This is a genomic window from Nocardioides sp., assembly GCF_035576065.1.
Classification (GTDB): domain Bacteria; phylum Actinomycetota; class Actinomycetes; order Propionibacteriales; family Nocardioidaceae; genus Nocardioides.
This window is the reverse complement of record NZ_DATLWX010000047.1, coordinates 1-56,580: the sequence shown is the minus strand read 5'-3', so window position 1 is coordinate 56,580 and position 56,580 is coordinate 1. Positions and strand designations below refer to the sequence as shown.

Below are 56,580 nucleotides of genomic sequence, written 5' to 3'. Positions count from 1 at the left end.
TGCCGCCGACCTTCCTCACCTGCCTGGACGTCGGCCAGCACACGACGGCCGAGGCTGCGCACCGAGCCGCGTCGGGTCGCGCCGTCGAGATATTCACCCCCGAGATCGTCTCCACGGGTGAGGGCTTCGTGCTCTCGACACCCCCTGCGTACGAGGCCTTGCTGGACGCACGATGACTTGGGCGGGTGGGACCTTCGGGAGCTCGGCCACGTGCGTGCTGGCCCCCAACGCCAACTTCATGACGCTCGACGGCACCAACACCTGGGTGCTCTCCTCGGGTTCTCAGTCGATGGTGATCGATCCCGGCCCCGCCATCGAGTCGCACCTCGAGGCCATCTCCGCGGTCGGCGGGGACGTGGTCGGCGTGCTGCTGACCCACCACCACGCCGATCACTCGGAGGCTGCGCGCACCTTCGCCGAGCGTCATGGGTGCGGCGTACGCGCTCTCGATCCTGCCTGTCGCCTCGGCTCCGAAGGGCTCGCCGGCGGGGACGTCGTCACCGTCGGTGAGCTCGAGGTGCACGTCCTCGCCACGCCCGGCCACACGGCCGACTCGCTGTCGTTCGTCGTGCCCTCGGAGTCCGCGGTGCTCACCGGGGACACCGTGCTCGGCCGCGGGACGACCGTCGTCGCGCACCCCGACGGGTCGCTGGGGGCCTACCTCGACTCGCTCGACCGGTTGCACGCGCTCTGCTCCGCGCAGGGGATCACCTCCATCTGGCCGGGTCACGGGCCGGTCATCGACGACGCGCTGGGTGCCCTGGACCACTACATCGCCCATCGGCGTACGCGCCTCGACCAGGTGAGGGACGCGCTGCGGACCCTCCACGCCCGGGCGCGTGACGGAGAGCCTTTCCCGCACGAGGACCTGCCCCGCGCGATCGTCGAGATCGTCTACGCCGACGTCGACCCGGTCCTGTGGGGCGCCGCCGAGCTGTCGGTCCGCGCGCAGCTGGCCCACCTGACGGATGCCCGCGCGTAGACACGCGGACACACGTCGGTCGGCGCTCGACCGCTGAGCGTGGTCCTGGTGTCCCATCGCGACGCCGCCGCGTTGCCGCGCCCAGGACGTCCGACGAAGCGGCTGCCCCGGCCGCCGGATCGTCGGACGTCCCTGCTTGCGTCCGACGATGTGATGGGTCAGGTGAGGCGCGTACGGCGACGCCACACCCACCGCAGGCCGTAGAGCACGCTCAGCCCGGCGGCCACGCCGAGGCCGATGATCCAGGAGATGTCGCGCTGCCCCGGCCAGTCGGGCTCACCGAAGTCGTGGGTGAGCTCCTGGCTGGACGTGCCGTCGAGGTCGGGGATCAGGTCGACGGCGACGGAGAGGGACAGTGCGTCATTGAACGACTCATCATCAACAGTGCCGACGACCCGGTAGGTCCACACGTCCTCGGAGCGCGACGGAGACGTCATCACGATCAGCTCGGAGTTGCCGGACGAGCTGAGCTCGTCACGGCCGGCTGGGTTGACCATGGACAGGACCAGGTCGGAGGTCGGCCACCCGAGGGGCTGCACGTACGCTCCGTTGGGGTAGCGCTCGAGGTCCTTGGCGAGCTCGCGCGGCGTCACCACCCCGGTCTCGGGGTCGAGGAACACGGCAACGTCGGAGGCGGCGAACGACCCGATGGCGACCGACCCGTCCGGAGATGCGGTCGCGACCCGCTCTGCCATCAGGTCCCTGTCCACTCGGTACTTGCTGGTGGTTCCCTCCGCCGTCACTGTCACCCGCTCGCCGCCGGCGAAGACCAACGTGCCGGAGTTGGTGACAGCGACGGCTCCTTGAACATTCGACCCCACCGGGACCGTCGCGCTGATTGACGCCCCGGGTCCGATGCGACCGCCCACCTTCGTGCTGTAACCCCCGGGGCGCAATTCAGCAGCCGTGTCCACACCTGCCCATGCGAGCCAGCGGCTGTCGGGCGACCAGGAGATTGCCCGGACATGGATGCCGTTGCCACCCTTCAAAGTAACCGTCCGGATCTCCCCAGACGCAAGCTCAACGACCCGGACGCCCCCAGGCATCGACGCGTCCTCCGGATCCGTCGCGTCCCACCAGGCATAGGCGAGCTGGGTGCCGTCCGGACTCAGCGCGAGACCCGACGGCACACCTAGCTGGGTGATCCGGGAGACCCCGAGCCAACCCGGCAGGTCCAGGTGGTGATAAGCCCCGTCCTTCGCCCCGATGACCACTGGCAACGACCCAGCGCGAGCCGCGAACGCAGCGGATGCCTGGCCGATCGCGAGATCCTCCTCGGCAACCTCGTCCGACCAGCTGACCTCGCCGTCCGTCGGGTCCGGTCCCTCGACCAGGTCCTCGGGCACATCCGTGTAGATCCGGCTCGGGATCGCCCCCTCCGGCACGGTGTCGCCGGCCGGCGCGAAGGCCCGGGGCGGACCGGTCACGACCGCGACGAACCCGCCGAGGATCACCACGATGGCCAGCACAACAGCAGACGTGACGATCCGGTCGCGGCGGCGCAGCGCACGCCCGCGGTCCCAGACGGCGTGGTCGATGGCCGGCCGGGGCGCGGTGTCGGCGAGCTGCTGGAGCTGATCGTGAAGACTCATCGGTCCACCACCTGGAGGTCGGCGAGGTCAGGCGCGAGGACGCGCAGGCGCGCGAGGGCGTTGCGGGTCGTGGACTTCACGGTGCTGACCGAGATGCCGATGGCCTGAGCGGTCTGCACCTCGGTGAGGTCCTCGAAGAAGCGCAGCACGAGGACGGTCCGCTGCTTCGGGGTCAGCTGGGCGAGCGCGGCGTCCAGCGTCAGCCGCAGGTCGCTGTCAGGGGAGGGGTGGCTTGCGTCGTACGCCCCGAGAGTGGTCTCGGCGAAGCGGCGCTTGCGCCACCAGGAGATGTTCTGGTGATACATCACGCGGCGGGCGTAGGCCTCGGGCGAGGTGGAGATGCCCTCCCAGTGGCGGGCGGTCTGGAGCAGCGCGTGCTGGACCAGGTCCTCAGCCGTGTGGTGGTTGCCGGTGAGGAGGAAGGCCGTGCGCGCCAGGGCGCCGCTGCGGGCGTGGACGAACTCGTCGAACGCTCCACGATCAGGCCGGTCGGCCACGGGGCACCTCCTCTCACCTTGTACGACGCACGCGACCCCCGGCTCGGGTGGTGGTCGGGCCGAACATCTTCAGGCGTAGGCGGTGACCTTGGCCCTCGTCACCGGCAATAACATTCCGGCCGTGAGCGACGATCCCATGAAGACAGCCCTCCCACTGGCGATCGCGGCGGAGGAAGCCGCCGAAGACTCAGCGTCGACCGTCTACTCGAACGTCACGGTCGTCAATGCCCTCGTCGAGAAGTTCCTCGATGAGGACGAGATCAGCCAGGACGCGTTGGCGGCGTACTACGTCGACTACTACCTCGCCGAGGTCAACAACGGGGGCCACGACCAGTTCCTCTTCAACTCCCAGCTCCCCAGGACCGTGGTCCCACGGCTGGGTCAGGGCCTTCGTGCGATCGGGGCGCCCCGGCATGCCGAGATCTTCGACCGCACGATCGGCGCCATCGACTCCCTGCCCGCAGCAGAGCGGGAGGCCTACCTCCGGAGCGAGGGCGACAGCGGCATCGACCTGGACGCTGCCGATGACGCGTTCTACGAGCTGGCCGAGCACGAGAACCTCACCGACCTCATGGCCTCCTGGCTGCTCAGCCGACCGACGCTGACGCTGGTGCCGCAAGCCGAGCTCGTCGGGTGGATCGACGCGCGTGCGGCCGAGATCGACCCTGCCGAGCTGGAGCGCCGACGGGAGAAGGCGCGCCGCTTCCACGAGGAGAACATGCCTGACTACGAGCGGACGATTCGCGACCTGTGCACGATCGCCGGCGTGGAGCTCGGTGTCATCACCGCAGGCGACCCGAGCCACGTCCACAAGGGCTCGGAAACGGTGGCCTGGCACTTCCTCGACACCACCGACCGGCACTTCTACATGGTCGACACGGGCGTGAAGGCGTTGATGTACGACGAGGCCGACGGTTCGCTGGTCGCGACGATGAAGCGGCGGCGGAGCGTGGCCCAGCGCGTCCGTCTCGGACTCAGCGCGCTCGGCGGGACAGGCGCTCGACGTCCATGATCACGACCGAGCGCGGCTCCAGCCGGACCCAGCCGCGCGATGCGAAGTCGGCCAGCGCCTTGTTGACCGTCTCGCGGGAGGCGCCGACCAGCTGAGCGAGCTCCTCCTGCGTGAGGTCGTGGTGGACGTGGACGCCGTCGTCGGCGGTGCGGCCGAACCGGTCGGCGAGATCGAGCAGCGCCTTGGCCACGCGTCCCGGGACGTCGGAGAAAACGAGGTCGGCCACGACGTCGTTGGACTTGCGCAGCCGGGCAGCCAGCTGGGAGAGCAGGCCGCGGGCGACGATCGGGCGGCCGTCGAGCCAGCGGAGGAGGTCTTCGTGGGACAGCGAGGCGAAGGTGGCGTCCGTGACCGCGGTGACGGTCGCCGAGCGCGGGCCTGGGTCGAAGAGCGACAGCTCGCCGAACATCTGACCGGGACCCATGATCGCCAGCAGGTTCTCGCGGCCGTCGGTGGCGGAGCGGCCGAGCTTCACCTTGCCGTCGAGGACGATGTAGAGCTTGTCGCCCGAATCGCCCTCGCTGAACAGCACGTCGCCTCGACGTAGCTTGGACTCACTCATCGAGTTGCGCAGCGCGGTGGCCGCCTCGTCGTCGAGCGCACTGAAGAGCGGGGCCTGACGCAACACGTCGTTGTCCACCGGTGTCCTCCAACTCTGGGCCTGCTCTGGTCCTGGCCATGAAAACTCACCCGATGCCCTCGGCGCCGGGTGTGGGAATCCTAGCCGTGGTCTGTGTCACACGGGAGCGAGGTGTCCATCAGACCACATCTGAGCGCCCCGAGGGCCTGTCGGCGGTGGGTCGTAGGCTGCCCGTGTGTCCGCCCGACCTACCGCGCCCCGAGCGAGCCTGCCCGTGACCCCGCCGGACACCGCACTCGTGCGCCGAGCCCGCAAGGTCAACCGGATCCTCGCCGAGACCTACCCCGACGCCCACTGCGAGCTCGACTTCGACGACCCGTTCCAGCTGCTCGTCGTGACGGTGCTCAGCGCCCAGACCACGGACCGGCGCGTCAATGCGGTCCGCCCCACCCTCTTCGCCGTCTATCCCGACCCGACGGCGATGGCGGGGGCCTCGCGCGAGCACCTCGAGCAGATCATCGGCCCGCTCGGGTTCTTCCGGGCCAAGACCGAGTCGCTCCTCAAGCTCAGCCAGGCGCTCGTCGAGCGCTACGACGGGCAGGTCCCCGGCCGGCTCGACGACCTCGTGACCCTGCCGGGCGTGGGCCGCAAGACCGCCAACGTCGTCCTGGGCAACGCCTTCGACGTCCCCGGCATCACCGTCGACACGCACTTCGGCCGGCTCGTGCGCCGTCTCGGGTGGACCGAGGAGACCGACCCGGTCAAGGTCGAGCACGCGATCGGCGCGCTGTTCCCCCGTCGCGACTGGACACCGCTCTCCCACCACCTGATCTGGCACGGCCGCCGCCGCTGCCATGCCAAGAAGCCTGCGTGCGGTGCCTGCCCGGTCGCACGGCTGTGCCCGTCGTTCGGCGCGGGCCCGACCGATCCGATCGAGGCCGAGAAACTCGTGACGACCCAGGGACCGGCGTGATCCGCAGGATCGCCCTCGCGCTCGCCCTGGTGCTCGTGCTGGGTGGTTGCGCATCCGTGCGAGACCCGCAGACAACGCCGGCCTCGAACGTCGTGGTCGACTCTCCGGCACTGCGCAAGGCCAAGGCGAGGACCGGGATGGTCGATTGCCGACCAGGAACCGGCGAGGGCGAGTCGTCGGAGGGTTTGCCGGCAATTGACCTGCCGTGCCTGGGCGGTGGTCAGACAGTGACGATGAGCTCCCTGCGCGGCCCGTTGGTCATCAACCTGTGGCAGGCGTTCTGCGGTCCGTGCATCAAGGAGATGCCGGTCCTTGAGGAGTTCCACCAGAAGTACGGCGAGCGCGTCGGCGTACTTGGGATCGACTATCAGGACGTCCATCCCGAGGCTGCGCTCGAGCTGGCTGCGAAGACTGGCGTGACCTACCCATCCGTCGCGGATCCCGGCGGCAGCCTCAACGGGGCGGGCGGGGTTCCCGCGGTGCGTGGTTTGCCCTTCTTCCTGTTCATCGACGCGGACGGCAAGGTCGCACACGCCAGCGTCGGTGGTGTCGACTCGATCGAGGAGCTGGTCGACCTGGTCGAGGAGCACCTCGGGGAGAGCGTGCTGTGAGCCTGCCCGGCTGGCTGGCGCCGGTGGCGCAGGGCGCGGAGGCGATCACGGTCCACGAGCTGACGCGGTTCATGCCCCCCGAGGGCAGCGATGCCCGGCGCGGCGCCGTGCTCATGCTGTTCGCCGACCTCGACGGCGACGGCAGGGGCGAGCTGGTGCTCACCGAGCGCGCCCACCACATGCGGTCGCACCCGGGGCAGGTCTCCTTCCCCGGCGGCACGATCGACCCCGGGGAGTCCGCCGTCGAGGCGGCGCTGCGGGAGGCGGAGGAGGAGATCGGGCTCGACCCAGCCGAGATAGAGGTGTTCGGTGAGCTGCCCGAGCTGTGGCTGCCACCGTCCAACTTCGCCGTGACCCCGGTGCTGGGATATTGGCGCGAGCGTGGCCACGTCCACGTGGTCAGCACCGACGAGGTGCATGCGATCCACCACGTCGCCATCGACGAGCTGCTGGATCCCGAGAGCCGGATCACCGTGCGTCATCCCTCCGGCTGGCTCGGCCCCGGTTTCCTGATCGGGCCCGGGCGCGACGTCATCCTGTGGGGCTTCACCGCCGGGATCATCGCCCGGCTCTTCGACTTCCTCGGTTGGTCGGGCGAGTGGGACACCGCGCGGATGCGTGACCTGCCCGACCACATGCTGCAAGGTGATCCCACACCGACCGCGCCGACGCGGCCGAACACCAGGTTCGAGGAGTAGCCACGCGTGAACATCCTCGACTGGTGCCTGGTGGCACTCGTGGGCGTCTACGCCCTCTCGGGGTACTGGCAGGGCTTCGTCACCGGCGCCTTCGCCACCGCGGGGCTGCTGCTCGGCGGCCTCTTCGGCGTGTGGGTCGCCCCGATCGCCCTCGGTGACGCCGAGCCCTCGCTGTGGGTCTCGCTCGGAGCGCTGTTCATCGTCATCCTCTCGGCCTCGGTCGGCCAGGCGCTGCTGCAGTACGTCGGCTCCCGGCTGCGGGCGCGCATCAAGTGGCAACCCATCCGCGCCGTCGACGCCGTCGGCGGGGCGGCGCTGAGCGGGGTGGCAGTGCTGCTGGTCGCGTGGGCGCTCGGCGTGGCGATCTCCGGCTCCCGGATCGGTGCGATCACCCCGATCGTGCGTGAGTCGACCGTGCTCTCCGAGGTCGACGAGGTCCTCCCCGACCAGGCCTCGGAGGTCCTCGCCGCCTTCAACAACGTGGTCGGCACCACCTTCTTCCCGCGCTACCTCGAACCCTTCGCGCCGGAGCGGATCGTCGAGGTCGGGCCGGGGCCACGACGGCTGCTCACCGACCCCGACGTGAGCGACGCCCAGCCGAGCGTGCTCAAGGTCCGCGGCAGCAACAACTGCGGCAGCGGGGTCGAGGGCAGTGGCTTCCTGTACTCACCGGGCCGGTTGATGACCAACGCGCACGTCGTCGCCGGTGTGGACGACCCGGAGGTCGAGATCAACGGGTCGAGCGTGCCGGCGACCGTCGTGGTCTATGACCCCGAGATCGACGTGGCGGTCCTGGCGCTCGACGACGCCGACCTGCCCCACCTCGTCTTCGACAAGCAGGCAGCGGCCTCCGACGGTGTCGCCGTCCTCGGCTATCCACTGGACGGTCCCTACGACGTGCAGACCGGGCGGATCCGGTCCCAACAGCGCCTGCGTTCGCCCGACATCTACGGCGAGGGGACCGTGCTCCGCGACGTCTTCTCCCTGCGCGCGCAGATCCGCCAGGGCAACTCGGGCGGACCGATCGTCAACTCGGCCGGCGACGTGGTCGGACTCATCTTCGCGGCGTCCGTCACGGACCCGGAGACCGGCTATGCGCTGACGGCCGAGCAGATCGCCGAGAGCGCCGCCCTCGGTGTCACCTCGTCGACCGAGGTCGACACCGGGGAATGCGCAGGCTGATCAGGCGCGACCGCGCAGGGCGTCCGGGATCTGCTTGCCCTGGGCCATCGCCCGCTCGGGAGCCTTGACCTGCTTGACCTGCCTGAGCCCGATGAGGGCGAGGAGCCCGGCAAGGAGGAGGTAGAGGCCGAAGACGATCAGGAAGCACCAAGCGAGGTGCAGACCGGTCATGGACAGGAAGTAGGCGATCGCGATCGAGAGCATGATGACGGCGAGGAGACCGATGAAGGCGGCGCCGGCGAAGAGGCCGATGCCCACGCCACCGTGCTTGACGCTGACCTTGAGCTCCGACTTCGCGAGCTGGATCTCCTTGGAGATGAGCGTCGAGATGTCGCGGCTGGCGTCGATGACGAGGCCGCCGATCGTGGGCTCGGCGCCCCTGTCGGTGGGGGTGGCCGGAACGGATGTCGGCTTGGCCTGAACGGTTGCCATCTGCAGGTCCTCACGCGTTTCGGGTGGCGCGTGTACGTCGCGCGCTGGTGAACTCGACCCTACACAAGCGCGCCTGCCGCTCCCGCCTCCCGCCACGGGCCGATAGGCTGGTCGCAGGTGAGCCGGGAAGTCTGGTCGGCCCGTGGCGCAGCTGGCCGCGGAGGTGCAGTTCCCCGACCCGAAAGGCGCCAGCCGGCCATGCCCATCACCCCCCACGGGTCCTCCGACATCGCTGACGACGACGTCTGGAAGGCCGGGCCGTCCTACCTCGCAAGCAACAAGCCGCTGGCCCGGCTCGTGGCGAGGCCCATCCGTGAGTTCCTCCGGGTCGAGACGGCGGGCTCGGTCCTGCTCCTGCTGGCCGCCGCCATCGCCCTGCTGTGGGCGAACAGTCCGGTTGCGTCGTCGTACGACACCTTCTGGCACACCCCGCTCGGCATCGACTTCGGCAGCGTGGGGATCGAGCAGACGCTCCAGCACTGGGTCAACGACGCCTTGATGGTGATCTTCTTCTTCGTGGTCGGTCTCGAGATCAAGTACGAGCTCGTCAGCGGTGACCTCCGCGACCCGAAGACCGCCGCCCTGCCGATCGTCGCCGCCATCGGCGGCATGGTGGTCCCGGCCGCGATCTACATCGCGGTGACCGGCTTCGGTGAGGCCGGTCGCGGTTGGGGCATCCCGATGGCGACCGACATCGCCTTCGCCGTCGGGGTGATCGGTCTGCTCGGACGCCGGATCCCCTCCGCCGCGCGGCTCTTCCTGCTGACCCTGGCGATCGTCGACGACATCGGCGCGATCATCGTGATCGCAGTGTTCTACACCGACGAGCTCGACCTGTGGTGGCTGGCGCTCGCGATCGCGCTGCTCGGAGTGATGATCGTCCTGCGGAAACTCCGGGTCTGGTCGGTGCCGGCCTACATCGGCATCGGGGTCGTCCTGTGGTTCGCCCTGTTCCAGTCAGGCGTCCACGCCACCCTGGCGGGGGTGGCGATCGGACTGATCACGCCGGCCAGGGCGCTGCTGAACGAGGACGTCGCGCGCAGCTACGCCCGCACGGCTCTCGCCGACCAACACCTGGACCCCGACGAGCTCGGGCGGCTGCGGTTCCTGATCGCCGAGTCGGTGCCGATGGTCGAACGGTTGCAAACCACGCTGCACCCGCTGTCGGCGTACGTCGCCCTGCCGCTCTTCGCCCTGGCAAACGCGGGGGTGTCCCTCGACGGCTTCGGCGAAGCGGTGACGTCACCAGTCTCCCTGGGGATCATCGGCGGGCTGGTGCTGGGCAAGCCGCTCGGGATCGTGCTGGCGTCCTTCATCGCGGTGAAGCTGGGCCTCGGCCGACTGCCCGACCGGACCAGCTGGGCCATGATCACGGGGCTCGGCGCCATCGCGGGCATCGGGTTCACCGTGTCCCTCTTCATCGCCGGGCTGTCGTTCCCCGAGTCCCAGGCGCTGACCGACGACGCGAAGATCGGGATCATCGTCGCGTCCGTGGTCGCAGCCCTGGTCGGCGTCGTGGTGCTCCTCCTCGCCACCGACGGCGCGAGCGAGGACGCCGACGAGGACGCCGACGAGGACGCGGCGGAGGAAGCCGTCACCTAGTCGGCGCCCGGGCGCACTCACTCCTCAGTGGCGGAGGAGTCCTCCTTCGTCTTGATCATGTCCATCACCGTCGAGTCGGCGAGCGTGGTCACGTCGCCCACCTCGCGGTGCTCCGCGACGTCCTTGAGCAGCCGGCGCATGATCTTGCCCGACCGGGTCTTGGGCAGCTCGGGGACGATCATGATCTGGCGGGGCTTGGCGATCGCGCCGATCTCCTTCTGCACGTGCTTGCGCAGCTCCTCGACGATGCCTTCGGTTGACCCAGTGCCGCCGTCCTGTGTGAACTCGTCGCGCAGGATCACGAACGCGCAGACGGCCTGACCGGTCATCTCGTCGGCGGCACCGACCACGGCCGCCTCGGCGACCTTGGGGTGCGAGACCAGCGCCGACTCGATCTCAGTGGTCGAGAGGCGGTGGCCGGAGACGTTCATGACGTCGTCGACCCGGCCGAGGAGCCAGATGTCGCCGTCGTCGTCGAGCTTGGCGCCGTCGCCGGCGAAGTAGAGACCCTCCCAGCGCGACCAGTAGGTGTCGATGAACCGCTGGTCGTCGCCCCACAACGTGCGGAGCATCGCCGGCCAGGGCTGGCGGATCACGAGGTAGCCGCCGTTGCCGTTGCCGACCGGTTGGGCCTCGTCGTTGACCACGTCGACCGAGATGCCCGGCAGGGCCTTCATCGCCGATCCGGGCTTGCCGGCGGTCACGCCCGGCAGCGGGCTGATCATCATCTGCCCGGTCTCGGTCTGCCACCAGGTGTCGACGATCGGCGCCTTCTCGGCCCCGATGTGCTTGCGGTACCAGACATAGGCCTCGGGGTTGATCGACTCCCCGACCGAGCCCAGCAGCCGGATCGAGGACAGGTCGTGGTCGGCGGGGAAGTTGTCGCCCCACTTCATGAAGGTCCGGATGGCGGTCGGCGCGGTGTAGAAGATCGTGACGCCGTACTTCGCGATGATCTCCCACCACCGGCCCTTGTGCGGCGAGTCAGGCGTGCCTTCGTACATCACCTGGGTCGCGCCGTTGGCGAGCGGGCCGTAGACCATGTAGGAGTGGCCGGTCACCCACCCGACGTCGGCGGTGCACCAGAAGACGTCCGTCCCGGGCTTCAGGTCGAAGACCGCCCAGTGCGTGTACGACGTCCCGGTGAGGTAGCCACCGGTGGTGTGCAGGATGCCCTTGGGCTTGCCCGTGGTGCCGGACGTGTACATGACGTAGAGCGGATGTTCGGAGTCGTGCATCTCGGGCTCGTGCTCGGACGAGGCTGCATCGACGACGTCGTGCCACCAGACGTCCCGGTCGGCGTCCCAGCCGTCACCGAGGTCTTGACCCGTGCGGCGTACGACGAGGACCTTCTCCACGACGTGATCCCCACCGTCGGCAGCGACCTTGCTGACGGCCTCGTCCACGGCCGGCTTCAGCGCGCTGGGCGCCCCGCGGCGGTAGCCGCCGTCGGCAGTGACGATCACCTTGGCCTCGCAGTCGATCACCCGGGAGGCGAGGGCGTCGGCGGAGAAGCCGCCGAACACGACCGTGTGGGGAGCGCCGAGGCGGGCGCAGGCCAGCATCGCGACCACGACCTCGGGGATCATCGGCATGTAGATCGCGACCCGGTCGCCCTTGCGCACCCCGAGGTCGGTCAGGGCGTTGGCGGCCCGGCAGACCTCGTCCTTGAGGTCTGAGTAGGTGATGTCGCGCGCGTCGTCCGCCGGCTCGCCGACCCAGTGGAGGGCGACCTTGTCGCCCCGGCCCGCCTCCACGTGCCGGTCGACACAGTTGACGGCCGCGTTGATGGTCCCGCCGACGAACCACTTGGCGAAGGGAGGGTTGGACCAGTCGAGGACCTGGTCCCACTTCTGGCCCCAGTCGAGACGCTCGGCGGCCTCGGCCCAGAAGGCCTCGTTGTCCGAGGCGGCCCGCTCGTAGGCCTCCTCCTTCACGTTGGCGTTGGCGGCCAGGTCGGCCGGCGGCTCGAAGCGACGTTCTTCACGGGCGAGGTTGGACAGGGTTTCGGACATGTCTCTCACTCTCTCAACGTAAATGCGCCGAGTCGAGTGATGAGGTGGCTCCATCTGCCACGGAGCTCATCACTCGACTCGGCTGCGGTGAATCAACGGGTGATCAGTGGTGCGAAGGACCCTCGGCGCCGGCGCCGGTCAGGGCACGGACCTCGAGCTCGGTGAAGCGCTCCTCCGCCTCGGGCTCCTTGCTGCTGATCGTGCCGAGGAAGCCGAGCAGGAAGCCCAGCGGGATCGACACGATGCCCGGGTTGTTGAGCGGGAACCACTGGAAGTTCGCGTCCGGGAACAGCGAGGTCGGGGCGCCCGACATCACCGGCGAGAACATCACCAGGCCGACCGCGGCGATCAGTCCGCCGTAGATGCTCCACGTGGCACCGCGGGTGTTGAAGCGCCGCCAGAACATGTTGTAGATGATCGCCGGCAGGTTCGCCGACGCCGCCACCGCGAAGGCCAGGGCCACGAGGAAGGCGATGTTGAGCCGCTGCGCCGGGATGGACAGCGCGATGGCGACGGCACCGATCGCGAAGGCGGCGATCCGGGCGACCCGGACCTCCTCCTTCTCCGTGACGGGCTTGTCCTTCTTGATGACTCCCTTGTAGAGGTCGTGCGCCACCGACGACGAGCTCGCCAGCGTCAGCCCAGCGACCACGGCAAGGATGGTGGCGAACGCCACCGCCGCGATCAGCGCCAGCAGGATGGCCCCACCCGTGGAGCCAGCTCCACCGCCGATTTCTTCTGCGAGCAGCGGGGAGGCGAGGTTCTGGTTGCCACCCGCGGCAGGGTCGATGACGTCGCGGTCGAGCAGCGCAGCAGCACCGAAGCCCAGCACCAGCGTCATCAGGTAGAACGCCCCGATCAGGCCGATCGCCCAGAGCACCGACTTCCGCGCGTCCCGTGCAGTCGGCACGGTGTAGAAGCGGATGAGGATGTGCGGGAGACCGGCAGTTCCGAGCACCAGGGCCAGGCCGAGGGACAGGAAGTCGATCTGCGAGGTCAGCGTTGCGCCGTACTGGAGGCCGGGCTGCAGGAACGCGTCGCCCTTGCCCGAGTTGTCAGCCGCTGCGCCGAGGAGGGCGGAGAGGTTGAAGTCGAACTTGGCCAGCACGAGGATCACGATCAGCGCGGAGCCGACCATGAGCAGGACGGCCTTGACGATCTGGACGTACGTCGTGCCCTTCATGCCGCCGACGACGACGTAGAAGATCATCAGGGCGCCGACACCGACGATGGTGAGGTTCTTGATCGCCTCGCTGTCGACCCCGAGGAGCAGGGCGACGAGCGTGCCGGCACCGACCATCTGGGCGAGCAGGTAGAAGATCGAGACGACCACCGTCGAGATCGAGGCTGCCGTACGCACCGGACGCTGCCGCATGCGGAAGGCGAGCTGGTCGGCCATCGTGTAGCGCCCCGCGTTGCGCAGCATCTCCGCGACGAGGAGCAGTGCCACCAGCCAGGCAACGAGGAAGCCGATGGAGTAGAGGAAGCCGTCGTAGCCGAAGAGGGCGATGGCGCCCGAGATGCCGAGGAACGACGCCGCGGACATGTAGTCGCCGCCGATGGCGAGACCGTTCTGGAAGCCGGAGAAGGAGCGGCCACCGGAGTAGAAGTCGGCCGCGGTCTTGGTCTGCCGGCTCGCCCAGAAGGTGATGGCCACCGTCAGCGCGACGACGGTGAGGAAGAGAACGCTGGTCAGGACCTGGTCACTCATTGCTGGCCTCGCTGTCCGTCGGTACCGACCTGGTCGATGTACGCCTGTTCGAGCTCGCGAGCCAGTGGGTCGAGCTTGGCGTTGGAGTAGCGGCTGTAGAGGAACGCCAGCCCGAAGGTCGTGGCGAACTGGAGGAGGCCGAAGACCAGGGCCACGTTGATGTTGCCGAAAAGCTTGGTGTTCATGAACCCGGAGGCCCAGTTCGACATGACGACATAGAGGAGATACCAGGCGAGGAACGCCACGGTGGCGGGGATGACGAACCCCCGATAGCGCTTGCGGAGCTCGTTGAACTCAGGCGTCGCGTGGAGCCGGTCGTAGACCGGGTCGTGGCGCGCGGCCTGGTCGTGGGAATCGGTGCTCACGAGAGGTCCCTTCATGTGGGCAGGTCACGGGTGTGATCGGCGTCACCGTGGCATCCCGGCGTGAGCGCCCGCGAGAGTGACGCGTGAGTACGTCGCCGGGCGGCCCGCTCGAATCGGTGAACGGTCGCCTGCAGGCGACGAACGGTCAGCCGCGTTGCAGGTCGACGGCCTCGGGCGTGTGGAGGCGGACCATGAAGCGGCCGGCATGGGACGGGACAGATCCGCGCGTCAGCCGGCTGACGACCACCATGGTCGCCAGGGCCGAGGGGACGCTCCACGCTGCGGGCTGCCCCAGGAGGATCGCGACCCAGCCGGTCGTCCCCGAGGTCACCAGCGTCCATCCGACCGCCAGCCCCGAGCCCAGCCCGCCCACGGCCAGCCCCGCGATCGCCCCGGCCGGGGTCAGCCCCCGCCACCAGATCCCGAGCAGCAGCAACGGGCAGAAGGTCGAGGCTGCGACGGCGAAGGCGAGCCCCACGGTCTGGGCCACGCCGACGTCGGAAGCCGAGACCGACACCAGGGCGGGCACGACAACTGCCACCGCCGCCCCCGCCCGGAAGGCGCCGACGCCGGAGAGGCGCCGCCCGGCCACCCGGCGGCCGGTCACGTCCTGGGAGAGCACTCCGGCCACCGCGATGGCCAGCCCGGAGGAGGTGGAGAGGAAGGCGGCGAAGGCGCCGGCCGTGACGAGGCCGGTGAGGACCTCGCCGAGCAGACCGCCGACCATGAGCCGCGGCAGCTCGAGGATCAGCACGTCCGAACCGCCCGCCGCCGCGAGATCGGCGGCGTAGATGCGTCCGAGCGCGCCGTAGATCGGGGGCAGGAGGTAGAAGACACCGAGGAGTGCGAGCACCACCAGCGTCGTACGCCGAGCCGCCCGGCCATCGGGATTGGTGTAGAAGCGCACCACGACGTGCGGGAGGCCCATCGTGCCGAGGAACGTGGCGACGATGAGCGAGTAGGTGACGTAGAGGCCCTGGGCGCCGCCGTCGCCGAGGGGGTAGGACCACACGTCGGCCCCGCCGCCGAGGGTCGGGTTCGGGGCACCGTCGCCGGCCCAGATCGCGAGCAGCACGCACGCAGGCAGCAGCAGGGCGGTGAGCTTGAGCCAGTACTGGAACGCCTGGACGAAGGTGATGCTGCGCATGCCGCCGGAGCCGACGTTGACGAGCACCACGACGGAGACCACGAGCGGGCCGACCCACGGCGGCGCGTTGATGGCGGCCTGCAGGGTCAGCCCGGCGCCCTGGAACTGCGGGAGGAGGTAGAGCCAGCCGATCGCGACCACGAGCAACGAGCAGAGCGATCGGACCCCGCGGGACCCGAGGCGTGCCTCGGCGAAGTCGGGGAGCGTGTAGGCGCCGCTGCGGCGCAGGGGAGCCGCCACGAGCACGAGCAGCACGAGATAGCCGGCCGTCCAGCCGACCGGGTACCAGAGCATGTCGGCGCCGAAGGTGAGCACCAGCCCAGCGATCCCGAGGAATGAGGCGGCCGAGAGGTATTCGCCGCCGATCGCGCTGGCATTGAGCCCGGGGCGCACGGTGCGGGAGGCCACGAAGAAGTCGCTCGTCGTCCGGGAGAAGCGCAACCCCCACGTGCTGATGGCGAGGGTGGCGACCGTGACGGCGATGACAGCGACGACCCCGGGGACCGCCTCGTTCACCTGTCGACCTCCTCGACCAGGGCCGCAAAGTCGCGCTCATTGGCCTCCGACCGGCGGACGTAGAGCCAGCCGAGCACCAGCAGCCAGGGATAGACGAGGCCGCCGAGCAGCAGCCAGGCCAGCGGCACCGGCCCGACCAGGACCCCGGCCAGGTCCGGAGCGAGGTAGAAGGCCAGCGGCAGCACCCCGACCGTGACGCCCAGCAGGAGGAGGATGCCCAACGCCAGGCGCAGCTGCTCGCGCAGGAGTGAGCGCATGAAGACGCGACCGAGCTCGGTGCCGGCGTCGATCTCCAGCCGTCCCGAGCGATGGGTCGAGGCGCGGCGGCGGGACGGGCCGGTCACCCGGACGCGCGGGATGTCGTTCACGGGCCCGTCACCGGGTCTGCCGGGTCAGCAGCTCGCGCAGCTCGCGGCTGTGCCGCCGGCTCACCAGCAGCTCGTGCTCACCGACCACGACGCTGACCCTCCCTGCGTCGACGCGGAGCTCGGCGACGTGGGCGAGTGAGACCAGCACCGAGCGGTGGATGCGCACGAAGCCAGCATCGCGCCACTCCTGGGCGAGGGTCGAGAGCGGCGTACGGACGAGGTGTGAGTCGCCGGCGGTGTGGAGCCGCGCGTAGTCGCCCTGCGCCTCGACATGGGTCACGTCGCTGCGCGCGATGAACCTGGTGACCCCGCCTCGTTCGACCGCGATCTGGGTGTCGCCGCTCGGGACCGTCGCACCGGCGGTGACCACTCGGCGTACGGCCTCGGCAAGACGCTCCTCGCGCACCGGCTTGAGGACGTAGTCGACGGCGTGGAGGTCGAAGGCGTCGACCGCGTGTTCCTCGTGGGCGGTCACGAACACGATCGGCGGAGGTGACTTGAAGCGCGAGAGCACCTGGGCGAGGTCGAGGCCGGTGAGCCCCGGCATCTGGATGTCGAGGAACACGGCGTCGACCTCCAGGTCGTGGAGCAGGCGGAGGGCCTCGGTGGCCGAGCCGCAGCCGAGCACCTCGCCCACGCGCGGGTCCCGCTGGAGCAGGAAGATCAGCTCGTCCAGAGCGGGCCGTTCGTCGTCGATGACGAGGACCTTGAGAGTCATGCCTTCACCTTCATACATGGACCCCCGGCGCGAACTTCGGCACGCGGACGATCACCTTCGTGCCGGCGCCGAGCGCGGTCTCCACGACGAGGCCGTAGTCGTCGCCGTAGGTGTTGCGCAGGCGTGCGTCCACGTTGCCGAGGCCGACGGAGTCCATGGACGCATCGCCCGCGAGCGCTCGGCGTACGCGCTCGGGATCCTCGCCGGCGCCGTCGTCCTCGACCTCGATGACGCAGTCGGTGTCCATGTCGCGCGCCACGATGGTCAGTCGACCGATGCCGTCGGGCTTGTCGGCGCTGGCCTCGAGTCCGTGTTGCACGGCGTTCTCGACCAGCGGCTGGATGCAGAGGAAGGGGACGGCGACCGGCAAGACCTCCGGCGCAATCTGGAGGGTGACCTCGAGCCGGTCGCCGAAGCGAGCCTGCTCGAGCAGGAGATAGCGCTCCACCGAGCGCAGCTCCTCGGCCAGGGTCGTGTAGTTGCCGTGCCGGCGGAAGGAGTAGCGGGTGAAGTCGGCGAACTCCAGCAGCAGCTCGCGCGCGCGGTCGGGGTCGGTGCGGACGAAGCTGGCGATGGCGCCGAGCGAGTTGTAGATGAAGTGCGGGCTGATCTGCGCCCGCAGCGCCCGGACCTCCGCCTCCATCAGGGCGGTGCGGGAGTCGTCGAGGCGGGCGAGCTCCAGCTGCCCGGACACCCAGGCCGCGACCTCGTTGGCGGCCCGGATGAGGCTGCCCGTGGCGTGCGGCGCGCCGACGACGAGGGTGCCCGCGAGCACCTCCTCCACGACGAGGGGACTGATGATGACCTGCCGGACCGGACAGCCGGAGTCGGCGCACACGCCCATGTCGGCGATCCGGGTGTGCGCATCCTCACCCATGTCGGCGATGAAACGCGCGGTCTCCGCGGCGTGGTGGTGTCCGATGCCGGCCCAGGCCAGGACGTCTCTGGTGTCGGTCAGCGCAGCCGCCGGTGTGCCCAGGAGTGCGCGGAGGTGCCGCAGGCTGCGCTCGGCGCTGTCCTCGTTCAGTCCCTCGCGGAGCGCAGGCGCGGCCAGCGAGGCGGTGTGGAGCGTGCGGAAGGTCGCGCGGTCAGCCTCCGTGCCGAGGTGCGTACGGCGCCAGGGACGCGGCCGGCTGATCATGGCGCCAACCTAGCCCCGATCGCGAGCGTCGATCTGCGACTGCGGTAGTTCGCTGTCACTGGGTGGCAGTGAACTACCGCTGTCTGGTGCTCAGCGGGAATCCCCCAGGAGTGGGCTGCCTACTTGAAGTCGATCAGCAGCATGTCGGTGTCGGTGCCGTCGGAGACGAACCGGTCCTCGTGGGGTGCGTCCGACCCTTCTGCGGCGGCCACCTCCACCGCGGAGTCGCGCTGGTCGATGACCTTGGCCCGGAAGCACTCGACGACGTAGGGAAGCTGCATGCCGTCGTGGCCGCGGCCGTAGTCGTCGTACAACGAGCGCACGGCATCGAGCTTGGCCTCGCGCTCGGCCTCCGGCAGGGAGGCGATGTAGGACCTCGAGGCGACGATGTCGACGAGGGTGTCGCGGGTGACGTCCTGCCAGTAGGCGAACGTCTTGCTCTCGACCTCGGCGAAGAGGTCGCTGCCGGCGAGGACCTCGTGCGAGCCGCCTGATGTCGCGCTCCACTCGCCGGCGACCTCGACGAGCTTGCGGACCCATGGGATGCGCTGGTCGAAGGAGTTCCACACCAGGGCGACATGGCCGCCGGGTCGCAGGACGCGGGCCATCTCGGGCAGCGCCAGCTCGTGGTCGAACCAGTGGAAGGCCTGCGCTGCGACGACGACGTCGACGCTGCGGTCGTTGGCGGGGATCTCCTCCGCGCCCGCGACCTTGGCGCTGACCTCCGGCACCCGCTCCTGCAGCACGGCCAGCATCGCGGGGTCCTTCTCGGTCGCGAAGACCGCATGGCCCACGTCGACCATCACCCGCGTCAGCTTGCCGGTGCCGGCTCCCAGCTCCAGCACGACCTTGGCGTCGCCGTCGAGCAACCAGTCGACCGCGTCGGCCGGATAGGACGGCCGGCCGCGGTCGTAGGCGTCGGCGACGGCGCCGAAGGACTGGGAGAGACGCAACATGTCGGGCTGCTCGTCGGTCACCCGGTGCAGGCTACTAGCGTCGCCCACCATGACCGACTCCGTCGCTGATCCGCTCCGTTGGCTCGCCGACCTGGAGGGCGTGCCGTCGGCGTACGCCGCAACGCGGGACGGCATCGACGTGATGCTGCGCGACCGAGGACTGCGCCGTACCTCCCCGGAGATGACGGCCGAGTCGCTGCTCCGCGGCGCCCACGCCTCAGCGGTCCTCGAGGGCTCGACGTCCACGCTCGCCGAGGTCCGGGAGGGCACGGGAGACGCGATCGCGGCTGACTCCGTGCGGCTCTCCGCGTCGATGCTCGCCCTCGCACCGCTGCTGAAGACGGCTCCGCTCCAGGCGATCGCCCGGCTGCACTCGGTGGTGGCGGCCGGATCGCTGCCGCAGGACTCCCTGGGCCGGCCCCGCGACGCGGCCTCGGCCGACCGGCTGCGCGGGGTCTCCGAGATGTTGCTCAGCGCAACCACGTCCCCAGCGCTGCTGGTCGCCGGTGTCGCGCACGCAGACCTCGCCACGGCGGCGCCCTTCGCCTCGCACAACGGGATCGTGGCTCGCGCCCTCGAGCGCCTCGTGCTCGTCGCCCGCGGGGTCGACGCCAAGTCGCTCGTCGTCCCGGAGGCAGGGCACCTGGCGTTGCGCGCCGAGTACGAGTCCAACCTGCGGGCCTACGCGTCGGGGGAGCCGCGGGGCGTCCACTCGTGGGTGCTCTATGCCGCCGAGGCGTACGTCGCTGGTGCGGAGGCCTCGCCGCTGAGGCGCCCGGCGGAGTAGACGGATGGTGGGAATGCGAACGGCACCCGACCGCGTGGGTCAGGTGCCGTCGCTGACACGTGTGCCGATGGTTACCAGGCGTGCAACATCTAACCGCTGTCCCGGGAGTATCCCGAAGACACGCACCCTCTTCGAGAGGGTAGATCGCCGCGTGGGTACCCGGCTCACGTGCAAACTCTTGAGTTGTCCTCCTGTTGTACGCCGACCTGGAGCCACCCACAAGAGTTGACTTCTCGCCGGGTCGGTGGGTGACGCTCACCCACCGACCCGGCTGATGGTGCTCAGTCGCCCTTGACGTTGACGATCTGGCGCAGCGTGTGTCGCACCTCGACGAGGTCCTTCGCGTCGTTCATCACCACGTCGATGTCCTTGTACGCGTTGGGGATCTCGTCGATGAACTCCTTCGAGCCCGACCACTCGATGCCCTCCATCGACTCGACGAGCTGCTCGTAGGTGAACGTCCGCTGGGCGTGCCGGCGGCCGTACTCACGACCGGCACCGTGCGGGGAGGAGTTGAGGGCGAGGCGGTTGCCCAACCCGGCGACGACGTAGGACCGCGTGCCCATGCTCCCCGGGATCAGGCCCGGCTTGCCGAGGGATGCATCAATGGCGCCCTTGCGGGACAGCCACACGTCCTTGCCGAAGTGCTGCTCCTGCTCGGTGTAGTTGTGGTGGCAGTTGATCCGCTCGGACTCGACGACCGTCTCGCCGACCCACTCCTCGAAGCAGGCGGCGACACGATCCATCATCTCCTCGCGGTTGAGGAGCGCGAACCGCTGCGCCCACCTGAGCTCGCGGATGTAGTGCCAGAACTCCGGGTCGCCCTCCACGAGGTACGCCAGGTCGGGGTCGGGCAGCTCGATGAACCGCTGGGCGCACTGCTTCTGCGCGACCAAGATGTGGTGCATCGCGATCTTGTTCCCTTCTCCGGACCTACTCAGGGCAGGGGACGAATCGCGGGCAGTCCCAAGTAGGTGGGCTCCTCGGGACTCTCCGACAGTTCAGTCATCCGTCGGATCTTGTCCTCGGCCGCCAAGAGTGAGACTTCGAGACCCTCGACCTCCCCAAGCCAACCGTTCGTCCGGGCCTCCTCGATCCGTAGCCGTAGGTTGTCGCGGATCTCCTCAAAGCGGTGCAGGACGGCCGGGTCTGGCCGTAGAAGGCTGCATCGGACGCACGCGTGCTCGTGGACGCACGATGATCCCCAGGCGCGGCCACAGGACCCCAGGCTGAGCTTTCTTTCGACGAAGTGTTGCTGGAACTCTTCCCATTCGGAATCGGTGATATCTCGCTGTTCAGGCTGGGGCGCGCTTGCTCGGCGTTGCGCGATGAAGTTCCTGTGCCCTCGAATGACGTCTTCTTCATAAACGGCCGCGTACACAGCGGTCGTTTCAATGGAATCGTGACCCAATAATGCCGCGATGACATGGATTGGCACGCCGCTGCTTTGTGCGTCCGTCGCAAAGATGCGTCGCAGGTCGTGCGGCCTGAACTTTAACGGCTTACCGTCCGTTCGGCGTAGGCCTGCCCAGTCACCTGCTTTGTCCATCAGGCTGTAGATGTAGCCGTAAGAAAGGGCGTTCCACCGGCTCTGACGGCGCTGGAACAACAAGGGGGCAGCCAGCGTGGCTGTGCGCTCATGCGGGTCCCACCGAACGGTCAGCGGCAGCGAGCCGTCGGGCTGACGTAGGCGATGGACAATGCGAGCCAGGACGTGCACCAGCTCCGGCGAAGCAGCCAGTAGCCGCTCCGTCCCGCCCTTCGATGGGTAGACGTGCAGCAGGGGAATGACCTCGTGGGTCTGAGGGTGCTTGAAGCGCTGGATCGAGAACTGATCGAGTTCGAGGAGCTCCTCGATCCGCAACCCGGTCTGGTGCAGTAGATGGACGGTCGCCCACGCCCAGAACGCCTCATCCTCGCGACGGGTGATGTTGACGTCCTCGGCCTGGCCTTCGGCGTGCAGCGGGCGCAACACCACTTGGCCTCGTCCAAGCCGACGGCACGGAACCCCTTGGAACTCGACGACGGTGCCGAACGGGACCGGTGCGATATCTGCCATCCAGCGCGTAGTCAGCCGGAGCCGTTCCTCGGTGGCACGCAGGAGGCGATCCACTTCAGGTGCGCGCTCACGGGTGCGTTGGTGGGACCGGGCCTTGGCTTCGCGCTGATGCTTCCCGTTGCCCGCCACGTCTGAGTCCGTAACGGGCGAAGGCGCTACCCATTGCACCCAGTAGCTCTCCGTCAGCGCCCAGTTGGCGATGTCGAGGTACATGGCGCGGACCTGCATCATCACGTTGAAGCGACCCCGCCGTTCGCTCCCGTCGGCCTTCTGGCTCAGGCGCCTCTTCCACGCGTCAGCCACGTCCTCACTCAGCCGTAGGGAGTCGATGCCCGGGTTGTGCAGCTCGACATCGCGCCAGAACAGACCGCACAGTCCAGCACTCAAACTTCTGAGCGTTGAGTAGTCGAGTGCACCTTCACGGGCTCGCAGGTACCTGATGAGGAACTCCCGCATTTGCGGTGAGGCGATTCCGTGACGGTCGACCAACTCCGTCACGGTGAGCTGACCCGGCAGCTGGGCGAGCCTCAGCGTTTCGGCCGGGTGGTTGATGCTGCCCATCGCCCGTAGACAGTCCCAGGCGTGGTGCGCCCCTGCGACCTTCACCTTCGTGCCCTCTCCGCGAAGAGCCCGCATGGCCCCTTGGTACGCAAGAAGGTCGTCGCCGTCGATCTCTAATGGCTGCTTACCCGTGCGGCAGGCGATGTGCGCGAGCACTACGACGGCAGCGCGATTGTCGTAGTGGCTCTTGCCAAACCTCGGGAAGACCGCTTCCAGCTGCTCGTATTCCCCGCCGTCGCGTAGGGACAGGATCTGGTACCAAGTCTTGAACTGGTTGGCCTTCAACCACGCATAGCTGGGGCGGACGGCACCCAGGACAAGAAGCAGATGTAGGCCGTGCGTGGTCATCTGCTTGGTGCCGGGGATGGACGTCCAGAGCTTGTGATCTGCCTCGTGGCCGGCGGCGGTCCATCGCTCTTGCCAGGTACTACCCGGGTGTTCCTCCAGATGGCGCAACATTCGCTTCAAGCCGGGGATGCGCTGGCCTTGGTTGCTGAGTCCGGGCACCAGGACGAGTGCCTTGTCCGCGAGTTGGTCGACCGTCGCGACCGTGGCTGGCCACCGTTCGGTGGTGTGGTGGCTGCGCAGCAGGGCGTCGAAGTCGATCTGCGTGCTCGCACGTCGCGTCGCTGCGAAGGGGCCGGATCGCGCGGCGTACCGAGCCGCGACCTGGACTTCCGTCACTGCCCATCACCGCCCTGTCCGAACAGAACGGCCATGTCGACGTCGTCGTAAAGAAGGGAGGTGACTGTGGATGATGAGGGCTCCGCCTTCGTGCGTACCGCGGCGATCATCTCGTCGAGGCGCGGAACGGTGTAGACCTCCAAAGTTGCTAGGGACGAGTGGCCGAGGATCTCCTGCACAGTCCTTGGTGGGGTGCCTTGCGCAAGCATTCGAGTAGCCGCGGTGTGGCGCAGGTCGTGCGGTGACCAGTTGGTTCCGTTCTTTCGGTTGGCTCGCTTGAAGGTGGCGCGAAGTGCGTCATAGGAGAGCCGGCCCGGCTTTCCTCGGACCGTTCTCCAAGCCGGTCCGGACGTCTCGTAGCCAGTAGCGCTCTGGTACAGCCGGTACCAGGCAACGGCGTCCCATGAGATCGGCAGATCTTGCATCCTGCCGCCCTTGCGGATCACCGTGATCAAACCGTCAGGTAGGTCGATGTCGGCGACGTCCAAGTTGAGCACTTCGCTTGGCCGCGCTCCGCTGCTGACGTACATCGCGACCAGGGCACGGTCACGGTCGTTTCCCAGCGCGTCGAAGAACGCATCGAACTGCTCGTCGGGGATGCTCCGCGGCAATCTTTTCGGGCCTTTGCCCTGGCGGCTCCTCCCACTGCGGCCACGATCGTAGGACCGCAACGGATTGTGGTGCGCGTTGGTCCGTTTCCCGTCGGTGCGTCCTCTCACGACTGGGTTGTAAAGAACCTGGCCCTTCCTCCGCAGGAACTCGTAGAAGAGGAATAGGACTGTCTCGTTGTGGTCCATGCTGGCGCGGGTGAACGAATCGTCGAGGTATGGCTTCCCCGTCACAGGGTTGCGGGCAACGCGCGGGTCTCGTTTTGTAGCCCGCTTGTTTCCGCCCTTCTTCTTTGCCTGCTTCATCCAGATGAAGAAGTCGGTGATCTCAGTGGAAGCGGCGTTGTTCCAGTCGACGTCGATCGCGCTGAGGAAGCGGAAATAGCGTTGCAAGTCATACGCGTACGAGCGCACCGTCTGGTCGGTCCTGTGCGAGTGCACCTCGCGCAAGAACGCGCGACACACTGCGGTGGCCACGGGGTCCGGGAGCACGAGGTCCCACGGAGGGATACCTGTTGGTGGCCGGGAGACTCGACCGATGTCCGGCAGGTCTAGCTTCGATACGTCCCGGACAGGTTCAAGTTCGTACGCGAGATCCACACCTCCACCCTGAAGGCCTCGCCAGCTGAACCTCCGTCAGGACACGCCAGAAGGTCCGGTTAATATGCCCACTCCACGAGAACCCGAGTGCAGGAACAGCCAGACCCGGTCCTCCTCGTCGAGCGAGACCTCGATGAAGTGGTTGCCGGAGCCAAGGGTGCCGAGCTGCAAGGCCCAGTTCTTCGCGTACTTCCCGGGGTCGAAGCCGGCGCTGTCGGCCGCCGCGGTGAGGTCGGCGATGCGCTCGGTCGTGTGGTCACGGGAGATGGCCGTGTTGTAGACGCCGGCCGACAGCGGGACCGCAGCCTCGATCGCCTCCCGGAGCGGACGCCGGTCGGCGGGCAGAGCGTCTGCGACGTACTGCGTGCGGACAGCGATCATCCCGCAGCCGATGTCGACGCCCACGGCGGCAGGCATGATCGCGCCCAGCGTCGGCAGGACGGCTCCCACGGCGCACCCCTTGCCGAGGTGCGCGTCGGGCATGAGCGCGACGTGGGGGTGGATGAACGGCATCTCGCTGGTCATCGCGACCTGCGCCCTCGTGTTGTCCTCGAGGATGCTCGCCCAGTTCATGAACCGCTTGGTGATCTGCTCCATCGTTCCAGCCTCTCGGTCGGGTCAAGGGAGTTTCAGCCGGGCTCGCTCAGAGCTCGAGGCGGCGCTTGCGGGAGTTGGCCCACAGGACGCCGCCCGCGGCGAGGGCTCCGCCGACGGCAAGCGCGGCCATCGTCGGCCCGGCCGACGGGAAGGACATCCGGCTGCGCAGCTCGACCGGCTTGTTGAAGACCAGGATCGGCCAGCCGCGGTCCTGGGCGATCCTCCGGAGCTCCCGGTCGGGGTTCACCGCGTGGGGGTGCCCGACGGTCTCGAGCATGAAGACATCGGTGGCCGAGTCGCTGTAGGCATAGCAGTTCTCGAGGTCGTAGCCGACCACCCGCGCCAGCTCCTCGATGGCTCGGGCCTTCTCCTCGGCGTAGGCGTAGTACTCGATCTCGCCGGAGTACTTCCCGTCCACGATCTCGAGGCGTGTCGCGACGACCCGGTCGGCGCCGAGCATCTCGCCGATCGGCTCGACGACCTCGGACCCGCTCGTGGACACGATCACGACGTCGCGGCCCGCGAGCCGGTGCTCCTCGATGAGGTTGACGGCCTCGTCGTAGACAAGGGGATCCACGATGTTGTGCAGCGTGTCCGCGACGATCTCGCGCACGGTGGCGACGTCCCAGCCGGCGCAGAGGGTGGACATGAACAGCCGGATCTTCTCCATCTGGTCGTGATCGGCGCCACCGACCAGATAGACGAACTGGGCGTACGTGCTGCGCAGCATCGCGCGTCGATTGATGAGCCCGCCGGCCTGGAACGGCTTGTTGAAGGCAAGCGTGCTGGACTTGGCGATGATCGTCTTGTCCAGATCGAAGAACGCCGCGGTGGGGCGGGACATGCGTTCATGGTAGGCGCGAGAGGCCCCCTGCCGGGCCGCTATCGCCACACAGGCAGGGTGTTTCGCGCCTCATCCACAAGTGGCGCATCGACGCTGGGAGCACTGTCCGGAGTCTCGGTCAGGGTCGGGTCATGCAGCCACTCGTGCTCACCCGAGACCCCTCCCTCCTCGACGACCTGGCCCGGTTGGCTGCGGGGGCCGGTGTGCGGCCCGAGGTGCGCAGCGACGCCGTCTCCGCGCTGGCGTCGTGGGCGTCGGCGCCACTCGTGCTGGTCGGGGACGACCTGCTGCCCGATCTCGTCGCCGTCTCACCACCGCGACGAGCCGGGGTCGTGGTCGTGTGCCGGGATCCGGGGTCGGCGACGTTCCGGCTTGCCCTCGACGTGGGGGCGAGCTCGGTCGCGGAGTTGCCGTCGGCGGAGGCGCACCTCGCCGCACTGTTCGCGGACGTGGAGGAGATCCCCACCCAAGGACTCGTCCTCGGCGTGATCGGCGGGGCGGGCGGCGTCGGGGCCTCCACGTTGGCCTGCGCCCTCGGACAGGTGGCCGGTCTCACTGGTCCGTCGCTGGTCCTCGACACCGATCCGCTCGGCCCGGGACTCGATCGGGTGCTGGGTCTGGACGAGGTGCCGGGGGTGCGCTGGGACGACCTGGCGGCGTCCGCCGGCCGGCTCGGGTCGCGGTCGTTGCGCGACGCCGTGCCCAGGCGCGACGGGGTGGGGGTGCTGACCTGGACGTCGGCAGGGACGTCGGGATCGGCCGCGCTGCCACCCGTGTCCACGCTGAGGGACGTGCTGGCGGCGGGCCGACGTGGGCATCACCTGGTCGTGCTCGACATCGCCCGCCTCTCCGGCGCCGTCTCCGCAGAGCTGATGGCGCGTTGCGACCTGGTGCTCGTGGTGACTCCGTCCAGCATCGGCGGGGTGGTCTCGACCATGCGGGTCCTCGCCTCTCTCAGCGACACCTCACACCTGCGACTGGCGCCTCGGCGAGGCCCGGTGTCGGCCAGTGAGCTCTCCGCGACGACCGGTGTGCGGATCGGCCTGGAAGTCCCGCACCAGCGCGGCGTCGACGAGGCTGTGGATCTCGGGTTGGGGCCGGTCCGTGGTCGGCGCAGTCGCCTGCGCAGGGCCGTGTCGGAGTTCCTGGCCGAGGTCGCATGATGCTCGAGGCGCCAGTGATTGAGCCGGGGCTGCTCGACGACGTCCGCGAGCGGCTGGCGGCCACGCCCGGACAGCTGTCACCACACCGGGTCGCGGAGGCGATGCGCGCCGCGGGGCGCCCGGTCGGTGACGCGACGGTGCTGGCCGTGCACGACGCGCTGCGCCGCGACGTGCTCGGCTCGGGGCCTCTCGAGCCGTTGCTGCGCCAGGCTGGTGTCACCGACGTGCTGGTCAACGGACCCGACCAGGTGTGGGTCGACGACGGTTCCGGGCTGCGGTTGACGTCGGTGAAGTTCCCCGACGATGCCGCCGTGCGCCGGCTCGCCCAGCGGCTTGCCTCGACCGGCGGGAGGCGCCTGGACGATGCCACGCCGTACGCCGACGTCCGGCTCCCCGACGGGACGCGCTTCCACGCGGTGCTGGCGCCGACGGCTCGGCCCGGCACCACGATCTCGATGCGGGTCCCGGCGGCGCGGGCGTTCTCCCTCGACGAGCTGATCGCCGCCGGGGCGGTCAGTCCCGACTGCGCCGAGGTGTTGCAGGCGCTCGTCGCCGGACGACTGGCCTTCCTCGTCAGCGGCGGCACCGGTTCGGGGAAGACCACGTTGCTGGCCGCCATGCTCTCGCTCGTCGACCCCACCGAACGCCTGGTCCTCGTCGAGGACGCCAGCGAGCTGCGACCGGACCACGGTCACGTCCTCGGACTGGAGGCGAGGCCACCGAACATCGAGGGTGCCGGCGAGATCACCCTGAGGGCGCTGGTCCGCCAAGCCCTGCGGATGCGACCCGACCGGCTGGTCGTCGGTGAGGTGCGCGGAGCCGAGGTGGTCGACATGCTGGCCGCCCTCAACACCGGCCACGCCGGCGGATGCGGCACCCTCCACGCCAACTCGGCCGCGGACGTGCCGGCGCGGATCGAGGCCCTCGCGGCTGCGGCCGGCCTGCCTCGCGCAGCGGCCCACAGCCAGCTCGCAGCAGCCCTCGACGCCGTCGTGCATCTGTCCCGCGCTCGGGATGGCCGACGATTCGTGGCGCAGATCGGGGTCCCGATCCGCGGTGTCGACGGCATGGTCTCGATCTCGCCCGCACTGGAGTTCGGTCCCGACGGACGTGCGCAGCGCGGCCCCTCGGCTGCCCTCCTCGCTGGACGTCTGGGCTCGTGACGCTGCTGGCGGCCGGGCTGGCCGGACTGGCCGTATGGCTCGCCACCCCGTCGGCGCGCCCGAGCGGCACGTCGTGGTCGTGGCGTCCACTGGTGGTTGCGGCGGCGGGTCTCGGTGGGTGGGGTGTGGTCAGCGGCTGGTTGCCGGTGACAGCTGCCGTGGCCACCGTGCTGGCGGCGTCCGCAGCCGCTGGTGGACACCTGATCTGGCGGCGACGCCGGGATCGCCGCGCCCGCGCCCTCACCTCGCTCGGAGTGCTCGAGGCCTGTGAGGTGATCGCCGCGGAGCTGGCAGCGGGTCGGCCGCCCGGGCACGCCCTGGGTGCTGCGGCGGGCCGATGGCCCGGACTCGGCCCGGTCGTGGAGGCGTGGTCGCTGGGCTCGGACGTGCCCACTGCGCTGCGTCGCCTGGCCGCCGTCCCCGGTGCTTCCGACCTGAGCGTCGTGGCGGCTGCCTGGCAGGTGGCCCACCATTCCGGCCACGGACTGGCCCATGCCGTCTCCCGGGTTGCCGGTCGCATCCGCGCGCAGCGCCAGACCCAGCGGGTCGTCGCCTCCGAGCTGGCCTCCGCGCGGGCAACAGCCCGGCTGGTGGCCGCGTTGCCGGTGGTGGCGCTGGGGATGGGCTCGGGCGCTGGCGGAGACCCTTGGGCCTTCCTGTTCGAGACCCCGGTCGGGCGGGGCTGTCTGGCCTCGGGACTGACCTTCGGGGTGCTGGGTCTGTGGTGGATCGAGGTCATCGCAGACCAGGCCGAACCCCGGTGATCACTCTCGCTGCGATGGCCGCCGGTGTGGCCGCGCTGCTGGGACTGGCTCCGCGCCAGCGGCTCACGCTCGAACAGTCGGCGCCGACGGCACTGCCACCACGGACCGGTCGCTGGCGACCGGTGCTCTGCCTCCTGGCGGGCGCCGCAGCCGCGGTCTTCGTGGGTGGCCGCGCGGGGCTCGTCGTCGCACCGGTGGCAGGGCTGGTTGCCTGGGTCGCCCTGGCCCGCTCCGAGCCGAGCTCGGTGAGACAGGAGCGTGAAGCCATCGGAGCCGAGCTGCCGCACGTCGTCGACCTCCTCTCGTGTGCGCTGCGATCGGGGGCCTCGCTCCCGGGCGCCCTCGCTGCGGTCGTCGCGGCCTGCCCCGGTCCGACAGCGCAGCGTCTGGAGGGAGCGCTGGCACGGCTCCGGATGGGAGTCGACCCGCTCGTCGTCTGGGGCGAGCTCGCCCACGACGACGTCCTGGCACCGATGGGCCGGACTCTCGCGCGCGTCGAGAGCAGCGGGGCTCCCGTGGCCGATGAGGTCGAGAGGTTGGCGGACGACCTCGAGCGCTCGTCGCTGGCGGCCGTCGAGGACCGTGCCCGCTCGGTCGGGGTGAAGGCAGCCGTCCCTCTGGGACTGTGCCTGCTGCCCGCCTTCCTCCTCATCGGGATCGTGCCCACGGTCGCCGGGCTGCTCACGTCGCTGGTTCCGTGACGGCCGTCCGCTCGCGATCGCCACGGAGCGGTCCGCGAGCGCCACGGAGCGGTCCGTGAGCCACATGCCGCGACGCAATTGTGGGTCACGCACCGCCGTACCCCCTGACCCCGATGGGTGAGGCCGGGGTCCGCGAACCATGCACAGCCGAGTGCCGGGGGCGCCCCTCCACAGGCGGACCGCCGGTCCCCGGCGCGATGCGGGTGGCCTGCCGCAGGGTCGTCTCAACGGCCCGCGACGCGGGCCTCCACCGAAAGGAAGTCACGATGTTGAACGCGATCACCAAGGGCCAGTCGAGGCGGCGACGTGCGCTCGACCGCGCTGAGGAACGAGGGATCACGACAGCTGAGTACGCCGTCGGCACGGCCGCCGGTGCGGGATTCGCCGGCCTGCTCTACAAGCTGCTCAGCGGCGGGTTCGGCGACCAGCTGCTCAAGACGCTGTTCGACCACGTCCTGGGCCTGCTGGGGATCAAGTGACCGGTCCCCGACGGCAGGAACGGGCAGAGCGCGGCGCAGTGACGGCGGAGCTCGCCCTCGCGCTGCCGCTCCTGCTCGCCGTCACGGTGGGTCTGGTGTGGCTGCTCGCCGTCGGGGCTGCCCAGGTCCGCGTGGTCGACTCGGCCCGTGAGGCCGCGCGTGCCGTCGCCCGTGGAGATGACCAGGCGTCCGCGCGGTCTCTGGCGCTGGGGATCGCACCCGAAGGTGCCTCGGTCGACATCGCGATCGAGGGCGGTCAGGTCACGGTCACCTCGAGCGCCGAGGTCGAAGGTCCGGGCGGGCTGTTCGACTTCATGGCGGACGTGGTCGTCAGCGCCCGGTCCGTGGCCCTCATGGAGCAACCGTGAGAGGGCGCACCATTCCCGGAGGCCGCCAAGGAGAAGTCGGATCGGCCACGATCCTCGTGCTGGCGGTGACCGGGCTGCTCATGTTCGTCGGGCTGGCGCTGAGCGGGGTGACCGCCATCGTGCTCGCCCATCGGTCGGCCCAGGCAGCCGCCGACCTGGCCGCGCTCGCCGCCGCCTCGGCGGCTGCAGTGGGTCTCGACGCCTGCGCCGCCGCTGACCGGAGCGCAGAGGCGAACGACGCGTCCTTGGCGAGCTGCCATCAGGCGGGCGGGGTGGTCACCGTTGCTGTGCGCGTGAGCGGCCCTCGCCTGCTCGACCGTGACTACGACGTCACCGCACAGGCACGTGCCGGCCCGGCGGGCTGGGCGAGCCCGGTGCCGTGAGGCTCAGATGCGCTCGTCGGGCGTCTTGTCCTGACGTCCGTCGGGCGTCTCGTCGTGACGCTCGGACTCGGCCCGCTTGAGCCGCTCGTTGAGGACGCCGATCTCCTTGCGTTCCTTGCGATGAGCCAGGCTTCGCTTCGTGCCCCACTTCAGGATCGAGTAGCCCCACAGCACAGCGGCTCCGGCGGCCACGCCGACGAGGAAGACCGACAGCGAGCCCATCTCGATGCCCAGCATCTCGTTGGTCCCCGTGCTGACGAAGATCGCGGACAGGATCGCGATGACGCCCAGGATGACCAGCAGCAGACCGAGGATGACCATGAAGGTCAGGCTACTCGCCGGGCCCGGACCCGGCCCCGGAGCCGGCCCCGACGTCCCGCAGGAGCAGGTCGAGCAGGGCAACGGCGCCGGGCTTGTCGAGGGGGTTGTTCTGGTTGCCGCACTTGGGGGATTGGATGCACGACGGGCAGCCCGTCTCGCACTCGCAGCCGGCGATCGTCTCGCGGGTGGCGCTGAGCCAGTCACGAGCGGCGTGGAACCCGCGCTCGGCAAAGCCGGCGCCGCCGGGATGTCCGTCGTAGACGAAGACGGTCAGCTGTCCGGTGTCCGCATGGAGGGCGGTGGACACGCCGCCGATGTCCCAGCGGTCGCACGTGGCGAAGAGCGGAAGGAGACCGATCGAGCAGTGCTCCGCGGCGTGCGCCGCACCGGGCAGGTCAGCGGCTGCCAGGCCACCCTCGGCGAGGACGTCGGCGGCGATGGTCCACCAGACCGCCGTCGTCCGGAGCGACCGCTCGGGCAGGTCGAGCGGCACCTCGCCCATGACCTCTCCACTCGGCTGACGGCGCTGGAGGAAGGCGACCACCTGGTGGGAGACGTCGACCTCGCCCAGCGCGAGTCGACACCCTCCCCATGAGCGGTGCTCGCGTTCGGCGACGATGGAGATGTCGGTGATCTCGCGGGCCGAGGTGGAGTAGCCGGGCTCGGCCCGACTCATCACCGCGACGTGCTCGTCGAGGTCGAGCGACTCGACGAGCCAGGTCTCGCCGCGGTGGACGTAGACAGCGCCGGGATGCGCGGTCCCGTGCGAGCTCGACCCGTCGACGGTGCCCACGACCCGGCCGGTCTCCGCCTCGATCAGCTGCACCTGCCGTCCACCGCTGGAGCGGATGTCCGCCAGGTCGCTGGCTCGGCGACGGTCGGTCCAGAACCAGCCGTGCGGCCGTCTGCGCAGGAGCCCTGCGTCGGTCAGCTGGTCGACGACGGCTCGCGCGTTGTCACCGAACATGGGCAGGTCGACCTCGGTGAGTGGGCGTTCCTGCGCGGAGGCACACAGGTGCGGACCCATGACGTAGGGGTTGTTCGGGTCGAAGACAGTGGCTTCAACAGGTTGGCCGAGCAGCGACTCGGGGTGGTTGACCAGATAGGTGTCGAGCGGGTCGGCGCGGGCGACCAGCACCCCGAGCGCGTCCTGGGCCCCCCTGCCTGCCCGGCCGATCTGCTGCCACAGGGCGGCACGCGTGCCGGGGAAGCCGGCGATCAGGACGGCGTCGAGCCCGCTGATGTCGATGCCCAGCTCGAGTGCATTGGTGGCTGCCAGTCCGGTCAGGTCGCCGCGGCGCAACGCAGCCTCGAGCTCGCGGCGCTCCTCCGGCAGGTAGCCCCCGCGGTAGGAGGCGACCCGCCCGGGCAGCGACGGGTCCACCTCCGCCAGGAGCTCCGCGGCAGTGGCCGCCACCTGCTCTGCGCCCTGCCGCGAACGGACGAAGGCCAGGGTGCGGACGCCCTCGGCGACGAGGTCGGCCAGGAGGTCGGCCACTTCCGACGACGCAGCCCGGCGCACGGGTGCGCCGTTCTCCCCGGCATACGAGGTGAACGGTGGCTCCCACAGCAGCAGCGAGACCTGGCCCCGGGGGGAGTGGTCCGCGGTGATGGCCAGCACGTCCAGCCCGGTGAGTCGACCGGCCGCGACCTCGGGCTCGGCGACGGTGGCCGACGCAAGGACGAACGTGGGCTCGGAGGCGTACATCGCACAGACTCGTCGGAGGCGGCGCAGGATGTGCGCGACGTGCGAACCGAAGACGCCGCGGTAGTGGTGACACTCGTCGACCACGACGTAACGCAAGGACGCGAAGAAGCTGGCCCATCGTGCGTGCCCGGGCAGCAGCGAGCGGTGCAGCATGTCGGGGTTGGTCAGGATGTATTCGCCGAAGTCGCGGGCCCAGTCGCGCTGCTCGCGGGTGCTGTCGCCGTCGTGGGTGGCGACGCGCACGTCCAGGCCCAAGGCGTTGATGTTGGCCAGCTGGTCGTTGGCCAGGGCCTTCGTCGGGGCGAGGTAGAGGACCCCGGCGCCTCGCTCGCCCCGTCGCCCGCGACTCTCACGGATCGCCGTCAGGGCCGGCAGCTGGTAGGCCATCGACTTGCCGGAGGCCGTCCCGGTGGCCAGGACGACGTGCTGGCCGCCCCGAGCGGCGTCGGCCGCCGCAGCCTGGTGCTGCCACGGGGACGACACGCCCGAGCGCTCGAAGGCGGCCCGGACATCTGCGCTCACCCATTGCGGCCAGTCCACCGAGGCCGCTGGGCGCGGCGGGACGACCTCGAGGTGTCGCAGCCGCCCCTCACGCCCGGGCACGTCGGTCAGTCGCCCCACCAGGTCGCTCACCCGATGGCGTTCGGGACCGCCGGGGACGCTCACGGAGGGAAGTGTGGCAAACGGCACCGACAGCGACGTCGGGCCCCGACTGTCCCCAAGCTCGGGAGTACGCCTGCGTGATCGAGTGACTCATGGTTTGATAGCACCCGGCAGCATTCGGGGCGCACTGCCCTGAGTGGACCTTCCTCATAACAGGAGCAGTCGTGGATCTGACCCTTGCGACCCGCGAGGAAGACGGCCGCGCCATTGTGGCGGTCGGGGGCGAGATCGACGTCTACACCGCACCCAAGCTGCGAGACCAGATCACTGAGCTCGTCGCTCACGGTTCCTACAACATCGTGATCGACCTCGAAGCCGTCGAGTTCCTCGACTCCACCGGGCTCGGTGTCCTCGTCGGCGGGCTCAAGAAGGTCCGCGCGCACGACGGTTCGCTCGAGCTGATCTGCTCGCAGGAGCGCCTGCTGAAGATCTTCCGCATCACCGGTCTGGCGAAGGTGTTCGTGATCCACGACTCCGCCGACCCTTCGGTCCTGCGCTGACCGACCCGTCGGTCCTGCGTTGACCGACCCGTCGCCGTACGCCTGACAGCGGTGTGCGCGGTGCCGGCGTCCACGGCTCGTAGCGCTCGTGCCGGTGGCCGAGCCGACGCGTGACGTGTGATCCCCGCCACAACCCTGCGCGTGATCCCCGCCACAGGTGCGTAGACTCCCGCGCGTTCGCAACTGATGCATCAACTCCCAGGAGGACGCACATGACCGGGATCATTCCCGCTGTCGTGGAGCTTGAAGGCACCAACCAGCTTTTGGTCATCCTCGTCCTCGCGATCGCGCTCGGCGCGCTCGCGATGGCGATGGTGTTCCGCAAGCAGGTATTGGCCGCCGGTGAAGGCACCGACAACATGAAGGCCATCGCCCTAGCTGTCCAGGAGGGCGCCAACGCCTACCTGACCCGGCAGTTCCGCACCCTCGGCATCTTCGCGGTGATCGCGTTCTTCGCGCTGCTCGTGCTGCCGGCCGACGACATGACGGTGCGCATCTTCCGCTCCGTGTTCTTCCTCGTGGGGGCCGGGTTCTCCTCCGCCGTCGGCTATCTCGGGATGGGCCTGGCCGTTCGCGCCAACCTCCGGGTGGCTGCCGCGGCCGAGTCCACTGGCCGCGAGCCCGCCATGACGATCGGTCTGCGCACCGGCGCCATGGTCGGCATGCTCACCGTGGGCCTCGGCCTGCTCGGCGCCAGCCTCGTGGTGCTGTTCTTCGAGGACTCGGCTGCCGAGGTGCTCGAGGGCTTCGGCTTCGGTGCCGCTCTCCTCGCGATGTTCATGCGCGTCGGCGGCGGCATCTTCACCAAGGCGGCCGACGTCGGCGCCGACCTGGTCGGCAAGGTCGAGCAGGGCATCCCCGAGGACGACCCGCGCAACGCCGCCACCATCGCCGACAACGTGGGTGACAACGTCGGCGACTGCGCCGGTATGGCCGCCGACCTGTTCGAGTCGTATGCCGTGACCCTGGTCGCGGCGCTGATCCTCGGATCGCAGGCCTTCGGCGACAAGGGTCTGGTCTTCCCGCTGATGATCCCGGCCATCGGCGCGCTCACCGCGGTGGCGGGCGTCTACCTCACCCGGCCCAAGGCGGGCGAGAACGGCCTCACGACCATCAACCGGTCGTTCTACCTGTCCTCGGCCATCGCAGCGGTGGCCAGCGTGGTGCTGGCCTACATCTACCTGCCCAGCACCTTCGCCGAGTTCAACAACATCTCTGACGGCCTGCTCGCCGCGGAGGGCGACCCGCGGTTCATCGCCGCGGCCGCCGTGGTCATCGGCATCGTGATGTCCGCGGGCATCCTGGCGCTCACCGGCTACTACACCGGCACGGAGTACAAGCCGGTCAAGGACGTCGGCAAGGCGTCGCTCACCGGTGCGGCGACCGTGATCCTCGCTGGGCTGTCCGTCGGCTTCGAGTCGGCCGTCTACACGACCCTGGTCATCGGTGCCGCCGTGTTCGGCGCCTACCTCCTCGGCGGCGCAGCGCTCATCGTGTCGTTGTTCGCAGTCGCTCTCGCTGGTTGCGGCTTGCTGACCACCGTCGGTGTCATCGTCGCGATGGACACCTTCGGGCCCGTCTCCGACAACGCCCAGGGCATCGCCGAGATGTCGGGCGACATCAGCCCCGAGGGCGCGCAGATCCTCACCGAGCTCGACGCCGTCGGCAACACGACCAAGGCCATCACCAAGGGCATCGCGATCGCCACGGCCGTGCTCGCCGCGACCGCGCTGTTCGGCTCCTACGCCACCTCGGTGTTCGAGGCGCTGGTCGAGGCCCAGCCCGCCGATGAGGAGTTCCTGCAGTTCGACGTCTTCGACCCGGCCGTCCTGGTCGGCGTTCTCCTCGGTGCCTGTGTGGTGTTCATGTTCTCCGGACTGGCCATCAACGCCGTCGCCCGCGCTGCGGGAGCGGTCGTCTACGAGGTCCGTCGCCAGTTCCGCGAGATCCCCGGGATCATGGAGGGCACCGGCCGTCCGGAGTACGGCAAGGTCGTCGACATCGTCACCAAGGACTCGCTGCGCGAGCTCGTGGCGCCGGGCATCCTGGCCGTGCTGGCCCCGGTGGCCGTGGGCTTCGGCCTCGGCGCCACCGCGCTGGCGGGCTTCCTCGCCGGTGCGATCGGCACCGGCACCTTGATGGCCATCTTCCTGGCCAACGCGGGTGGTGCCTGGGACAACGCGAAGAAGCTGGTCGAGGACGGTCACCACGGGGGCAAGGGCTCGCTGGCGCACGAGGCGACGATCATCGGCGACACGGTCGGCGACCCGTTCAAGGACACCGCCGGCCCGGCCATCAACCCGCTGATCAAGGTGATGAACCTCGTCTCGCTGCTCATTGCGGGCGCCATCGTGTCCATGAGCATCGGCAAGGACCAGAACGACGTGCTCCGCATCATCATCGCCCTGGGCGCGGTGGCGATCATCGCTGCGTCGATCTACATCTCGAAGCAGCGCGGGGTCGCGATCAACGACGACGGTGATGACACCGGCTCCTCGTCGTTCACGCAGCACAGTCACGGCGACCACGGGGCCCACGGGACTCATGGGGCTCACGGCACCCACGACGCCATGATCGACGACACGCCGCCGGGCACCACGGGCACCGGCGCCACGCCGGTGACGCCTCCGCCCACCACCTGATCCACCGCAGCACACGACGACCCGCCGAGACTCTCCCGGCGGGTCGTCGTCATTCGGCGACCGCGCTGCGGCGTACCCCTCTAAGTGGCGGCGGCCGACAGTTGGGACGGTCGATGTGATGTCGCGCGCCGCCAGTTGCGAAGCGCGCTGGGACACTGTGCCCATGACTGACGTCTCTCCGGTGCTCCCGCTGGCCGCGGACCTACGCGGAGCCCTGGTCGCCGCGGACTTCACCTACGACGCGGTCGCCGACCTGCTGGGTCCCCAAGCGCACCGGGCGCTCAGCCGCAACGAGACGACTCCAGGTGTACGCCGAACGGCGGACGGCTCCGCACTGAGCACGCTGACCCGGCTGTTCCTCCTGCAGGCGCCCGTCGCCCGCGAGGACGCCGAGCGCGCGTTGCCCGGGCTGGTGGACCGGCTCTGCAACGCCGGTCTGCTCGAGCAGAGCGTCGGCGAGGTGGCGGCGCGCATGGACTGCCGGCCCTACTCCTCCGACGACGTCGACCTCTGGGTCGTCTCCGACCTGACGCCGGGCCTCGACGGCGCCCCGACGCGTGTCGGGAGCGACCACGTGCTCGGGATCTCCAGCGCGTCGACCAGCCTGGCTCAGCTCACGGTCCGCCGGGACGTCGGCCGGGCCCTGGACCTGGGCACGGGCTGCGGCGTACAAGCGCTGCACCTGGCCACGCATGCGGACGAGGTCGTCGCCACCGACGTCAACCGGCGCGCACTGTGGATGACGCGGCTCAACGCGGCCCTCAACGAGGTGTCGGTCGACGTGCGGGAGGGCTCCTTCTTCGAGCCGCTGGCGGGGGAGAGGTTCGACCTGATCGCGACCAACCCACCCTTCGTGATCAGCCCGGCCACCGGGGAGCGGCTCGTCTACCGCGACTCCGGACTGCCAGGCGACCGGGTCGTGGAGGACATCGTCCGCGGCGCGCCCGCTCACCTGACCGAGGGCGGGTTGTGCCAGGTCCTGGCCAACTGGTCGATCGTCGACGGCACCGACTGGGACGAACGCCTCGCCTCCTGGCTGAGGGACGACTGCGACGCCCTCGTCATCCAGCGCGAGGTCATCGACCCGAGTGAGTACGTCGAGATGTGGCTCAAGGATGCGGGCGTGCACGGCACTCCCGACTACCCGAGCCGCTACGACACGTGGCTGTCGTGGTTCGACGACCAGGGCATCGAGGGCGTCGGCTTCGGCTGGATCAACCTCCGGGCCGGGGGCAGCGGCCGCCACCGGCTCGAGGAGTGGCGCTACGACGTCGAGCAGCCCATCGGCCCGGCGATCGCCGACCACTTCGACGCGACCCGCAGCGAGGTCAAGCTCGCGTCACACCTCCTGGCGCGCGTCGACGTGCTCCAGGAGACGCAGGGGCCTCCCGGAGCCGAGGACCCGGCCACCATCGTGGTCCGGCAACAGCGCGGTTTCCGCCGGGCGCGGCAGGTCGACACGGTCGAGGCCGCGCTGATCGGGGCCAGCGACGGTGACCTGTCCGTCGGCCAGATCCTCGGTGCGATCGCCGAGATCACCGACGCTGACGGCGGCGAGCTGCGGGCGACGTACCTGCCGGTCGTGCGCGAGCTCGTCGACGAAGGTTTCCTCACTACGACCTGAGTCTCGGCGAGACTCAGGTCGTAGCGGCGAGCAGCAGGGCAAGCCCGTCGGTGGCGCGATAGCCCGGCGGCACCCCGTCGACGATGGCAGCGACGCCGTTGGAATGGCTCGTGCGCAACGGCAGGATCGCCTGGTAGTCGGGCGACTCGTACCACCCACGAGCGGACTCGTGGTCGGGGAACTCGATGACGACCACGGACCCGTCCCACTCGCCCTCGATGCCGTCGATCTCCCCACCATGGACCAGGAAGCGGCCGCCGAAGGGGGCGAGGGTCGTGTCGATGGCGGACAGGTAGTCGATGATCGCTTCGCCGAAGTCCACGTCGCGGAGGTAGGCGACGGCGTAGGCGGATGTGCTCATGGTGGGCTCCTCTTCGTTGGTGTGATGAGGGCTCAACTGTCGGTCCGCGGGGTCGCCGACGCCATGACGCGCAAGGTCATGGTCCCGAGGCCCCGCGCCATCCACAGCGGAGAGCGGAAGTGGCCGACTGGATCTCACGCGCTACGGTTGCGGCGATTCACCACCAGGAAGCAGGAGTTCACGTGGCACACAAGCTCGTCATCGTCGAGTCGCCGAAGAAGGCGCAGATGATCGGCGGCTACCTCGGCAGCGGTTATGTCGTCGAGTCGTCCATCGGTCACATCCGCGATCTGCCGAACAACGCTGCAGACACGCCGGCCAAGATCAAGGACAAGCCCTGGGGCCGGCTCGCCGTCGACGTCGACAACGGGTTCGAGCCCTACTACGTCGTGCCACGCGACAAGAAGAGCCACATCGCCAAGCTGAAGAAGCTCCTCAAGGACGCCGACGAGCTCTACCTCGCCACCGATGAGGACCGCGAGGGTGAGGCCATCGCCTGGCACCTCCTCGACGAGCTCGCTCCGAAGGGCATCCCGGTCAAGCGGATGGTCTTCCACGAGATCACCAAGCCGGCGATCCTCGCCGCCGCCGACAACCCCCGCGAGCTCGACATGGACCTCGTCGAGGCCCAGGAGACGCGCCGCATCCTCGACCGGCTCTACGGCTACGAGGTCTCGCCCGTCCTGTGGCGCAAGGTGATGTCCGGGCTGTCCGCGGGTCGCGTGCAGTCGGTGGCCACCCGGCTGGTGGTCGACCGCGAGCGCGAGCGGATGAAGTTCAAGCTCGCGTCCTACTGGGACCTCGAGGGCACCTTCGACGCGGGCAGCAAGCACGAACAGCGCATGTTCCCGGCCAAGCTCCACTCCCTCGACGGTGCCCGCGTGGCCCGCGGCAGCGACTTCGGGCAGGACGGCGTCCTCAAGAAGAGCGAGATCGTCCACCTCGACCGCTCGCGCGCCGAGGCACTCTCCGCGGCGCTCGCGGACACGACCTTCGACGTCCGCTCGGTCGAGTCCAAGCCCTATCGCCGCTCGCCCTACGCCCCCTTCCGCACCACGACGCTGCAGCAGGAGGCCGGCCGCAAGCTCGGCATGAGCTCGAGCGTCACGATGTCGGTGGCGCAGCGGCTCTACGAGGGCGGCTACATCACCTACATGCGAACCGACTCCACCACGCTCTCGGGCGGCGCGATCAGTGCCGCACGCGAGCAGGTGCGTGAGCTGTACGGCGCCGAATACGTCCCCGACGCACCGCGCACCTACGCGTCGAAGGTCAAGAACGCGCAGGAGGCCCACGAGGCGATCCGGCCCGCCGGCGACTCGTTCCGCACGCCCGCGCAGACCGGCCTCACCGGGGACCAGTTCCGGGTCTACGAGCTGATCTGGATGCGCACCGTCGCCTCCCAGATGAAGGACGCCACCGGTCAGTCCGTCTCGATCCGCGTCGGCGGGGCCGCCGCCACCGGCGAGGACGCCGTCTTCTCCGCCAGCGGTCGCGTCATCACCTTCCACGGCTTCCTCAAGGCGTACGTCGAGGGCACCGACGACTCCGGGGCGCGGGACGACCAGGAGACCCGCCTGCCCAACCTGACCCAGGGCGAGCCGGTCTCGGCTGCCTCGATCCAGGCCGCCGGGCACGAGACGAAGCCGCCGGCCCGCTACACCGAGCCGACGCTGATCAAGGAGCTCGAGGAGCGAGAGATCGGTCGCCCTTCGACGTACGCCTCGATCATGGGCACCATCGTCAACCGCGGCTACGTCTACAAGAAGGGCTCAGCGCTGGTGCCGGCCTGGCTGGCCTTCTCCGTGGTGCGGCTGCTGGAGGACCACTTCCCGCGGCAGATCTCCTATGAGTTCACCGCCCGGATGGAGGACGTCCTCGACGACATCGCCGGCGGGCGGCGCGACCGCAAGACCGAGCTCGCCGAGTTCTACTTCGGCGGCAAGGACATCGAAGGCCTGCACACCTTGGTCAACGAGCTGGGCGACATCGACGCCAAGGAGCTCGCGACCTTCCCGATCGGCGAGGGCATCGACCTGCGCGTGGGCCGCTACGGCCCGTACGTCGAAGGGCCCGGCCCCGAGGGCGACGAAGGTGCCCTCGTGCGCGCCAACGTCCCCGACGACCTGCCCCCCGACGAGCTGACGCTGGCCAAGGCGCGCGAGCTGCTGGCCAACCCGGCCGGTGAGGAGGCGGTGCTCGGCACCCACCCCGAGACCGGTCTCCAGGTGGTCGCCAAGAACGGCCGCTTCGGCCCCTATGTCACCGAGGTGCTGCCCGAGGACGCGCCCAAGTCGGCCAAGGCCCGCACCGGTTCGCTCTTCAAGTCCATGTCGCTCGACACGGTCTCGCTCGCCGAAGCAGTCAAGCTGCTCGAGCTCCCGCGCGTCGTCGGTGCCGGTGAGGACGGCGAGGAGATCACCGCGCAGAACGGTCGCTACGGCCCCTACCTCAAGCGCGGCACCGACTCCCGCTCGCTGACCACCGAGGACCAGATCTTCGACATCACCCTCGACCAGGCGCTGGCGATCTACGCCCAGCCCAAGCAGCGCGGTCGGGGTGCGGCCACGCCTCCCCTGAAGGAGCTCGGCAACGACCCCGTCTCGGGTCAGCCGGTCATCGTCAAGGCGGGTCGCTTCGGCGAATACGTCACCGACGGCGAATACAACGCCACGCTCCGCAAGGACGACACGGTCGAGTCGATCACCCTCGAGCGCGCGGCCGAGCTCCTCCAGGAGCGACGCGACAAGGGTCCGGCCAAGAAGACGGCCAAGAAGGGCGCGAAGAAGGCCGCCAAGAAGACCCCGGCGAAGAAGACGATCGTGAAGAAGGCTGCCGCCAAGAAGGCGACGGTCAAGAAGGCGCCGGCGGCGAAGAAGACGGCTGCGAAGAAGGCCTGACGGTGGTCCGCTGGGTGGTCGGGGCCGCGACGTTGGTCGTGGCCGTGATTGCCCACTACGCCACTGCGCTGTCCGCCGTCATCGGCACGTGCCGCGTCAGCGACCAGGCGCAGACGATTCCTGCTCGAGAGTCCGCCCAGGGACGACTGTGCGAGGCGATCAGCCATACGGAGTCCGCCTTCTACATCGCGGTGGCACTGCTCGCGGTCTCAGTGATTCTGGCCGTCGTGCTGGCCGTGCGCTGGTGGACGAATCCACGCATGCGGTTCGTCGGGCTGACTGCCTGCCTGTGGTTGCCGTTGCTGGCCTTCCTTGCCTTCGCCGCGCCCAGCGACTCCTGCTCGGACGAGCAGCGGAGCAAGCTGCCTGAGATCGCCTGCGATCGCGAAGGCAACACCTGACGTCCACCGGTCAGGTAGCCGCAAAGACCGCACTGAGCGCCACACCGACCAGCAGGGCGAGCCCGAACGCCGCCCCTCCGGTCAACCCGACCCGGCGGGGATCCTTCGGACGGAACAGCCCGGTCGGTCCGCCGAACAGGAAGTAGGCCGGAATGCCGAGGAGCGGCACGAGCAGGACCAGCCAGGCCCACGCCCACCGGGTCGCCCGCCAGGGGCGGGGCCCGGCGATCATCATCAGGGTGCCGAGCAGGAGACACAGGTGGAGCCCGAGCAGCCAGCCGGGACCGGCGAAGCCCTGGGCGGTGTAGGGCGAGCTGCGGAACTCGCCTGGGACCACGCGGACGTCGGGGCCCAGTGCAGTGAGGTGGTCCTCGATCGATCCGACGATGACCCGCTCGGGTTCCCTCCTGGCTCGGTCGAGCCACGCGCGCCCGGGCTTCAACGAGATGTTCGACACCGTCGCCGTACGGAGAAAGAGGCCGTCGCGCCACCTGAGGGTGACCTCCTGGAACACCGCGTCGTCCGGGAGCGGCGCCCAGGTCCGGCCGAATGGATCGACCAGCTCGACCTCGCTGACCTGACCCGCTCGCAGGTCACGCGAGAGTTCCGCGTAGGACCCCGGTCGCTCGCCGACGCTCACCATCACGACCAGCGAGCACAACCACCCGAGCGCGAGGCTCCAGCCGACGATGCGGATGCGCTGGGTCGCCCGGGCGATCGCGGCAGCGCGGTCGGTCACGTCGACCGCGGGCTGTGCCTCGGTGATCGCCATGTTCCCCCCCTGCGCTGTGAGCCGGGCCGAAGCCTACGGCAGCAGGCGCTTCCGCGGTCGGTGCTCGCCCGTAGGGTGTGCGCGTGGGCCGACGCGTGTATTCCGACAGCGGTCTCTTCGTCTGCTTCGAGGGTGGCGAGGGCGCCGGCAAGTCCACCCAGTCACGCCTGCTGAAGACCTGGCTGGAGGAGGCGGGGCACACCGTCCTCCTCACCTTCGAGCCGGGCGACACCGAGGTCGGTCAGGCGCTGCGCCAGATCGTCCTCGACCCCGCCACCGGCGACCTGTCCCACCGCACCGAGGTCCTGTTGTACGCCGCAGACAAGGCCGAGCACGTCGACACGGTCGTGCTCCCGGCGCTGGCCAGGGGAGAGGTGGTCATCACCGACCGCTACGTCGACTCCTCCCTCGCCTACCAAGGCGCCGGCCGCGACCTCGTCGTCGCCGAGGTCGAGCACGTCCAGCGCTGGGCGACCGGCGACCTGAGGCCCCACCTCACCGTCCTGCTCGACCTCGAGCCGCAGACCGGGCTCGGTCGCTTCGAGGAGCGCGACCGGATCGAGGGGCAGCCGCTGGAGTTCCACCAGCGCGTGCGCCAGGGCTTCCTCGACCTGGCTGCCGCCGACCCCGCCCACTACCTCGTGCTCGACGCCCGCGGAGCCACCGACGAGATCGCCGAGGCGATCCGCGAGCAGATCTTGGGGTTGCTGCCATGACCATCACGCGGCAGGGGCGCCCGGTCTGGGACGACCTGGTCGGCCAAGGGCCAGTCATCACCTCGCTGCAGCGAGCGGCGACCGGCGACGGCATGACCCACGCCTGGCTGTTCACCGGACCGCCCGGCTCGGGTCGGTCCAACGCGGCCATCGCCTTCGCCGCGGCGCTCCAGTGCGAGACCGGCACCGGGTGCGGGACGTGCAAGTCGTGCCACACCGTGACGACGAGCAGCCACGCCGACGTCCGCATCGTCCGCACCGAGAAGCTGTCCATCGGCGTCGACGAGGTGCGCGACCTCGTGCGCCGCGCGGCCCTGTCGCCCGCCGGGGACAGGTGGCAGATCATGATCGTCGAGGACTCCGACCGTCTCACCGACCAGGCGTGCAATGCGCTGCTGAAGGCGATCGAGGAGCCGACGGCCCGCACCGTCTGGCTGCTCTGCGCGCCCACGATCGAGGACGTGCTGCCGACGATCCGGTCGCGTTGCCGGCTGGTGACCCTCACGACGCCGGCGACCGACGACGTCGCGGCGTTCCTGGTCCGCACCCTCGACGTCAGCCCCGAGCTGGCAGCCAGCGCGGCTCGGGCCAGCCAGGGTCACATCGGCCGGGCGCGTGCGTTGGCCCGTGACGAGACGACCCGCATGCGCCGGCGCCAGGTCGTGCAGATGCCGGCCGCGCTGACGTCGATCGGCGCGTGCATGCAGGCCGCGACCAACATCAGCGAGATTGCCAAGGAGGAGGCCGAGGCCATCACCTCGGAGCTCGACAGCCGCGAGAAGAAGGACCTCGATGCGGCGTACGGCGTGGTCGAGCGCGGTCGTCGCCCACGCGAGTACTCCCCGGCGCTGAGCGGGCTGGAGAAGGATCAGAAGACGCGCGCCAAGCGCCGGGTCCTCGACGTCGCCGACCGGTGCCTGATGGACCTCACCTCGGTCTACCGCGACGCGATCGCGCTGTCGGTCGGCGCCACCGGCGTGCTGGTCAACGAAGAGATGCGCGCCGAGATCGCGCAGATCACCCGACAGGTGACACCCGAAGAGCTGCTGCGCATGATCGATGCGATCTTCACCGCGCGCGAGCAGATGCTGGAGTTCAACGTGCCGCCACTCCTGGCGCTCGAATCAATGATGGTGGCCCTGCGGCTGCCGGGCGGAGCAGGTCGATGAAGAAGCTGTTGGCGTTGGTGGTCGTGATTGCCCTGGTGGCCTCCACGTTCTGGGCGGTCGCGGTGGCCTTCGACCGGACCGAGGATGAGCCGGCCCCGTCGCCCTCGGACCCGTCCGATTCCACCTCGGCCACTGCCGAGCCGACGGACTCATCGGCTCCCTCACCCGAGCTCGAGTCCTTCTACTCCCAAGAGCTCGACTGGGAGGAGTGCGAGGGCGACCTCGAGTGCGCCACGCTGACCGTGCCCCTCGACTACGCCGACGCCGAGGGCGAGACCATCGAGGTCGCTCTCCTCAAGGTCCCTGCGCGCGGTGACCGGCAGGGCTCCCTCGTCGTCAACCCCGGGGGTCCCGGTGCGCCCGGCACCGACTACGCCGCAGCCGCCAGTCGCGTCTTCCGCGAGCCCCTGCTCCGCGCCTTCGACATCATCGGCTTCGACCCGCGTGGCACCGGCGAGTCGGCCCCCATCGACTGCCTCACCGACGAGCAGCTCGACGCCTACCTCGCCTCCGACCCCAACCCCGACACCGCCGCCGAGGAGGAGGCCTACGCCGAGATCGTCCAGGAGTTCGGACAGGGCTGCGCCGAGCGCAGCGGCGACGCCGTCAACCACGTCTCCACGATCGAGGCCGCCCGCGACATGGACGTGCTGCGCGCGGCGCTCGGCGAGAGCACGCTGACCTACCTCGGCGCCTCCTACGGTACGAAGCTGGGCGCGACGTATGCCGAGCTGTTCCCCGACAAGGTCGGGCGGCTCGTCCTCGACGGCGCCGTCGACGTCTCGCTCGACAACCGGCAGCTCGGCATCGAGCAGGCAGCCGGCTTCGAGACAGCGCTGCGCTCCTACATCCAGAACTGCATCGACACCGCCGAGACCTGTTTCCTGGGCGACTCGGTGGACGAGGGGCTCGCGACGATCGATGAGCTGCTGGTCCAGATCGAGGCGGACCCGCTCCCGGCCGACGACGACCGAGAGCTGCAGATCGGCAACGCGTTCTACGGCATCGTCACGCCCCTGTACAACCGCGACTACTGGTTCCTGCTGAGCGCAGCTCTCCGCTCGGCCCTCGATGGCAGCGGTACGGCGCTGATGGAGCTCGCCGACATCTACGCCTCCCGTGGACCCGAGGGCTACACCGACAACAGCTCCGAGGCGATCTTCGCGATCAACTGTCTCGACGATCCTTCCTCGGTGGGCTTCGACGAGGTCGACGACGAGCTGGTGGCGGATTTCGAGGAGGCGTCGCCGACCTTCGGCTCGATCTTCGCCTGGTCGCTGACCGGCTGCAGCGGCTCGCAGGGCACGACCACCGAGGCGCCGATCGAGATCCGCGCCGAAGGTGCCGCCCCGATCCTGGTGGTCGGCACCACCCGCGACCCGGCGACGCCGCTGAAGTGGGCCGAGGCGCTCGCCGAACAGCTCGAGACCGGCGTCCTCCTCCGCCGCGACGGCGACGGCCACACGGCATACAACTCGGGCAACGAGTGCATCGACACCGCCATCGAGTCCTACCTGCTCGAGGGCGACGTGCCTGCCGACCCGACGGACTGCTGAGCCTGAAGTTCGGTCTTCGGACACAGCGGTAGTCCACTGCCACCCAGTGGCAGTGAACTACCGCCATCTCGGCAAGAGCGCTGACCACGGGTACTGATTTCGACCGGCGCCGGTCGGGCGTTATCCTTCTCCAGTTGCCCGGCTGGTCTCGACTGTGCCGGGCAGCACGCCGCCTTAGCTCAGTCGGTAGAGCGAGTCACTCGTAATGACTAGGTCGTCGGTTCGATTCCGACAGGCGGCCCCACGCAAGGCCTCTGACCTGCAGCAATGCAGGTCGGGGTCTTGTGCGCCGGAGTTGGCAAACCTGTAAACGGACCCGAGAACGCAGTCGAATGACCGGACCAGCGGCGGACTTGCGAGGCATTCTCGGGTCGTGCATGTTCAGCGCAGCACTCGTATGGAGGCGACGATGACCAGTGAGGGCATGGGTGGCGAAGACTTCTTCGGCCCCGGGTTCGACCCCAGCGACCCCTCTACTTGGGATTCGAACGAACCATGGCCTTGCGAGGCATTCCTTGAGTGGCCTGGTGGCAGCGAACGTTGTGGGCTCCCGGCTGTCTTTGAGGTCGGTCGGGTCGCAGATACCTCCCTTGGCTTGTGCGCGAGTCATCTAGGACCGGTGCTCAGTACCGCACCCACAGTGGAGTACCCGTTCGTGAGGTGGTCCGCGATCGAGTGGATCGGTGAGGGTGCTCGGCCTCCGCATGCTCTCTCGTTCGACGAGGCTGACGAGCGCTTCGAACGGCTCGCACCCTAGTAGTCGACTCGTCACGGCTTGAGTCTCGTCCGCTACTCCCGGAGTGCCTGGCTGAAGGTAGCGTTGCTAGCGCTTCCACCGGTAAGGACGCGGCCTGACAAGGAGCGCGGGTTACGCGCTTGGTTCTCCCTGGAGGATGTCGCCACGCGTCGTCTGTCTCACTCACAAGCGCTGCGCCCGGCCCCGAGGAGGCCCAGAGCGCGCGCCGCATCAGCGGGCGGTTCAGCGCAGGTCCGAGAGCCTGTCGACCAGTAGCTCCTCATCGAGGCCAGACTCTGTGATCTCCTCCGCCGACGCCCCCGCGTTACGGATACTCTGCATGATTCCTGCGGCGATTGTGCGTCGGCCCTCAAGGGTGTCGAGTTCTCGGTATCCGACGTAACCGGTGGCCTTGCCTAGCGAGTAGAGCGTCGCGAGGCGCGTCAGCTTGTCGCGAGGGCCCAGTAGCTTGTTTCTGGCCTTCATCTGCTTCTCGAGCGTGCCGGCACTCACATTCGAGCGGGTTGGGATGGCGAGCAGCCGAACATGTGACAACCCCCCGAGTGCCCCGGGGTCCTTCGGGAAAATGTGGTCGATGTGGTTTCGAACTTCGTTGATGTCGGCACCCGGCCAGTAGACCGACAGGAACTTGGCATACAGCGGCCGGTAGTTGCTGCGCTCGGGAGCCACCCAAAGCTCGGGAGCCCAGCCCTCGCGCTCCGGCTTCCACACGAACACCTCGCTGATTGGCTTATCCAGAAACGTCACGACTGTGCCGTCACGTCGATAGGTCTTAAACGGGTGTTTTCCAATGAGACAGTCGGGGCTTGCGACACCGATCCACGCCGAGTTCGCAGGACGATCCACCATCTGCTGCAAGAAGGTCCGATGCTGCTCTTCCATCCACACAGGCCAAGACTTTGTAGGGTCCGTCTGCATGCCGGCGACGCTAGCGGACGGGTCCCGGGCCTCCCCTCAACGGCTCTTCCCGACGTATACCCGCCGCTGGCGTAGGTATGGGAATGAACTGTGGTTGCGCACCCGAACCATCAGTTGCCGCCCGCGGGTCAGTACCACGCGCAATGGAGGTCAACACGTCTTCGCGCAGCGACGACCTGGGGACCCCATGGCGTCGCGAACGATCCAAGTTTTGGGGCGACGGGCACGACTTGCAGGGGTCCCCGTGAGCGCTTCGCTCGCTTCTGAGCGCGCCGGCTCTGTGATCGGTGGCCGAATATCCTTAGTCCACAGCACGGAGTCGAGGACGACGCGCTTCAGCATCGGCGTCCGCTGGGACCTCCACGAACATGGCGCGGGGATCGAGCACCTTGACTCCCTCGATGATGACGTAGTGCCGTTGTGTCACGCGCTCATCGAGGTGGCCGCCGAGGTCCGCTGCTCCCGCCAAGCCGTACACGCGCTCAGCCGCCGTCAGGTAGGTGCGACGTAGGGCGTGGGGGTGCATCCACTCAAGTGCTGTGCCGGCCACCAAGGCGCGAAGCGTGGTGCGGACGTTCGCGTGCGTCACGAATGTCCCTCGCTTCGTCACGATAAGGGGGTCACCGGCGCGCGTGTAGTCCAACCTAGCGAGCACATTCGCAAGGATCTCTGCCAGTTGCGGAACCACAACTACGACGCGCTGATCTTGCGACTTCGTCATCTCGAGCAGTTGCCTCTGTCCGACCCGGAACGACTCAGGCAGCTTCTCGTCAAAGACGATTGTCGGCGGGTCGGATCGCAGGTCGACCTTGTCGACGGTTAGCCCAAGAGCCTCGCCGATCCGTACGCCGGTGTAGTACATGATCGCCAAGGCGACGTAGAGGTGCGGCGCAGCACGTGGCCTCAAGGCCGCAGTCCTAGCCATCTCCAGCAGTTCCTGCCACTCCTCGGGCGTCAGGGCCCGAAGCAACCGCGGATTGCGCGGCGAAGCAGTGGGCTTTCTGGTTCCTGCCAGCGGATTCATGCCATCGCGCCGGTGGCCAAAGTCCGCAGCGAACCCGAGAAGCAAGCGCAGAACCTGCCTGGGTTGAGGGCCCTTGAGAGGTATCCGAGATCCATCTTCGTCAAAGATGTACTCGCCGCGTTGGTTTCGCCTGAACAGGTTCCCGTAAAGAAGTTCTTGCACGTCGGCGCGCGTCGTCTCGTTCACGTCCCAGTGCGCGACCATGGGACGAAGGGTGCCGTTCCAGCATCGGCGGTACTGGATCACGCTGTTCGGTGAGAGGCATTGGTTCTCCACCTCGCGGTCCAAGTGCGCGAACCAACGCTCGGCAATCGAGGCCAATGAGCTGGCTGAGTCTTGGGCATCCGTTCGAGCGATAGCGCGCTTGAGATCCACCCAGTGTTCGTGAGCTGCGCTTTCGCACGAGTGCTTGGTGCGGCCCTTGACGTTGAACTCGTGCGGTCGGCCCTCCTGGTCGCGATACCGGACACGGCATTGCCAGGTCGCACCGCGCTTCGTTGCTCGGACACTCCCTCGTTCGCCGGGCTTGATGGCCGGGCGCCCGCGCTTGGCGCCGGTCACGAGGTCGACTCCCGCCTGGCGTCCGCCGCCGCCAGCTGCTCCTGCAGGAAGCGATTTACTTCGGACAGGGGGTAGAGGGGCTTGTTGTCAGCCAGGCACAGCCACTTCGGTCCGTTCGCGGGACCTCGGCCGTATCGCCAGTCGGCAAGGGTGCGCGGAGAGAGCCGGAGCGCATGCGCGACTTCTTCAGATGTGAGGAGCGGACCAGTGGCCAGCAGCGCTGCGTCAAGCATCTGCCGGGGAGTCGGCTTGGACGAAGGCTCGTTGTGCGTCGGGGTAGTCATGCAGACCCTGTGTGCGGGGTCCGTCCGTTCGTGCACCCTGCGATGGGTCGAGCGCTCGTTGAGGCACCCAAGTTGCACCTGTTGTCGGTCATCGCGGTGCACGCAGCAGCGACGCAAGGATGAGGCTCGCAACTCGCCGCACGTTGCTCCACGGCGATCCACGGGTCGCGGCATTGGACCGCGGGCTGGCGCAGGCTGACCGGACACCCTGACCCCTTTGGGATGCTTGCAGTTGAGACGATTACATCTCAGTTCATCCAGCCTCGGCAAGGTCCTACAGCTTGGCCAAGCGGTGAGGATGCGTTCGAGGTCGAGTTGTCCGCGGGCCGCGTCGATATGGGAGACCTAGAACGCTCGTGTTGTGAAACAGATCACGTGCTAGGAAGGGAAGCGGCGTGTTGTCGCGCATCGGCGTACGCCGATGTGATCCGATGTCGCTTGGTGGATGGTGGGACCTGGCGCGGTGCCCGGCCCGACTTCCGAGGGGCCCCGTTGGCGCGGGGCCCCTCGTCTTTATTTTCGGCTCCCGCTTGTTGGCGTGTCTTGGCCGGTCGCGTCGCCGGGGCCCTCTACGCTGCCAAGCGGTTCGGGAGCCCGGCGCGCCAACGTCGCTCGACCGCACATCCGCCCACCTGCACCGCATTCCTAGGACTCCGTCGTGATCCGTCGACCCCACCTCCTCTTGAGGGAGGTGTCTCGTGGCTACCTGGCTTGATGGTGCGCGCCTTCGCAAGCGACTTCAGCCCGAGGTCTACGAGGCCGTCATGGAGTTGCTGGATCAGGGCTGGAAGATCCGCAAGGGCGGTCACGGCTACCGACTGTTCTGTCCGTGTTCCGATGACCCCACAGCGCGTGGGTTTCCCGTACCGGGTTCAGCCGCGAGCGCTGGGAACACAGCGCGGCGTATTCGCAGGAACGCCGAACATTGTCCGGACAGCCACGCGCTCATCAAGTGAGCGCTACACTGTTTCCAGTTGACAACGGAGCCCTTCTTCCCCAGAGTGTGTCAACCACTCACAGGCCCAGCAGCGAGGAACTGATGAAGCAGCAGTTCGAGCTGATCTTCGAGATTCAGCCGATTTCCGAGGACCTCGAGGAGGTCCTCATGTCCGTCGAGGACGCCTACGTCGGCGGCCACGGCGACACCCACCTCGTCACCATGACGGCAGCAGGGGTGGACGCAATCACCGCGGCACTGGACGCTGACAAGAGACTGCGAACCTTGGGCATCGTTCCCCTTCGCCTGTACCCCGACGTCGTTGATCGGGGCGCGATCGCGTCCCGAACCGGGGTGACCCGCCAGGCCGTGGGCAACTGGGTTCGTGGTGATCGCCAAATGGGCTTCCCTGCGCCGTTCCTTCTTGGAAGGAGTGAGGTGTGGTTGTGGGGCGAGGTGCGCGAGTGGCTACTTGAGAATGGAAACCTCGTCGACGACGACGGTCTTGGCCGCCCGACCCGCCGGGACCACACCGTCGTCGACTACCGGCTGGAGACACGCTGTGGCGTGCGGGCTGACTTCCAGGCCGGTGCCTTGATGACGATGACGGTGTCGCGTCCAGTCAGGGCTGAGGTGTCCTTCGGTCAGTGGAAACCTGTGATGATCACGACCGCAGACGAACGGACCGCCTCCGGTGTCTGAATCGGAGGCCGAGATCGGTTCGGTCGAGGAGCTTCTTGAATCCACCAGGATCATCGACGTCTTGTTCATGGAGCTCAATGCAAGCCGCATCGAGTCCTCGCATGAGGAGTCGGCGGAGGCAGAGCGCGACCTCGACCTAGCTACGATGCTTCGCCATGAAGGCAACGAACTCGACGTTCGCTTCCTGCTGGAGTTCAAGGACAATGCGGCCAGCTATCGAGTTGACGTCGTTGCTCGATACTGCGTCGAAGATGACCGCTCGATACCGCCAAGGGTGAGTTCCGAGTTCATTGAACGAGTCGCGGCCTTCGCTGCTTTCCCCTTCCTCCGCGAAGCGCTCGCCACTAGCGCTGCTCGGCTGCGGGTTGATCCTCCGATCCTAGGGATCCTCCGCCAGGGCGACATCAAGGTCTCCGAATGGCCCAGCGAGGATGCGCCCGCCACGTCCTGATGCCGTGCGGCAAACCAGGCCTTCGCTCGGGCGAGGAACGCGGCACCGGTGTTCGTCGGCGAGCGGTTCTGTGTACGCCAGTCTCGAGAACCCCGTCGACAGCCGAGTGCAGGTGCAGATGTCCATAGCCGCGCTTCGCGCCTGCTGGCTTGACCCGGTCGGCGGCTTAACCTCACCGCTGCCACGACCGTGAATCCGCCACCTGCCTCCGTCGGGAATCCGCCCGACCCTCTTGACGTGCCAGCGAGCAGCAATCTTCCCCGGTTTGCGGTTGTTCGCGCCGCTCGCGCCGATGAGCTTCCGCTTGCCCAGCCCGATTGACCCATTTCAGGCGCAGGCACGGGAGATGCCCATCTCGGCTGCTACATAAGGCTACGGGGCGGGTCCGGCACCGCTCAATCAGCCTCCGTCTACCCTCAGCCGACAGCGGCGCATTGCGGTGTGTGTGTCACCCGTCGTCACCCTAGGCGTCCGGCGACCTACGGCCCCTCCTGACAGGCTCGCGGAACTCGTCGAGGTCCCCAGCGTTCGGCTTTAACGCCTCCCATCGGAATCGGCTCCGACGCTGCGGCTTGCTCGCGCGTGACCTCAGCCGCCTCCCTGTAGAGGGTCACCTCGATCGCTACACCACCCTCGCCATCACTCGTGGTCTCGAAGCGGGTACCCAGACCAGCCCCTGCGCCAGATCCCAGCCCATACCGGCACTCCCGCTGATGGGGACGTGATGGCACAGGTAGAACATGACATCAAACGAGATCGACCCCGAAGAGTTGGCCATGGAAGAAACGCTGGCGGAACTGCACCGCGCCGGCCTGGTGGAGCGCTTAGTGGAGCGGCGCGCCGGACGCTTCATCTACGTCACGCCCGAACATGTTGACGGCCGCCCAATAGTGCCGAGGCCGAGGCCGGTGCGCCGGCCCTAGTGGTCTGCGGGCGTACGGGTGGTCGTGCTGTGCCCACGACCCAGACCATGTCGGTTCGGTCCCTGTGGAGCTTGCTACGCATCCTTCACCAGTGGACGGGGAAGGTGCGGTAGTCGTCGTCCAGCTCATCGAGGAGAGCAAGGGGGTAGCGAGGCGAGTGGCTGTTCCACACCGTCACGCATCGGTGCCCTGGAGAACGGCCATGCGTTCACTCCAGTAGAACGGCGAAGACGGCAGCAGCCTGCGCTGAGCGAGCACCTCGAGAACGGTCCTGCGTCTCTCTTCGAGATCGACAAGGCGACGCGTCCAACTCTCAACCCGCTCGGCACGCGTGGCCGAGGCGGCGGGGTCACGCGCACCGGTCACACCCGCCAGAGCGACGTGTTGATCGACGGGACCTTCACCGACGAGTTCACCTACGACGTGCTGGCCCCCGATCCGCGCTGACGTGCGGGCACGGGTTGCCGACCTCATGTGGCGCTGAGGACGAACTCCTCGATCACGGTCCCGGCCCGGGAGCTCATGCGAGCGCCGAAGTCGTCCTGGACTACGCTGGAGGGCCCATCGGGGTGGACCAAGCAACAACACAGTCACCGTCACCAGCATCTACACCGACGTCACGGTGACCGAGAGCAACTCCGTGGTCACCATGCCGAGGGGTGCGAGTCTCGTCGTGTCGGGAGCCAACACGACGCTCAAGGCGTCTGGTCACCTCGGTGAGCCTCTACTGAACCCGGCACGCGACACCCAGTTAGCGCCATGGGCGGCGCCATCTGGGTCGACAGCACCGTGGGCGTGGGTAGTACCTTTTCGTTTTGGCTGCCCCTCCGAGATCAAACGGATTAGCCTGCGCTGGACGAGATACCCGATGAGTTTGCGCAGCCCGAGCCTGAACTGTCAGGACGGCTCAAAGGCTGTCTGCCTCTGTAGAACCAAAGCAAACCGACACAATCCTGGTTATGCGTCACGTCAGTCCCGGGAGGTTCAATGGCGACACACAGACGGAGAGAGCGGTACTTCCATGGTGGGGTGCCTGGCCTGAGAACGCGGTCCGAAATCCTCTCGGCCGATAGCCTTGGCCTCCGGTACAACTACGACCGGCGCACGCTCGTCCCTGGGAGTGTCCCCTACGACCCGTCGCTGGTGTACTTCACGACCGACCTGAGCGTCGCAATCGGGTTCGCTGCCCGCTACGTCAACCACGTTACGGGCGCCACCGGAGGAGGATGGGTCTACGAGGTGACCCCCAGCCGGCAACCCCACCCGGACCCGGACTTCCCGTTCCACCCCGACGTGTACCGGATGGCACCGCGAGCCACCGTGCGCAAGATCGTCAAACGCAACGTCATCCTGACCCGCGTAGAGCAGGTGCAAATGGAGAAGCACCACCTCGTATGGGCCGGTCGCGATGACCGCATGTACGACGAAGAGGGCTACCTCCTACCTTCCGACGAGATGGCGGCTCGCGGAGTCACCGGACGCATGCTCCGCGCCTACGGACGATGGTTGCCCGTTGAGATGGTCGATGCCGCTGGGATCTACTCGGCGCTCCCTGGGCGTGATGTGGGAGACGTCCTCATCGAGGACATGTACGCCCGCATTCCCGCCCTCGCGGAGCGGTCCCTCCATCCGCTGTTGTTGACAAGCGACCTGGCTCCGATCTGTTCCTCCTGCGGCTATCAGCCCTCCGATGCAATGTCGGCGATAGCCCACCAGATCGGCGAGGACTTGTGTCTCGCGATTGGGCGAGGGTGCCCGCCAGAGACCCTGCCCGCGGTCCTTCGGCAGCTGGCGCGTCACGGGAAGGCGGCTCGGCCCGATGAATGGGAATGGCTCCGTCTCTACAAGACAAGCCACGACTCGAGCTCAGCACAGCCGATGGCCTGACTCACGAGACAAGCATGAGCTCCGTCCTCGGTCTCCACGACAGCTACAACTGGCCCAGCCCGTCAGGCGCAGAGCACTCCTCTGTCCGGTCCGTACGGTGCCCCAGGACAACTAGTCCTGCTTGGCTCGTTCCGATAGCGAACCTCGGACGGGCCGAGGGCTGCTGACAATACAAACGAATTCCTCATCCAGCGAGGCCTCTCCGGTGAGAACGATCCGGAGAGTGAGCGAACTCCGTTTCAGCACCTTTCGCGTGGTCTGAGAGATCTGTTGGAGGCAGCGATCCGCTTGGCTCCCACGCCGGATACTCCGCAGGGTTGCTGGATCGACGTCGCCCCGGTAGACCACTTCGCCGCGATGGATTTGGTCGCAGTCGACCGTCGATTCCACGACCTGTTGCCAGGATCCGATCGTTCCAACACACGCTCCTGGTTGTACGCGAGCGTCGTTCACGAAGGCATAGCCCGCCGCGAGCATCGCAATGGTCACGACGCCGCCGAGAAGCGTGGCAGTGACCGCCGCCCAGCGCCCACGCCGCCGATGCCCGCGGGTGCGGTAACAGCCTGAGAGCCCGAGCGCGAGTGCCACCGGCCCAAGGCACGTGAGCGAGGCAATGAGCGCGCACAAGGAAACCTTGTCGAACGGACGCGACCACCACCGCGGGCTGCTCGGACGCATCGGCGGCGGTGCGGGCCAAGATGCCGGGACAGGTGCAAAAGGCTTCGGGGCCGCTGGTGGGGTGCCGCGGGCCTCAGTGTTCCTAGCGGACGGTCTGGCGGGCTGGACCGCTTCGTTAGTGAACGGTGGCGCCGCGCGGTCGCGTTGCACTTCGTGACGACGTTCCCTAGCCCGCTCCGCGGCGATCTTCTTGCCTTCCTGCAGGGCAACCGCAGCTTCGCCCGGTACCGCGAACGCGAAGTTTGCGACCATGTCTGCCAAGTGCTGATCGCTGCGGTGGCCGATAGCGGTCGCGACCGGGATGGAGCAATCTCGGATGGCCTCGGCGAGTAGCAGGTCGTCGAAGCCGCGCAGATCCGACCAGCTGCCTCCGCCCCGGACGATGACAGCGATGTCGCCTTGATCCGGGGTAAGCCCATAGAGGACACCGCAAATCTCTTCAACCATGCGTGGCCCCTGTACGGGTACGTCGCGATACTTGACGCTGATTCGTTGCTCCGGGGAGCAGTCGAGGTTGATCCGGCCAGTGAAGTCCTGTTGCCCCTTGGTCCCTCGCGACGTGATCAAGACAATCGAGTTCAACGACCCGGGGTGTTCGGCGATCTGCAACTTGTCGGCGTACTCGAACGAGTTCTTCTCGTAGTCGGGATCACCGGTCAGTAGCTCCGCGTTCTTGCGTCGACCCCGCTCGTACGGGCCAAACTCCTCCACCCATGTCAAGAACCTCGTGTCGAGGAATGGCTGCCCGTCACGTTGGCCCAAGCGGCCTGCGAGTTTCAGGACCTGTCCGACTTTCACCCAACCACTACCGGACTGGTGACGCGGTTTCGCGAAGCGGGCAACGCGGTACGGGATCTTCGCCGTGATGACATCTCCAGTGGTCTTGCCCTTAGAGATTACGAGCGTCGCGAACAGCGCATGCCTTCGTGCCTGCGGTGAGACCCCGACCACTTCACCGATGAACGACATCCCCCCTACGCCGTCGTCCTGCGGTTGGAACTGCAGCAGCTTTTCTGCAAAGAGATGATCAGGATCCTGTTGTTCTGACACCTACGCCCCCCGAGATTTGCTAGTCGTGCTATTGCACCGCTCACCCTAAAGGCCGGTGCCGACAGTGCCTGGCCGCTAGTGGTCCGCATTTGAAGTCTTCACTCGTTTGGCCTTCTTGAGGATCTCGTCGGCTGTTTTGGTCCAGACGAAGGGGTGGGAGCGGTCGTTCCAGCCGTTGATGTAGCCGCGGATCTTGGTGTTGAGGTCCTTGACCGA

53 protein-coding genes, 1 tRNA gene and 2 pseudogenes (1 of these 56 only partly in view) are annotated in these 56,580 nt (G+C 68.5%); 29 read left to right on the top strand and 27 right to left on the bottom strand.

What is annotated here, in order from left to right; translation table 11 throughout:
- Positions 1-176, top strand: partial view of an NUDIX hydrolase gene (locus VNJ48_RS21910; RefSeq protein WP_325605917.1) — the final stretch only. It extends 682 nt beyond the left edge of the window; only the last 176 of its 858 coding nucleotides appear in the window; the start codon falls outside the window, past its left edge; its stop codon occupies positions 174-176.
- Positions 173-982, top strand: coding sequence for an MBL fold metallo-hydrolase (locus VNJ48_RS21905; protein WP_325605916.1), 810 nt, complete (start codon positions 173-175; stop codon positions 980-982). Before VNJ48_RS21910 ends, VNJ48_RS21905 begins: the two co-directional genes overlap by 4 nt.
- A gap of 158 nt (positions 983-1,140) precedes the next feature.
- Here the strand turns inward: VNJ48_RS21905 and VNJ48_RS21900 are convergent, their stop codons facing one another.
- Together VNJ48_RS21900 and VNJ48_RS21895 are read right to left on the bottom strand one after the other, a co-directional pair.
- Positions 1,141-2,574, bottom strand: a complete 1,434-nt coding sequence (locus VNJ48_RS21900) for a WD40 repeat domain-containing protein (protein ID WP_325605915.1) — start codon at positions 2,572-2,574, stop codon at positions 1,141-1,143.
- Positions 2,571-3,071, bottom strand: a complete 501-nt coding sequence (locus VNJ48_RS21895; RefSeq protein WP_325605914.1) for a SigE family RNA polymerase sigma factor — start codon at positions 3,069-3,071, stop codon at positions 2,571-2,573. Before VNJ48_RS21895 ends, VNJ48_RS21900 begins: the two co-directional genes overlap by 4 nt.
- Positions 3,072-3,192: 121 nt before the next feature.
- On the opposite strand from VNJ48_RS21895, the gene VNJ48_RS21890 reads away from it, so the two are divergent.
- Positions 3,193-4,083, top strand: a complete 891-nt coding sequence (locus VNJ48_RS21890; RefSeq protein ID WP_325605913.1) for a DMP19 family protein — start codon at positions 3,193-3,195, stop codon at positions 4,081-4,083.
- On the opposite strand, the gene VNJ48_RS21885 is transcribed toward VNJ48_RS21890, so the two are convergent.
- Positions 4,046-4,723, bottom strand: a complete 678-nt coding sequence (locus tag VNJ48_RS21885; protein WP_297733692.1) for a Crp/Fnr family transcriptional regulator — start codon at positions 4,721-4,723, stop codon at positions 4,046-4,048. The two genes, VNJ48_RS21890 and VNJ48_RS21885, sit on opposite strands and share 38 nt — an antisense overlap.
- 175 nt (positions 4,724-4,898) lie before the next feature.
- Here VNJ48_RS21885 and nth point away from each other — a divergent pair, with 175 nt between their 5' ends.
- The 4 genes from nth to VNJ48_RS21865 are packed head-to-tail and all read left to right on the top strand — an operon-like array spanning position 4,899 to position 8,127.
- Positions 4,899-5,636 carry an endonuclease III gene (gene nth, locus VNJ48_RS21880; protein ID WP_325605912.1) on the top strand — a complete coding sequence of 246 codons (738 nt, stop codon included), beginning with the start codon at positions 4,899-4,901 and terminating at the stop codon, positions 5,634-5,636.
- Positions 5,633-6,247: a TlpA disulfide reductase family protein gene (locus VNJ48_RS21875; protein ID WP_325605911.1), complete on the top strand. Its 615-nt coding sequence runs from the start codon at positions 5,633-5,635 to the stop codon at positions 6,245-6,247. Before nth ends, VNJ48_RS21875 begins: the two co-directional genes overlap by 4 nt.
- Positions 6,244-6,945 (top strand): CoA pyrophosphatase, encoded by a 702-nt coding sequence (locus tag VNJ48_RS21870; RefSeq protein WP_325605910.1) that lies wholly within the window; start codon positions 6,244-6,246, stop codon positions 6,943-6,945. The genes VNJ48_RS21875 and VNJ48_RS21870 overlap by 4 nt, the downstream gene beginning before the upstream one ends.
- Positions 6,946-6,951: 6 nt before the next feature.
- Positions 6,952-8,127 carry a MarP family serine protease gene (locus VNJ48_RS21865; RefSeq protein WP_325605909.1) on the top strand — a complete coding sequence of 392 codons (1,176 nt, stop codon included), beginning with the start codon at positions 6,952-6,954 and terminating at the stop codon, positions 8,125-8,127.
- Here VNJ48_RS21865 and VNJ48_RS21860 read toward each other — a convergent pair whose 3' ends face one another.
- Positions 8,128-8,559: a phage holin family protein gene (locus VNJ48_RS21860; protein ID WP_325605908.1), complete on the bottom strand. Its 432-nt coding sequence runs from the start codon at positions 8,557-8,559 to the stop codon at positions 8,128-8,130.
- A 198-nt stretch (positions 8,560-8,757) separates the two neighbouring features.
- Here VNJ48_RS21860 and nhaA point away from each other — a divergent pair, with 198 nt between their 5' ends.
- A complete protein-coding gene (nhaA, locus tag VNJ48_RS21855) occupies positions 8,758-10,161 on the top strand; it encodes a Na+/H+ antiporter NhaA (RefSeq protein WP_325605907.1) in 1,404 nt (467 codons plus the stop codon).
- A gap of 17 nt (positions 10,162-10,178) precedes the next feature.
- Here the strand turns inward: nhaA and acs are convergent, their stop codons facing one another.
- From acs to VNJ48_RS21815, 8 genes are all read right to left on the bottom strand, one after another.
- On the bottom strand, positions 10,179-12,176 hold the full coding sequence (gene acs, locus VNJ48_RS21850; protein ID WP_325605906.1) for an acetate--CoA ligase: 1,998 nt from the start codon (positions 12,174-12,176) through the stop codon (positions 10,179-10,181).
- A 103-nt stretch (positions 12,177-12,279) separates the two neighbouring features.
- Complete coding sequence (locus VNJ48_RS21845) at positions 12,280-13,887, bottom strand: cation acetate symporter (protein ID WP_325605905.1); 1,608 nt, start codon at positions 13,885-13,887, stop codon at positions 12,280-12,282.
- Positions 13,884-14,252 carry a DUF485 domain-containing protein gene (locus VNJ48_RS21840; RefSeq protein WP_325605904.1) on the bottom strand — a complete coding sequence of 123 codons (369 nt, stop codon included), beginning with the start codon at positions 14,250-14,252 and terminating at the stop codon, positions 13,884-13,886. Before VNJ48_RS21840 ends, VNJ48_RS21845 begins: the two co-directional genes overlap by 4 nt.
- Before the next feature lie 145 nt (positions 14,253-14,397).
- Positions 14,398-15,915 carry a cation acetate symporter gene (locus VNJ48_RS21835; protein ID WP_325605903.1) on the bottom strand — a complete coding sequence of 506 codons (1,518 nt, stop codon included), beginning with the start codon at positions 15,913-15,915 and terminating at the stop codon, positions 14,398-14,400.
- The gene (locus VNJ48_RS21830; protein ID WP_325605902.1) at positions 15,912-16,283 is read right to left on the bottom strand and encodes a hypothetical protein; all 372 of its coding nucleotides are present in this window, start codon (positions 16,281-16,283) and stop codon (positions 15,912-15,914) included. The genes VNJ48_RS21835 and VNJ48_RS21830 overlap by 4 nt, the downstream gene beginning before the upstream one ends.
- 7 nt (positions 16,284-16,290) lie before the next feature.
- A complete protein-coding gene (locus VNJ48_RS21825) occupies positions 16,291-17,001 on the bottom strand; it encodes a LytTR family DNA-binding domain-containing protein (protein ID WP_325605901.1) in 711 nt (236 codons plus the stop codon).
- A 10-nt stretch (positions 17,002-17,011) separates the two neighbouring features.
- A complete protein-coding gene (locus VNJ48_RS21820) occupies positions 17,012-18,142 on the bottom strand; it encodes a sensor histidine kinase (protein ID WP_325605900.1) in 1,131 nt (376 codons plus the stop codon).
- 119 nt (positions 18,143-18,261) lie between these two features.
- Positions 18,262-19,119, bottom strand: coding sequence for a class I SAM-dependent methyltransferase (locus VNJ48_RS21815; RefSeq protein WP_325605899.1), 858 nt, complete (start codon positions 19,117-19,119; stop codon positions 18,262-18,264).
- A 28-nt stretch (positions 19,120-19,147) separates the two neighbouring features.
- On the opposite strand from VNJ48_RS21815, the gene VNJ48_RS21810 reads away from it, so the two are divergent.
- Positions 19,148-19,885: an oxidoreductase gene (locus VNJ48_RS21810; protein ID WP_325605898.1), complete on the top strand. Its 738-nt coding sequence runs from the start codon at positions 19,148-19,150 to the stop codon at positions 19,883-19,885.
- 281 nt (positions 19,886-20,166) lie between these two features.
- Here VNJ48_RS21810 and VNJ48_RS21805 read toward each other — a convergent pair whose 3' ends face one another.
- The 5 genes from VNJ48_RS21805 to VNJ48_RS21785 are packed head-to-tail and all read right to left on the bottom strand — an operon-like array spanning position 20,167 to position 25,838.
- Entirely contained in the window at positions 20,167-20,826 is a 660-nt protein-coding gene (locus VNJ48_RS21805; protein ID WP_325605932.1) for an RtcB family protein, read from the bottom strand.
- Positions 20,823-23,189 carry a site-specific integrase gene (locus VNJ48_RS21800; protein WP_325605897.1) on the bottom strand — a complete coding sequence of 789 codons (2,367 nt, stop codon included), beginning with the start codon at positions 23,187-23,189 and terminating at the stop codon, positions 20,823-20,825. The genes VNJ48_RS21805 and VNJ48_RS21800 overlap by 4 nt, the downstream gene beginning before the upstream one ends.
- Positions 23,186-24,397: a tyrosine-type recombinase/integrase gene (locus VNJ48_RS21795; protein ID WP_325605896.1), complete on the bottom strand. Its 1,212-nt coding sequence runs from the start codon at positions 24,395-24,397 to the stop codon at positions 23,186-23,188. The genes VNJ48_RS21800 and VNJ48_RS21795 overlap by 4 nt, the downstream gene beginning before the upstream one ends.
- Before the next feature lie 36 nt (positions 24,398-24,433).
- Positions 24,434-24,994, bottom strand: coding sequence for an RtcB family protein (locus VNJ48_RS21790; protein ID WP_325605895.1), 561 nt, complete (start codon positions 24,992-24,994; stop codon positions 24,434-24,436).
- 46 nt (positions 24,995-25,040) lie between these two features.
- A complete protein-coding gene (locus VNJ48_RS21785; RefSeq protein WP_325605894.1) occupies positions 25,041-25,838 on the bottom strand; it encodes an HAD family hydrolase in 798 nt (265 codons plus the stop codon).
- Positions 25,839-25,969: 131 nt separating this feature from the next.
- Between VNJ48_RS21785 and ssd the strand changes: the two genes are divergently transcribed.
- The 7 genes from ssd (at position 25,970) to VNJ48_RS21750 (ending at position 30,859) form a co-directional block, all read left to right on the top strand.
- On the top strand, positions 25,970-27,001 hold the full coding sequence (ssd, locus tag VNJ48_RS21780) for a septum site-determining protein Ssd (RefSeq protein ID WP_325605893.1): 1,032 nt from the start codon (positions 25,970-25,972) through the stop codon (positions 26,999-27,001).
- Entirely contained in the window at positions 27,001-28,164 is a 1,164-nt protein-coding gene (locus VNJ48_RS21775; protein ID WP_325605892.1) for a TadA family conjugal transfer-associated ATPase, read from the top strand. The genes ssd and VNJ48_RS21775 overlap by 1 nt, the downstream gene beginning before the upstream one ends.
- Positions 28,161-28,928 (top strand): type II secretion system F family protein, encoded by a 768-nt coding sequence (locus tag VNJ48_RS21770; protein WP_325605891.1) that lies wholly within the window; start codon positions 28,161-28,163, stop codon positions 28,926-28,928. Before VNJ48_RS21775 ends, VNJ48_RS21770 begins: the two co-directional genes overlap by 4 nt.
- Before the next feature lie 14 nt (positions 28,929-28,942).
- Positions 28,943-29,629, top strand: coding sequence for a type II secretion system F family protein (locus tag VNJ48_RS21765; protein ID WP_325605890.1), 687 nt, complete (start codon positions 28,943-28,945; stop codon positions 29,627-29,629).
- 266 nt (positions 29,630-29,895) lie between these two features.
- Positions 29,896-30,108 carry a DUF4244 domain-containing protein gene (locus VNJ48_RS21760; RefSeq protein ID WP_325605889.1) on the top strand — a complete coding sequence of 71 codons (213 nt, stop codon included), beginning with the start codon at positions 29,896-29,898 and terminating at the stop codon, positions 30,106-30,108.
- A complete protein-coding gene (locus tag VNJ48_RS21755; protein ID WP_325605888.1) occupies positions 30,105-30,476 on the top strand; it encodes a TadE family type IV pilus minor pilin in 372 nt (123 codons plus the stop codon). The genes VNJ48_RS21760 and VNJ48_RS21755 overlap by 4 nt, the downstream gene beginning before the upstream one ends.
- Positions 30,473-30,859: an Rv3654c family TadE-like protein gene (locus VNJ48_RS21750; protein ID WP_325605887.1), complete on the top strand. Its 387-nt coding sequence runs from the start codon at positions 30,473-30,475 to the stop codon at positions 30,857-30,859. The genes VNJ48_RS21755 and VNJ48_RS21750 overlap by 4 nt, the downstream gene beginning before the upstream one ends.
- Positions 30,860-30,862: 3 nt before the next feature.
- Here the strand turns inward: VNJ48_RS21750 and VNJ48_RS21745 are convergent, their stop codons facing one another.
- Both VNJ48_RS21745 and VNJ48_RS21740 read right to left on the bottom strand, forming a co-directional pair.
- The gene (locus tag VNJ48_RS21745) at positions 30,863-31,180 is read right to left on the bottom strand and encodes a hypothetical protein (RefSeq protein ID WP_325605886.1); all 318 of its coding nucleotides are present in this window, start codon (positions 31,178-31,180) and stop codon (positions 30,863-30,865) included.
- Between the two features lie 10 nt (positions 31,181-31,190).
- Entirely contained in the window at positions 31,191-33,554 is a 2,364-nt protein-coding gene (locus tag VNJ48_RS21740; protein ID WP_325605885.1) for a DEAD/DEAH box helicase, read from the bottom strand.
- Positions 33,555-33,715: 161 nt separating this feature from the next.
- Here VNJ48_RS21740 and VNJ48_RS21735 point away from each other — a divergent pair, with 161 nt between their 5' ends.
- The 3 genes from VNJ48_RS21735 (at position 33,716) to VNJ48_RS21725 (ending at position 38,317) form a co-directional block, all read left to right on the top strand.
- Complete coding sequence (locus VNJ48_RS21735) at positions 33,716-34,051, top strand: STAS domain-containing protein (RefSeq protein ID WP_297741622.1); 336 nt, start codon at positions 33,716-33,718, stop codon at positions 34,049-34,051.
- Positions 34,052-34,263: 212 nt separating this feature from the next.
- A complete protein-coding gene (locus VNJ48_RS21730) occupies positions 34,264-36,693 on the top strand; it encodes a sodium-translocating pyrophosphatase (RefSeq protein WP_325605884.1) in 2,430 nt (809 codons plus the stop codon).
- A 163-nt stretch (positions 36,694-36,856) separates the two neighbouring features.
- Complete coding sequence (locus VNJ48_RS21725) at positions 36,857-38,317, top strand: DUF7059 domain-containing protein (RefSeq protein ID WP_325605883.1); 1,461 nt, start codon at positions 36,857-36,859, stop codon at positions 38,315-38,317.
- A gap of 13 nt (positions 38,318-38,330) precedes the next feature.
- On the opposite strand, the gene VNJ48_RS21720 is transcribed toward VNJ48_RS21725, so the two are convergent.
- Positions 38,331-38,678, bottom strand: a complete 348-nt coding sequence (locus VNJ48_RS21720; protein WP_325605882.1) for a DUF1330 domain-containing protein — start codon at positions 38,676-38,678, stop codon at positions 38,331-38,333.
- A gap of 182 nt (positions 38,679-38,860) precedes the next feature.
- On the opposite strand from VNJ48_RS21720, the gene topA reads away from it, so the two are divergent.
- Together topA and VNJ48_RS21710 are read left to right on the top strand one after the other, a co-directional pair.
- A complete protein-coding gene (topA, locus tag VNJ48_RS21715) occupies positions 38,861-41,578 on the top strand; it encodes a type I DNA topoisomerase (protein WP_325605881.1) in 2,718 nt (905 codons plus the stop codon).
- 2 nt (positions 41,579-41,580) lie between these two features.
- Positions 41,581-41,979 (top strand): hypothetical protein, encoded by a 399-nt coding sequence (locus VNJ48_RS21710; RefSeq protein WP_325605880.1) that lies wholly within the window; start codon positions 41,581-41,583, stop codon positions 41,977-41,979.
- A 10-nt stretch (positions 41,980-41,989) separates the two neighbouring features.
- Here the strand turns inward: VNJ48_RS21710 and VNJ48_RS21705 are convergent, their stop codons facing one another.
- Entirely contained in the window at positions 41,990-42,751 is a 762-nt protein-coding gene (locus VNJ48_RS21705) for a PLD nuclease N-terminal domain-containing protein (RefSeq protein ID WP_325605879.1), read from the bottom strand.
- Positions 42,752-42,834: 83 nt separating this feature from the next.
- Here VNJ48_RS21705 and tmk point away from each other — a divergent pair, with 83 nt between their 5' ends.
- The 4 genes from tmk to VNJ48_RS21685 all read left to right on the top strand — a co-directional run bounded on the left by tmk (position 42,835) and on the right by VNJ48_RS21685 (position 46,436).
- Positions 42,835-43,467 carry a dTMP kinase gene (gene tmk / locus VNJ48_RS21700; protein ID WP_325605878.1) on the top strand — a complete coding sequence of 211 codons (633 nt, stop codon included), beginning with the start codon at positions 42,835-42,837 and terminating at the stop codon, positions 43,465-43,467.
- Entirely contained in the window at positions 43,464-44,636 is a 1,173-nt protein-coding gene (locus tag VNJ48_RS21695; protein ID WP_325605877.1) for a DNA polymerase III subunit delta', read from the top strand. The genes tmk and VNJ48_RS21695 overlap by 4 nt, the downstream gene beginning before the upstream one ends.
- Entirely contained in the window at positions 44,633-46,192 is a 1,560-nt protein-coding gene (locus VNJ48_RS21690; protein WP_325605876.1) for an alpha/beta hydrolase, read from the top strand. The genes VNJ48_RS21695 and VNJ48_RS21690 overlap by 4 nt, the downstream gene beginning before the upstream one ends.
- Before the next feature lie 168 nt (positions 46,193-46,360).
- Positions 46,361-46,436 (top strand) — tRNA-Thr (locus VNJ48_RS21685).
- Between the two features lie 735 nt (positions 46,437-47,171).
- On the opposite strand, the gene VNJ48_RS21680 is transcribed toward VNJ48_RS21685, so the two are convergent.
- The 3 genes from VNJ48_RS21680 to VNJ48_RS21670 all read right to left on the bottom strand — a co-directional run bounded on the left by VNJ48_RS21680 (position 47,172) and on the right by VNJ48_RS21670 (position 49,736).
- Positions 47,172-47,831, bottom strand: a complete 660-nt coding sequence (locus VNJ48_RS21680; RefSeq protein WP_325605875.1) for an endonuclease/exonuclease/phosphatase family protein — start codon at positions 47,829-47,831, stop codon at positions 47,172-47,174.
- Between the two features lie 337 nt (positions 47,832-48,168).
- Complete coding sequence (locus VNJ48_RS21675; protein ID WP_325605874.1) at positions 48,169-49,095, bottom strand: site-specific integrase; 927 nt, start codon at positions 49,093-49,095, stop codon at positions 48,169-48,171.
- Between the two features lie 353 nt (positions 49,096-49,448).
- The gene (locus tag VNJ48_RS21670) at positions 49,449-49,736 is read right to left on the bottom strand and encodes a helix-turn-helix domain-containing protein (RefSeq protein ID WP_325605873.1); all 288 of its coding nucleotides are present in this window, start codon (positions 49,734-49,736) and stop codon (positions 49,449-49,451) included.
- A 952-nt stretch (positions 49,737-50,688) separates the two neighbouring features.
- On the opposite strand from VNJ48_RS21670, the gene VNJ48_RS21665 reads away from it, so the two are divergent.
- The gene (locus VNJ48_RS21665) at positions 50,689-51,375 is read left to right on the top strand and encodes a hypothetical protein (RefSeq protein WP_325605872.1); all 687 of its coding nucleotides are present in this window, start codon (positions 50,689-50,691) and stop codon (positions 51,373-51,375) included.
- The gene (locus tag VNJ48_RS21660) at positions 51,368-51,826 is read left to right on the top strand and encodes a hypothetical protein (protein WP_325605871.1); all 459 of its coding nucleotides are present in this window, start codon (positions 51,368-51,370) and stop codon (positions 51,824-51,826) included. The genes VNJ48_RS21665 and VNJ48_RS21660 overlap by 8 nt, the downstream gene beginning before the upstream one ends.
- A 12-nt stretch (positions 51,827-51,838) precedes the next feature.
- Here the strand turns inward: VNJ48_RS21660 and VNJ48_RS21655 are convergent.
- Positions 51,839-52,253, bottom strand: a pseudogene (locus tag VNJ48_RS21655) (hypothetical protein); the annotation flags it as partial.
- Between the two features lie 313 nt (positions 52,254-52,566).
- On the opposite strand from VNJ48_RS21655, the gene VNJ48_RS21650 reads away from it, so the two are divergent.
- Positions 52,567-52,749 carry a hypothetical protein gene (locus VNJ48_RS21650; protein WP_325605870.1) on the top strand — a complete coding sequence of 61 codons (183 nt, stop codon included), beginning with the start codon at positions 52,567-52,569 and terminating at the stop codon, positions 52,747-52,749.
- Positions 52,750-53,736: 987 nt separating this feature from the next.
- The gene (locus VNJ48_RS21645) at positions 53,737-54,636 is read left to right on the top strand and encodes a hypothetical protein (RefSeq protein WP_325605869.1); all 900 of its coding nucleotides are present in this window, start codon (positions 53,737-53,739) and stop codon (positions 54,634-54,636) included.
- Positions 54,637-54,747: 111 nt separating this feature from the next.
- Here VNJ48_RS21645 and VNJ48_RS21640 read toward each other — a convergent pair whose 3' ends face one another.
- Both VNJ48_RS21640 and VNJ48_RS21635 read right to left on the bottom strand, forming a co-directional pair.
- Positions 54,748-56,364 carry an exodeoxyribonuclease VII large subunit gene (locus tag VNJ48_RS21640; protein WP_325605868.1) on the bottom strand — a complete coding sequence of 539 codons (1,617 nt, stop codon included), beginning with the start codon at positions 56,362-56,364 and terminating at the stop codon, positions 54,748-54,750.
- Positions 56,365-56,439: 75 nt separating this feature from the next.
- Positions 56,440-56,580, bottom strand: a pseudogene (locus VNJ48_RS21635) (IS630 family transposase); the annotation flags it as partial.

What these genes read in the sequence shown, in the direction of transcription:
- VNJ48_RS21905 (WP_325605916.1), top strand. Translation starts at nt 173, where the DNA reads ATGACTTGGGCGGGTGGGACCTTCGGGAGCTCGGCCACGTGCGTGCTG.
- VNJ48_RS21900 (WP_325605915.1), bottom strand. Translation starts at nt 2,574, where the DNA reads ATGAGTCTTCACGATCAGCTCCAGCAGCTCGCCGACACCGCGCCCCGG.
- VNJ48_RS21860 (WP_325605908.1), bottom strand. Translation starts at nt 8,559, where the DNA reads ATGGCAACCGTTCAGGCCAAGCCGACATCCGTTCCGGCCACCCCCACC.
- nhaA (WP_325605907.1), top strand. Translation starts at nt 8,758, where the DNA reads ATGCCCATCACCCCCCACGGGTCCTCCGACATCGCTGACGACGACGTC.
- acs (WP_325605906.1), bottom strand. Translation starts at nt 12,176, where the DNA reads ATGTCCGAAACCCTGTCCAACCTCGCCCGTGAAGAACGTCGCTTCGAG.
- VNJ48_RS21845 (WP_325605905.1), bottom strand. Translation starts at nt 13,887, where the DNA reads ATGAGTGACCAGGTCCTGACCAGCGTTCTCTTCCTCACCGTCGTCGCG.
- VNJ48_RS21825 (WP_325605901.1), bottom strand. Translation starts at nt 17,001, where the DNA reads ATGACTCTCAAGGTCCTCGTCATCGACGACGAACGGCCCGCTCTGGAC.
- VNJ48_RS21820 (WP_325605900.1), bottom strand. Translation starts at nt 18,142, where the DNA reads ATGATCAGCCGGCCGCGTCCCTGGCGCCGTACGCACCTCGGCACGGAG.
- VNJ48_RS21810 (WP_325605898.1), top strand. Translation starts at nt 19,148, where the DNA reads ATGACCGACTCCGTCGCTGATCCGCTCCGTTGGCTCGCCGACCTGGAG.
- VNJ48_RS21790 (WP_325605895.1), bottom strand. Translation starts at nt 24,994, where the DNA reads ATGGAGCAGATCACCAAGCGGTTCATGAACTGGGCGAGCATCCTCGAG.
- VNJ48_RS21785 (WP_325605894.1), bottom strand. Translation starts at nt 25,838, where the DNA reads ATGTCCCGCCCCACCGCGGCGTTCTTCGATCTGGACAAGACGATCATC.
- ssd (WP_325605893.1), top strand. Translation starts at nt 25,970, where the DNA reads ATGCAGCCACTCGTGCTCACCCGAGACCCCTCCCTCCTCGACGACCTG.
- VNJ48_RS21775 (WP_325605892.1), top strand. Translation starts at nt 27,001, where the DNA reads ATGCTCGAGGCGCCAGTGATTGAGCCGGGGCTGCTCGACGACGTCCGC.
- VNJ48_RS21765 (WP_325605890.1), top strand. Translation starts at nt 28,943, where the DNA reads ATGGCCGCCGGTGTGGCCGCGCTGCTGGGACTGGCTCCGCGCCAGCGG.
- VNJ48_RS21760 (WP_325605889.1), top strand. Translation starts at nt 29,896, where the DNA reads ATGTTGAACGCGATCACCAAGGGCCAGTCGAGGCGGCGACGTGCGCTC.
- VNJ48_RS21745 (WP_325605886.1), bottom strand. Translation starts at nt 31,180, where the DNA reads ATGGTCATCCTCGGTCTGCTGCTGGTCATCCTGGGCGTCATCGCGATC.
- VNJ48_RS21730 (WP_325605884.1), top strand. Translation starts at nt 34,264, where the DNA reads ATGACCGGGATCATTCCCGCTGTCGTGGAGCTTGAAGGCACCAACCAG.
- VNJ48_RS21725 (WP_325605883.1), top strand. Translation starts at nt 36,857, where the DNA reads ATGACTGACGTCTCTCCGGTGCTCCCGCTGGCCGCGGACCTACGCGGA.
- VNJ48_RS21720 (WP_325605882.1), bottom strand. Translation starts at nt 38,678, where the DNA reads ATGAGCACATCCGCCTACGCCGTCGCCTACCTCCGCGACGTGGACTTC.
- VNJ48_RS21705 (WP_325605879.1), bottom strand. Translation starts at nt 42,751, where the DNA reads ATGGCGATCACCGAGGCACAGCCCGCGGTCGACGTGACCGACCGCGCT.
- VNJ48_RS21695 (WP_325605877.1), top strand. Translation starts at nt 43,464, where the DNA reads ATGACCATCACGCGGCAGGGGCGCCCGGTCTGGGACGACCTGGTCGGC.
- VNJ48_RS21690 (WP_325605876.1), top strand. Translation starts at nt 44,633, where the DNA reads ATGAAGAAGCTGTTGGCGTTGGTGGTCGTGATTGCCCTGGTGGCCTCC.
- VNJ48_RS21680 (WP_325605875.1), bottom strand. Translation starts at nt 47,831, where the DNA reads ATGGAAGAGCAGCATCGGACCTTCTTGCAGCAGATGGTGGATCGTCCT.
- VNJ48_RS21675 (WP_325605874.1), bottom strand. Translation starts at nt 49,095, where the DNA reads ATGGTCGCGCACTGGGACGTGAACGAGACGACGCGCGCCGACGTGCAA.
- VNJ48_RS21670 (WP_325605873.1), bottom strand. Translation starts at nt 49,736, where the DNA reads ATGACTACCCCGACGCACAACGAGCCTTCGTCCAAGCCGACTCCCCGG.
- VNJ48_RS21650 (WP_325605870.1), top strand. Translation starts at nt 52,567, where the DNA reads ATGACATCAAACGAGATCGACCCCGAAGAGTTGGCCATGGAAGAAACG.
- VNJ48_RS21645 (WP_325605869.1), top strand. Translation starts at nt 53,737, where the DNA reads ATGGCGACACACAGACGGAGAGAGCGGTACTTCCATGGTGGGGTGCCT.